A 55,623-nucleotide genomic window follows, 5' to 3' on the forward strand; every position below is an offset into this window, starting at 1 on the left:
GCGTGCTGGTCAGACTGACCCACCCAGGGGCTGGGGGCAGCACTGCAGGCTGCCCCCGGCCCCCACCAGGAAGATCACGATCTACGACTGGAGTATTAGCCGCAGATTCTCCCAGTCGGCCATGTCGTCGATATGCGCCACGATGTACAGCAGCACCACAAACCGGATGACCTTGAACGGCCCGGCCAGAGGCCGGGCACGCCACCACCGCACGACATACCCAAGGGCTAACCCATGGCCGCCGACACGATCTTGTATGCGCGGCGACACCAGCAGCATCTGCGTCAGGAGCGGAGCAGCTCGACGCACCCCCGAGTCGGCACGCCATCGCTCGAAGCGCTCCAAAGACGCCAAGCCCCAACGCTGAACTGGTCCAGGAAAGAGGAACAGCGCCATTCCGACCACGGCCAACCACGGGGTAACCGCGAAGAGGAAACCGATCAACACATGGGCAGTCTCACGCATCCCGCCGACAACGACACTCGAAACCGACGATGGCGCCGGCGCATCGCGGCGGACGTACAACGCGTCGCACCAGTGACGGAAGTGGTGTGGCCTTGTCCGGCACAACGGCCCCTCTCCGGCTCGGCCTGGCCGCCCCGGCCCTCCGCAAGATCACACGGCCTGGATGGGTGCGGCATCCGGACAGTCCAGGCCTCCATCCGGCGGGACTTTTCGGCCTCATACCTTGATGAGACTTGATATCGAAGGACAGCACCGGGGTGTCGGCGACGTCCGCCCTGACGCGCGCCGCCAGCTTGTCGCCGGTGCCCCCAAGGGGCTCGTAGCCTGCGTCATCCGGCGCTGTCCCGAGAATGCAAAAACTGGCAGGCAGGGGCGGGCGATGCGGGAGAACTGACGCTACCGACTGTGGGGGCGCCAGCCGTGCGGGCTGATCGCTTGGGGAGGCGGACTTGGGACAGATCGAGCAGGGACTGGAGCGCGCGTTGCGCACCCGGCCCATTCCCTCAAGCACTGAGGCTCGCCTACGTTTTCTGCTGGCGAGGAACCGGGGTTCCACCCGGAAGGTGGCCACGATGCTGGGGGTGTCGCAGCGCACTGTGCAGCGGTGGGTGACGAAGAAGCCAGGAGCGCGTCGTCCGCCGGGTCCGCTGCAGGTCCGGGCGATCGAGGAAGTGGTTCTGGCTCGGTGGCAGCCCCGGGTACGGGCCCGTCGGCGTGCCCAGGCAGAGGCGGAGGGCTTCGTCTTCCATACCCGTGCGCGATTCGGGTTCGCGGCTCCTGCGGGGTCCTCGGACGACCCGCGGGTGCGGTGGATCACCCAGGACTTGCCGGGAGAGGTAGCCCGGGAGCTGTTCGCCGCCCGGGACGCCGACGGGGGCGAGCAGCAGCAGTTGGTGATCCTCGCCCGTGCTCTGGGGCATGCCTACTTCCGGGACGGTGGCCAGCGCGCCCACGGTCTCGGGATCGCCTTCACCGACGTGGAGTTCGCCGATTTCTCCATCGGCTGACCACACGCCCAACTCACTGTGCGCGCGGCGCCGCCTTCCCCTGCCGGCTTGAGGTGTTGGGGTCCAGGCTCAGGGCGAAGGCGGGGTCTTGTGCCGTGTCAGCATCGTGTCGTAGCGCTGTGCCTCCTCGCGTTCGCGCCAATCCCACTGGATACGGCCGGTGCGCTGGCCAGCGGGCGGTTGCGGCGGGCGAAGCCTCGCTGCTTCGGCCACGCGCAGCAGGTGGGTGCGGTCGTGAGGGCCGGCCAGCAGATGCTGGTCCTGGCCGGGCGCGAGCCGGGCGAAGCACACGGCAGCCTTCAGGAAGACGCGCGCCCACGACGGCACGCCGTAGGTAGCGCAGCCGTCGGTGTAGCGGGTGCGGTCGTGCAGGGCCAGGGTGGCCGCCGCGTCGTCGTAGTCGCCGGGGCGGGCGGTGGCGAGCTGTTGGAAGGAGGCGCCGGTGAAGAGCGCGGCGGCGAGGGCTGCGGCCAAGCGGGGGTGGGCGGTCACGATGGCCAGGCGTCGGACGGCTTCCTGGGCTGTCTGCTGGGTTAGGGGTGCGGGTGGCGGGCGGTGCCGGAAGACGATCGGCGGCGGCGCACACGGACCGGTACAGGGGGCGGGACTGTCGTAGGAGACCAGGCGGTCCAGCGAGGACAGGGTGAGCCACCGGCTGGCCAGCCGGGCGGGCTCGTGAGCAGGCGGGGGTACGGGAGCGGTCGCGCCGTAGTAGTGGCAGCGGGCGGCCTGGAAGTCGGCGGTGACGGCATAGTCGGCCGTCTGCAGCACCTGGTGCAGGGCGGCGGACAGATGAGGGCGGTGGCAGACCAGGGTCAGGTGGATGCCGGTGAGGGCGCGCAACTGCAGGAGGCGCATCGTGCGGCGGGCGGTGAGGCGGTGGGCGCGCAGGACGGTCAGCCGGGTGTCAATCCCCTGGTTTCGTAGAGACCTTTTCTATGGGGCCTGGCACCTCTGTGCCCTCCGGTCGCGTGCTTGGTTGATGATCCGTTCGAACTCTTCCGGCGGCAGGCCGCCGGCCGCGCTGTGTCTTCGACGTGGGTTGTAGAACCCGGTGATCCAGGTAGCGATCTTCAGACGGGCCTCGGTGCGGGTGGCGAATCGGTGCCGGTGAATGTATTCGACCTTGATCAGCGAGTTGAACGACTCCGCGGCGGCGTTGTCCAGCGCCGACCCCACCCGCCCCATGGACTGCACCACACCCAGCCGGTCACACAGGTCGTTGTGCGCCTCCGACGTATATTCGGCGAGTTCAACCGGTCGCTGTGGAAGATCACCCCGTCCACGTCGCCGCCCCGGGCCACGGCTGCCATCTTCAACGACGCGCCGACCAGGGCCGCGTCGTGGTGGGCGCCCATCGCATAGCCCAGACAGCGGCGTGAGAACGCGTCGATGACCGTGGCCAGGTAGATCTTGCCCTCGCCGGTCTCGATCCCGGTCATGTCCCCGTACCAGAGCAGGTCCGGAGCGACCGCGTCGAACCGCCGGTGCACCAGGTCAGGGGCGGCCCGTCGCTTGCCCTGCCGGGTCAGCGACCTGCGCCGGCGCGGGGGCTTGCGACCCTGCAGCCCGAGCCTGGCCATGATCCCGGCGACGGTGTTCACCGAAACCTGCCAGTTTTCCGCCCACAGGTCCTGGGTGATCCTCGGCGATCCGTAGGCCTCGCCGGACTCCCTGAAGAAGTGCACGATCCTGTCCTCCAGTTCCGCGCGTCTGACCTCCCGCTTCGTCGGCTCGTCCGGACGGCGGCGCCATTTGTAGAACCATGCCTCGCTCACCCCGACGACCCGGCAGGCCACCCGGTGCGGGACACCGTGCTCGACCCTCTGGTTACCGATGAAGGCGACCACCGCCTCCGGATCCCTCTCGGTCACTTCACCCAGAGGGCCATGCATCGCTTGAAGACATCACGCTCCATCTCCAGCTCCCGGATGCGCTTGTTCTTCTCGCTCATCTCCCGGCGCAGCCGCTCCAGTTCCTCGCGCTCCGCCTCCCGCACACGCCCGCCCGACGCGGCCTGCGCGGGCCGGTCCGACGACGTCGTCCCGTTACGGCGCCAGCGCGAAACCCAGCTGTGCAGGGTGCCCGCGTTGATGCCGAGCTCCTCGGCGACATCACCGACCGGCTTCCCCGTCTCGATCACGATGCGTACGGCACCCTCACGGAACTCAGCATCGTACGGCGGCTTCTTCTTGGACCCCATGAGCCCCAACTTCCCCTGCAATCACGGGCTCTACGCTACGAGGGGATGGTCAGGTTCCGCAGCGTGTGGAACCGCAAGCGGGGAACGGACAAGTGGTACGTCTACACGTTCATCGCCGACAAGCCGGTCGAGGCGCTGAAACGGAAGATCAAGTCACTGACCCTCAGGTTGTCGCATCTCGATTACAGGGTCGCGCTGATCAGGATCAACCAGATCCAGCGTGGCTGGGCCAACTACTTCAAGCACGCGGTCGCCAAGCACACCCTGTCGCGCCTTGCCACCTTCGTCTGGTGGAGGGTCGTGCACTGGGTGATGCACCGCAACCGCATGACGTGGAAGGCCATCCGGCGATGGCTCCACACTCCGCAAGGATGGGGAGCGATCCGCATGGACGGAATCGAACTGTTCAACCTCGCCACGGTGCCGGTCACCCGCTACCGCTACCGAGGCAACAGTATTGCCACGCCCTGGCCGGAACTCTGACCGAGCCGATCCCAACGGCATGATCTCGTGGAGAGCCCGGTGCGGTGAGAGTCGCACGCCGGGTTCGGCGGGCGGGTCCGGGAAACGGTCCTGGAGCGATCCAGGAACCGCGCCCGGGCCCGACCCGACAACCTCGCCGAGGCCGTCCGCAAAGAAGTCGCCGCGCACAGCACCTGCTGGGCGAAAGCGGGCCCGCCCCCGGCCGAGGGGAGACAGGCCGCCACTACCCGCGAGCGCTGGCAGCAGGTCCACGCCCTGCGCGAGCGCGGAGTCGGACTTCTGGAGTGCGCGCGCCGCCTGAACCTGGCTCTCAACACCGTCAAGCGCTACGACCGCGTCGCCGAGCCCGAGCGCCTCATCCGCGCCCCCAAGTACCGGCCCACCCTCGTGGATCCCTACCGCGATCACCTGCGCCGACGCCGGCTGGAGAACCCGGCCGTCCCCGTCACCCATCTCCTCCAGGGAACTGGGCTACACCGGCAGCTCGAACCTGCTCGTCCGCTACATCAACCAGGGCCGCGTCGAGGCCGACCGTCCCGCACTCTCGCCCCGGCGCCTCGCCCGCTACCTGCTCACCCGCCCCGACCGCCTAAGGGACCACCAGCGGGAACGTGTCGAGGCCGCCCGCACCGCCTGCCACGAGATGACCGCTCTGGCCGACCTCATCCACCACTTCGCCGTGCTGCTGGATCCCGCCGACGGCAATGCCACCCTGCTGAGCACCTGGATCACCTCGGCCCAGGCCGAGAACCTGCCCCACCTGCATGCCTTCACCCGCGGCCTCGAGAAGGACCGCGCCGCAGTCGACGCCGCCCTCACCCTGCCGCACCACAACGGCGGTACCGAAGGCGTCAACAACAAAACCAAGCTGATCAAGCGCCAGATGTACGGCCGCGCGAGCTTCCCTCTCCTCCGTCACCGGATCCTCCTGGGCTGACGACACCCTCCGTCACCACCGACTACGGAACAGACCCGTTCGTTTGACAGACCCTCGAGCAGGGCAAGCTTGAGGGCCACCTCTCGCCTGGGGACATGACGCGCGTTGACCGTGCGGCTTCGTGCTGTCCTCGACCTGTAGGGCCTCGTCGTTGTCTCGGCCCCGCCGGGCTCCGGCCGGGGGCGTCGTCATGTCGGGACTGAGGACGTGTGGGGGCGCTACGACCGGGTCCGCAGGGTGCTGGAACATCTGGCGCGGGCGGCGCACTGGACGGACTGGTGGAAACGGACCGGCCCGCGCTCGGGCAGCGAGCCGAAGCCGGCGCAGCCCCTGCCGCGCTACCGGGCAACCCCACCGAGCGGGACATCCGCCTCCGGTACCTCGTTGCGGCCTGCGTCATTGCGGCGGAGATCGCGCTGCCGCCCGCGCTGCGCATCGAGCGGATGGCGGAGGAGCGGGTACGTCACGCCCGCGACCTGCTCGCCCGAACTGTTGCCGTCATGGCGCCTTCGCCTTAGACTCCGATGTAGTTCGTATACCAACTAATGAGGCGGCGTGGCATGCAGTTCTTTCTTGAGGGCTTTCGTCCTGGCGACCCCGACGTGCGGCCGGAGGCCGCCAGAAAGGCCGAGGCCTCCGGCGTCGTCGACGTACTGGTGATCGGCAACGGGCCCGCCGGCTCCCTGATCGCTGCCCAGCTTGCGGAGTTCCCGCACATCTCGACCCGCTTCATCGAGCGCCGGGAGACCGCGATGATGCAGGGGCAGGCCGACGGTGTCGCCTGCCGGACCGTCGAGATGTTCAACGCCTTCGGCCTGGCCGAGAAGCTGAACCGCGAGGGCTACCGCGTCACCGAGACGGTCTTCTGGGGCCCGGACGAGCAGAACGCCGGCATCGTCCGTACCGGCCGGGTGCTCGACACCGCGGAGGGCATCTCGGAGTTCCCGCACGTCATCGTCAACCAGGCCCGTCTCCAGCATTACCTGGTCGAGAAGATGGGCAACTCGCCGACCCGTCTCCAGCCGGAGTTCGGCATGGACGTGCTGGACGTCACCGTCCCGGACGACCCGTCGGCCCCGGTCGGCGTGACCGTGCGGCAGCTCAACGTCCCGGGGCAGCCCGAGACGGTCATCCAGGCGCGTTACGTGATCGGCTGCGACGGCGCGCGCAGCACGGTCCGGCGCTCGCTCGGTCTGGAGCTCAAGGGCGACCCGCAGCACCACGCCTGGGGAGTGCTGGACGTCCTCTGCGAGACGACCTTCCCCGACATCCGGCGCAAGTCGATCATTGTCGCGCCGACGGGCGGACTGGCCGTGATCCCGCGTGAGGGCGGCTACCTGAACCGCCTCTACGTCGACCTCGGCGAGGTCGAGCCCGGCGACCGGACGCTTCGGGAGCGGGTCACGAAGGAGTCCATCGTCGAGGCGGCCAAGCGGCTCTTCGCGCCGTACTCCTTCGAGCCGAAGGAGATCCCGTGGTGGTCGATGTACGAGGTGGCGCAGCGCCGGACGGACCGCTTCGACGACGTTTCCGACGAGGAGCGCGGCACCCGCTCGCCGCGCGTCTTCATCGCCGGCGACGCGTGCCACACCCACAGCGCCAAGGCCGGCCAGGGCATGAACGTCTCGATGCAGGACACCTTCAACCTCGGCTGGAAGTTGGCCGCGGTGCTCGAGGGGCGCAGCCCGGCGAGCCTTCTGGACACCTACAACGCCGAGCGTCAGCCCGTCGCGCAGGGCCTGATCGACTTCGACAGGGACTGGGCCCGCGTCGTCGACGGCAAGAACCCCGACGCGCCCGAGGGCGAGGGCCTGTCCACCCAGGAGATCCGCTCGCGGTTCCAGGACGTCGGGCGCTTCACCGCGGGTGTCGCCACCTGCTACCCGCCGTCGCTGCTGGTCGGCGAGGACACCCACCAGAAGCTCGCCGTCGGCTACCCCATCGGCATGCGCTTCCACTCCGCGCAGGTGACCCGCCTGGCCGACACCCGCCGCATGCATCTGGGCCATGTCCACCAGGCGGACGGCCGGTGGCGGCTCTACGCCTTCGCGGACGGCGCGCCGATCACCTCGGACTCCTCCCGCCTGCGCGCGCTGTGCGACTTCCTGGCGGAGAGCGAGGAGTCCCCGGTGCGTCGCTTCACGCCGGCCGGCGCCGACATCGACGCGGTCTTCGACGTCCGGGGCGTCCTCCAGCAGAGCCACGGCGAGATCGACCCGGACGATCTTCCGTCGCTTCTCCTCCCGGTCAAGGGCTCGCTCGGGCTCAGGGACTACGAGAAGGCATTCACCCCGGACATCAACGGCGGGCAGGACATCTTCGACCTGCGCGGGATCGACCGTGAGCAGGGCGCCCTGGTCGTCGTCCGGCCGGACCAGTATGTGGCGCATGTCCTGCCGCTCGACGCCTACGGGGAACTCGGGGCGTTCTTCGGGCGCTTCATGAACCTCCTCGGCTGAGCCATGGTCAATAGTTCGTGTGCGGACCAAGATGCTGCGGTACCGTGGGCCACGCCGATGACGGCGCAGCATCTTGGACCGGTTGAGGAGGACTCCGGAGTGTCGCGGTTCTGGACGCTGGGACACCTCCTGCGGCGGTGCCATCAGGCCTACATTGCGATCTGGGGCACCACCTGCGGGCAGGTGCCCACCGCACCGCAGTACGCCGTCCTCTCGGTCGTGGCCGAGACGAACGGCGCCGACATGCAGCTCGTCGGTGCCGTCGCCGGTCTGGAGAAGACCACGTTGACCGGCGTCGCGCGCCGGCTGGAGCGCGACGGCTGGATCCAGCGTCACCAGGATCCCCGGGACCGGCGGCGTCACCTTCTGGCCCTCACCGGCTCGGGCAGGCTCGCCCTCCGGCAGACGGATCCGCTCGCCGCCACGGCGCAGGCCGACTTCCTCGCCCCGGTGCCGGCCCGGGACCACGAGCGGCTGATGCGGCATCTGCGCGAGCTCAGCAGGGTCTCCTCGGCCCCGCCGCTGGGCGCCGAGACCGCGGGGGCCGCGTGGCAGCGGGCCACCACGACCCCCGGCCACCTGATCCGGCGGGCGCAACAGACACACACCGCGCACTGGCTGGGCGAGTTCGGCCAGGAGCTGACGGGCCCTCAGTACGCCGTGCTCCGGATGGTCGGTCTCCAGGGTGAGACCACGCACTCACGGCTCTGGGAGCTGGCAGCGCTCGACAAGGCGACGCTCTCCGTCGTGGTCGACCGGCTCGTGCGGCACGGGCTGCTGGCGGCCCTGCCCGACCCGAGCGACAAGCGGGTCCGCCGGCTCGCCCTCACCGACGCGGGCCGGGATCTGGAGCGGTCGGCACGGCCGCGCGTGCGGCGCGTGCAGAGGCAGACGGCGGAGCCGGTCGCGGAGGGCGACCGGCTCTGGCTCCTGGGCGTGCTGGAGCGACTGGCCTTCAGGTCCGGCGCCCCGGAGATCGACCTCGACGATCTCGCCGTGGACACGCCGGACTTCTAGGCGTCTGTGAGGGACGGCTCAGGCGAGGCCCCACATGGAGGCGTCCGCGCCGCTCCGGGTCGTCTCACGGTGCGCGAGGTGGGCGCGCCGCAGCGCCTCGGCGTCGCGGCCGGTGAGCGCCTGGAGGAGCTCCTCGTGCTCCTCGACCGCGGCGGCTCGCCGGGCGCGGGTGCTGTAGCTCGTGGCAATGTAGGCGGCCGCCAGGCTCCACACCCGTTCGACCTCCGCGACCACGACGTTGAGCGGGGACTGGTTCCACAGGACGCGGTGGAACTCGCGGTTCAGCGGCACGATGTCTATCCAGTTCGGCGCCTCGACCAGGTCGGCCATCCGCTTGTTGAGGTTGCGCATCCGCAGGAGCGTGGCGCGGTTCGGCCAGACGAAGCCGTTCGTCAGGAGCTCCGACTCCAGCAGTCCCAGGATCAGGTGGATCTGGGCGAGTTCGTCCGGGGAACGCTTGGTGACCACGAAACCCTGGTTGGGCTGGTGGACGAGGAGGCCCTCGTTGGCGAGGACCAGGAGGGCCTCGCGGAGCGGGACCCGGCTGATGCCCAGCTCGCCGGCGAGCCGCTCCTGCCGGAGCTGCTCGCCCGGCAGGAGGTCTCCCACGAGGATGCGGCGGCGCAACTCGTCCGCCACGCGCTGGGTGGTGCCGGCCTCCGCCATCTGATCAGGCTCCTTCTTGCTGGTAACGGGCGAACCGTAGGGTATTCGGCCCGGGTGGGGTGTGAACAGGCGGGCGGTGGCCACGGCCCGTGAAGGGAGCCGGGGCCACCACCCGTTGCCGGTGGCTCAGAATGCCTTGGCGGCAGCGGAGTCGACGTTGGGCGCGACGGTCCGCAGGAAGCCGGGGATTTCCGGGTCGACGGCGAGGACGCTCACCGCGGTCGGCGACTTGCGGTCCTCAACCGGGCCGTAGGTGAAGTCCGGCGAGAGGCCCTGGAAGTCGATCGTGAAGTCGCTCGAGTGCGACAGCTCGGTGATATGGGCCGGCGAGAGGTCGCCGTCCTTGACGGCCCGCTCCAGCAGGGCCTCCACGGCGAGGCCGTTGGTGTAGCCGGCGGTCCACAGTGACGGGTCCGGCTTGTCCTGCGGGTCGCCGTACTTCTTGAAGTCGTCGACCATCTGGGCCATGCCCGGGACGCCGGTGTCGCCCCACTGCGCGCCGGCCATCGCGACGAGCCAGTTCTCGGCGAGGTAGTTCTTCGACGGTGAGCCCACCAGGAAGAGAGGGACGCCGGCGACGTTGCTCATCCAGGTGGGAGCGAAGTCGAGCTGGATCGCGGAGGCGATGGTCTTCTGCGCGAATGTGGCCGAGGACGCGTAGAACACGACGTCGCACTTGGCGGCCTTGAGCTGCTGGACCTGGGCGGTGAAGTCGGTCGTCGACGCCGGGAAGACGACGTCCTTGGCTATCTTGATGCCGAGCTTCTCGGCGCCGAACTCGATGCCCTTGCTGTTGGCCTCGCCGGTGGCGTCGTCCTGACGGTAGACGCAGTAGTTCTTGTCCTTGCCGCCCTTGTGGCCAACCAGGTGGGACATGCCGTTGATGAAGGAGACCTCGTAGGTCGGCTGGGTCGGCAGCAGGTTGGGCTGCGGGAGCCAGTCCGAGGCAGCCGAGGCGGGGACGGCGAGGGTCTTGTCCTGGGCCAGCTTGGGCAGCAGGGCCTGGACCACGCCGGTGCCGAGGACCGAGCCGATGAGAGCGACGCGGCCGCTCATCCCTGTGTAGGCCCGCAGTGCGGTCTGCGGGTTGTACTCGGTGTCCTGGATGTCGAGCTTGATCGGGTACTTGCCGGCGATGCCGCCCGCGGCGTTGATGTGCTCGACGCGGAGCTTGAGACCGGCGAGGACGGGCAGTCCGGCGGCGGCGGCGACCATCCCGCTGGTCGGGTTCAGCACTCCCACGCTGATGGTCTTCCCGTCGAAGCCCGGCCCGGCGGTGAGCTCGCCGCTCGACGCCGGGCCGGTCGTGCCGACGGGCGTGCCGCCGCAGGCCGTCAGCGTCAACGCCGCGATGGCGGTGACTGCGGTCAGACTCAATGAGTTACGCATGGTTCTCCTTGTGTGCGGACGCCGGGACGGCCGGGACGGATGGGGAACGGTGGCCGGTGGCGATGCGGGAGCAGACGCCGACGGCCCGGGTGATCAGGGCGTTGATGCCCCGGGGTTCGAAGAGGAGGAAGAGGACGAGCAGCACCGCGTACGTGAAGGAACTCAGCTGCGAGACCGTCATGCCGAAGCCCTTGTCGTTCGGCGCCAGGACGAAGGGTGCGTCGGTCAGGTAGCGGGTCAGCAAGGCCGGGATGAGGGCGACGAAGACACCGCCGATGGCCGGGCCGAAGGCCGTCGCGCTGCCGCCGATCACAAGGATCGCGACGAACTGGATCGACAGGTGGAAGTTGAAGATCTCCGGCTCGACGTAGCTGATCTGCTGGGCGAAGAGAGCGCCCGCGAGCGCGGCCAGAGCGCCGGAGACGGCGAAGGCGCCCGCCTTGCACCGCCACACGCTGACGCCGGCGACCTGGGCGGCCAGCGGGTTGTCGCGGACGGCCCGCGTCTCGCGGCCGCGCCGGGAGGTCGCGATGTTGTGGACCCACCACATCGCGATCGCCACGAAGATCCAGGTGAGCAGGGAGAGTCCCTGCTCCCGGGAGTAGAGGTACCCCCCGAACTGCAGTGCACCGAAGTCCAGGTCTCCGATGCTCATCGGGAGGGCGAAGGCGGTGCCGCCCGGGCCGCCGGTCAGCCCGCGCCAGTTGGAGAACACGTACTGGCCGAGGAAGACCAGGCCCAGCGTGATGATGATGAGGTGGGGCCCGCTGAGCCGCATGGCGAGCGGAGCGACCACCAGGCCGGCGAGCGCTCCGACGACGAGGACGACCGCGACCCACCCGAGGAGCGGGAGCTGGCCCTTCATCCCGGCCGCGACGCCGGCGTAGCAGCCGACCGAGAGGAAGAACGCCTGCCCCAGGGATGCCTCGCCGAGGTAGCCGGCGACGGCGTTCAGGCTGACCGCGCCGAGGGTGTAGACGCCGGCCGTGGTCAGGATCGCGAGCCAGAAGACGTCGTTGATCATGAAGGGCAGGACGAGGGCGACGACGGCGGCGACCGCCGTACCGATACGCGCGGACGGGCCGGTGAAGTACGGCATCCGGGCGGTGAGCGATCCGGTCGTGGACATCAGGCCCTCCTGACGGCGCGGGTCCCGAAGAACCCCTGGGGTCGGACGATGAGCACCAGGACGAGCACGATGTAGGGGAAGACCGTGCTGAAACTGTTGCCGAGGAAGTCGGGGGAATAGCCCGCTGCGTACTGCTGCGCGAGACCGATCCCGAGTCCTCCGACCACGGCGCCGAGCGGTGAGCCCGCGCCGCCGAGGTAGATGGCGGGGAGGGCGGCGAAGGCGGCGATGGAGACGTCCGGGCGGACCCCGCCGCCCACGCTGGTGGTCATCAGCACGCCCGCCAGGGCGCCGAGCGCCCCGGCGAGCCCCCACGAGACTCCCAGCACGGTGCCGGGACGGATGCCCTGGGCGCTCGCGGCCTCGCTGTCGGAGGCGTTGGCGCGCATCGAGAGCCCCAGCCGGGTGCGGCTGAAGAGCAGGTAGACGCCGACCAGCGCCACCCCGGCGAGCAGGATCGCCCACAGGTCCCTCTCGGCGACCTTCAGTCCTGCGACGTCGATCGTGCCGAAGGCCCACGGGTCACCCAGGTCGAGGGGCTGGCTTCCCCAGATCGCCTCCACGACCTCCTCGAAGACGAGCAGCAGTCCGAAGGTGAGGAAGACGGCAGCCAGCTCGGAGGCGTGGCTCGCGCGCCGCAGGACCAGCCGCTCGACACCGGCGTTGAGGCCGGCGCAGATCAACAGGGCGACCAGGACCGCCAGCACGAAGGGCAGGTGCCACTGCTGGTGCGCGGCATAGGTCAGATAGCCGCCCAGCAGCACCATGCCGCCCTGGAAGATGCTGAGGATCCCGCTGGCGCGCAGGATCACGGTGATGCTCAGCGCGACGAGGACGTACTGGAAGCCCAGTGAGAAGCCGGAGAAGGTCAGTTGCCAGAAGTCACTCATCGCTCGCCCCGGCCTCCTTGCGGTCGAGTTCACCCGTGTAGGCGCGCAGCACCTCGGGGTCGGACTGGATCTCGTCCGGTGTGCCGACCGCGACCACGCGTCCGAAGTCCATGACCAGGACGGTGTCGGCCAACGACATCACGAGCGGCAGGTCGTGCTCGATGAGGAGGACGGACGCACCGAGCTCGGTGCGCGCGAGCTGGATCGACCGGGCGATGCGGGCGCTCTCCTCGGGGTTCATGCCGGCCACCGGCTCGTCGAGCAGCAGGATGCTGGGCCTGCTGGCCAGCGCCTTGGCGAGCTCGACACACTTCTTGGTGCCGTACGGCAGGCCGCCGAGCTCGGCGTCCCGGAGATCGGCGAGGCCGAACAGGTCCAGGATCTTCAGGCAGTGCGCGCGTGCGGCGAGCTCCTCCCGGCGGGACGGTCCCCACCACAGGCTGCCGGCCAGGATGCCCCTCCTCAGCTGCGGAGAACGGCCGACCAGGACGTTCTCCAGCACCGACATGGACTCGAAGAGACCGAGGTTCTGGAAGGTCCGCGAGACGCCGAGCGCCGCGACCTTGTGGGGCCGACGCCCGACCAGCTCCGCGCCGTCGACTCGCGCGCTTCCGCAGGACGGGGTGTAGACGCCGGTGAGCACGTTGAGCAGCGAGCTCTTCCCCGCGCCGTTGGGGCCGATGACCGCGAACGTCTCGTCGCGGCGCACCGTGAAGGACACGTCACTCAGGGCGCTCACGCCGCCGAAGCTCAAGTTGATGCCGGAGACGGCCAGCAATTCGTCGCTCATGCGGCGATCTCTCCGATCCCCAGGTAGGCGCGGCGGATCGCGTCGTCCTCGGCGAGTTCCGAGCTCGTGCCGTCGCGGACCACCCGGCCTCGCTCGACGACGTAGGCGCGTGCGGACACGTCGAGGGCCATGGCGACGTTCTGCTCGATCAGCAGGATCGTCGTGCCGCTCGCGTTGAGCTCGAGGACCAGGTCGCGGACCTGCCCCACGACGACCGGCGCGAGGCCGAGCGACGGCTCGTCGAGCAGCAGGAAGCGCGGCGCCTGCATGAGCGCCCGGCCGATGGCCAGCATCTGCTGCTCGCCGCCGGAGAGGTAGCCGGCCGAGGTCTTCTCGCGGCGCTCGAGGGCGGGAAACCGCGCGATCACCTCGCGGTAGCGGCGGGTCAGCTCCTGCCGGGAGGGGCAGGCGTGTCCGCCTGCCAGGAGGTTCTCCCCGACGGTGAGGTCGGCGAAGATCCGGCGGCCCTCCATCACCTGGCTGACGCCGCGGCGCACCATCGTGGCCGTGTCCGGCGCCACGGCCTGTCCGTCGACCCGGATGGTGCCGGAGGTGATCCGCCCGCCGTAGAAGCCGAGGCCGCCGGTGACGGCACGGACGAGGGACGTCTTGCCGGCCCCGTTGGCCCCGAGCAGCGCGACGACCTCGCCCTCTTCGACGTACAGGCTGAGCCCGGTCAGGGCGCGGGTGCCCTGGCCGTAGGCGACGTGCACGGCGTCCACATCGAGGACGGGTGGTGTCGGGGCGGACCGGCTTCCGGCGCTGGTTTGAGCCGTCATGAACACCTTCAAGTGGAGATCGAGCGGAGGCGTAGGACTCCGCTTCGGGGTGAGCGGCACTCAAGCACGTGACAGAACTGAATTCAATAGATGGACCCAAAGTTCGATGAAGGCAATGTTCTCCACGTCAACCCGCATCCGATCTTTTTTTGGGCAGGTATTGCATTCAATCTTGAACTCTATCTAGAGTGGCGGCCCATCACACGACGGCGAGGTCCGGGACGGCCGGACGAACGAAGGAAAGAGGCTGAAATGGTTGATTCTCAGTCAGGGCGCGCGCTGTCCTTCGGGTCCGCCACGCTCCACGAGGCGGGCGGCCGCATCGGCGCCCTCCCCGCCCGTCTGAAGCCCGCCTTCCCCGGTGCCCGGCTCGCCGGACGCGCCCTGCCGGTGCTGGCCCCGGTCGGCGACAACCTGTGGATCCAGCGCGCGATCTACGAAGCCGAGCCGGGTGACGTCCTGGTCGTCGCCACCACCGCCCCGGACGAGTACGGCTACTGGGGCGAGATCCTGAGCGAGGCCGCCCTCGCCCGCAGGCTGGGCGGCCTGGTCATCGACGGCGGAGTCCGCGACACCGCCGAACTGCAGACCGTCGGCTTCCCCGTCTTCTCCGCGACGGTGTGCATCCGCGGCACCCTCAAGGACCCGGCCGGTCCCGGGGCGGTGGGCCGGCCGGTCACCCTCGGCGGCATCACCGTCGCGCCGGGTGATCTCGTCGTCGGCGACGCGGACGGGGTCGTCGTCATCCCCGAGGACCGGGCCGAGGACGTGCTCGCCGCCTCGAAGGCGCGGGTGACCAAGGAGACCGGGATCATCGCGCAGCTCCGCGCAGGCGGGTCGTCGCTGGAGCTCTACGGACTCCAGTAGCCGACCGGCACGCCCACCGCGTCCCTCGACCGATCGAACGAACAGAATGGCAGGCCACCGCCCATGAGCAAGATCATCGCCGTCGCCGGCACCTCCCACAGCCCCGTGCTCGCCATGGAGCCGGAGGTGATGTGGAACCAGCGTGCCGAGGCCGACCGGAACAACCCGGAGCTCTACGACAACGCCGGTGTGATCCGCCCGTACGCCGACCTCGATGAGGAGGCCGCGGGACGCTACGACGCCGAGCTCTCCCTCGACGTCTGGAACGCGAAGTACGCGCAGGCGCAGGCCGCCCTGGAGCGGCTCGGCAAGGATCTCGTCGAGCTGGCGCCGGACCTGCTGATCGTCATAGGCGATGACCAGGACGAGCTCTTCACGCGGCGCAACCAGCCTGCGATCGCCGTCTACTACGGCGAGGAACTGACCACCCACCTGCCCATCGACCACGGCTCCGAGACCTTCGACGAGGTGCAGCGGCGGCTCGGGATGGACGGGGCCGTCTACCCGGCACACGCCGCGGCGGGCCTGCACATCATCAAATCCCTCGTCGCCGAGGAGTTCGATGTCGCCTCCAGCGCCGAGACCGAGACCGAAAGCGGCTTCGGGCACGCCTTCGCCTTCGTCGTGGGCCGACTGCTGGCCGGATATCAGGTGCCGGTCGTCCCTGTGCTGATCAACACCTACTTCCCGCCCAACCAGCCCTCGGCGGCGCGCTGTTACGACCTGGGCACCGCGCTGAAGCGGGCGGTCGGCACACTTCCCGGCGACCTGCGCGTCGCGGTGATCGCCTCGGGCGGCCTGAGCCACTTCGTGGTCGACGAGGAGCTGGACCGCACGGTGCTGGACGCGATGGCGGCCGGCGACGCCGAGACGCTGCGCTCGATCGATCCGGCCCGCCTCAACTCGGGCACATCGGAGAGCCGTAACTGGATCGCCGCCGCAGGCGCGGGCACCCACCTGTCGACACGGTGGGTGGAGTACATCCCCGCCCGGCGCACCGAGGCCGGCACCGGCATCGGTCTTGCGTTCGGACTGTGGTCATGACCGCCGCCGCGATCGCCGGGCGGCTGGCGAAGCTCGACACCTGCGCGGTCTCCGACGCCCTGGAGTCCCTCGGCCTGGACGGCGCCGCCCTCGGGATCCACTCGGTCTCGGTCGCGAAGCCCGTCGCGGGCCGGGTCGTCACCATGGAACTGACCGAGTACGCCGGGATTCCGGCCCCCCGCCACCTGGGAACCGCCGCCATCGACGCGGCCGAGCCCGGCGACGTCATCGTGGTGGCGAACGCCGGCCGCGCCCAGGTCTCGGGCTGGGGCGGCGTCCTCTCCGCGGGCGCGGTCACCAAGGGCGTAGCGGCGGTCGTCACCGACGGAGGCGTGCGCGACGTGGACCAGGCGTCGGGGTACCAACTGCCCGTCTACGCCGCCGGTGTCGTCCCGCAGACCGCCCGCGGCCGGGTCATCGAGCGGACCTGGAACCAGCCCGTCACGGTCGCCGGCGTCGAGGTGGCGCCGGGCGACTACGTGCTGGCGGACGGCAGCGGCGTGGTCTTCGTGCCGGCCGGCCGGGCCGAGGAGGTCCTCGGCGCCGCCGAGCGGATCGCGGCCAAGGAAGAGCTGATGGCCGCCCGCGCGCTCGCGGGGGAACCAATGGTCGAGGTCATGGGACACGACTACGAGTCGATGCTGAACGGAGACACGAAGTGAACGACCGGACCGTGCAGTCGGTGCTGACCGAACTCCGGACCCTGGACACCAGCCACGTCAGCGACGCGCTGGACAAGCTCGGCATCAACGGCCAGTGCGCAGGCCTGCTGCCCCTCAACCGCGACTCACGGCTGGCGGGCCGGGCCTTCACGGTCCGCTACGTGCCGGTCGGCGACGACGGCGGTACCGTCGGCGACTACATCGACGACCTGCCCCCGGGGACCACCGTGGTGCTGGACAACGCCGGCCGTCTCGACACCACCGTGTGGGGAGACCTCCTCACCGCCACGGCCGCCCGGCGCGAGCTGGCCGGAACCGTGATCGACGGCGTGTGCCGCGACAGCGACCGCGCCTACGAGCTGGGCTACCCGGTCTACTCCCGGTCCCGGTGGATGCGCACCGGCAAGGACCGGGTCCGCGTCGACGGCTACGACGTCCCCGTCAACATCGGCGGCGTCCGCGTCGAAGCCGGCGACTTCCTCCTCGGGGACGCCGACGGTGTCGTCGTGCTGCCGACGTCGAGGGCCGCGGAGATCGTCGACGTCGCCCGGACCATCGCCGAGGCGGAGGAACACATCCGCGCTCTGGTCGAGCAGGGCCGGTCCCTTGTCGACGCCCGCCGCGAGTACGGCTACCACAGCCTCCAGACCCGAGGCTGAGCCGCACCCCCGCCCGTGCCGTCCCGAGCCCGTCCCGAGCCCGTCCCCGCCCTGCGCCCGGCTCAGGAGCCGGACTCGTCCTCGACCCGGCCCCGATGTGGGCCCGGATGGCCGCCCCACCTTCCGAAGGAGTGTCATGACACGACGATCCATCAACATCGAAGGCCTGTCCCACGGCGGCCTGCCGATTCCCCAGGCATCCCTCGTCGGCCCCCTCCTGGCCTCGGGCGGGATCAACGGCATGGACCCGGCGACGGGTGACATCCCCGCCGACCTCGAACAGCAGACCGACCTCGTCTTCGCCAACGTCCGGCGGATCGTGGAGGCCGCCGGCGGCAGGGTCGAGGACATCGCACGCTGCGTCTTCTACGTGCGCGACAAGTCCTGCCGCCCGCTCATCGACGCGCAGTGGACACAGATGTTCCCCGACCCACAGAGCCGGCCCGCGCGGCACACCCTCGTCCACGACCTCAACGGCCCGCTCCTCGTCCAGTGCGAGCTGACCGCCTACATCCAGGAGATCGCCTGATGATCATCGACTCGCACGCTCACGTTGTCGCCCCGGACTCCCTCTACGCCCACCGGGCCATGCTGCTGGCCGACGGCGGCTACCACGCCGGCAAGGCCAAGGTCGCGGACGACGACATCGCCCAGTCCGCGGCCGGCAACATCGCCAAGATGGACGCGGTCGGTACCGACCTACAGCTCATCTCGCCGCGGCCGTTCCACCAGGGCCACTCCATGCAGCCGTCGCGGCTGGTCCACCCGTGGATCGCCTCCAACAACGACGTGATCGCACGGACCGTCGACATGCACCCGACCCGCTTCGCCGGTGTCGCAGGCCTCCCCATCACCCCGGGCAACCCGGTCTCCGACGCCTTCCCCGAACTGCGTCGCACCGTCGAGGAACTCGGCTTCGTCGGCGTCCTGGTCAACCCGGATCCCGCGGAGGGCACAGCCAACGGTCCCGGCATGGACAACCGGTACTGGTTCCCGCTCTACGAGAAACTCGTCGAGCTCGACGTGCCCATGCAGATCCACTCGTCCGGCTGCTACTCCGGCCGCGAGACCTACAGCGAGCACTTCATCAGCGAGGAGTCGATCACGATCCTCTCGATGATCCGCGGCGACGTCTTCAAGCACTTCCCGACCCTGCGCGTCATCGTCTCCCACGGCGGCGGCTCGGTGCCCTACCAGCTGGGCCGCTGGCAGGCCGAAGTCCTCCACCCCGCACTGGGCGGCTCGGCGGACGCCACCCCGTTCGAGGAACGGCTCAAGCAGTTCTACTTCGACACCGTCCTGCACTACCCGCTCGCCCTCGAACTGCTCTTCCGGACAGTCGGCGCGGACCGGATCCTCTTCGGCACCGAGCGGCCCGGCAGCGGCTCAACAACCAACCCGGCCACCGGGACACCGTACGACGACCTCAAGCCCGTCATCGAGGGCATCGACTTCCTCACCGCCGAAGACCGCACCGCGGTCTTCGAAGGCAACGCCCGCACGGTCTTCCCCCGACTGAAAATCTGAACAGCCGGGCCGGGTCCCATCCTGCCGGACGTGCACCCCACACTCCGGCAGGATGCAGCCACCCCGCGGGACAGAGCCAGCGACAAGGAACACCCGACACCCCACCCTCCAAGCCCACCAGTACCGGAACCGGCACCCCGACCACACCGCCTCCACGCCAAAAAACCGGACCGGAACGGCACCGAGCCGGACCACGGACACCGACCCGCCGGCAGGCACCCCGGCCTCACGAAACGGTGAGTGGTTCACCAGCCGCACCATTGACCGGTGAGCTCGTGCCGACCGAACCCGTGCCCGGCGGCCAGAACCGCGACTTCGACCCCTTGCGCAATGAGAGCCTCATCGATACAGAGGCAGAATCGCTCACGCTCACCAGGCTCGAAAACGCATTCACCGTGGGCTACGTTCACCACATTCAGGGCCAAGACCCGCCCAACCACGGCGAATACCTGCACATCCTCTCATTCGTCGAGTACGGCCAGCTCGATCCCGAAGGCATCCAGAACGGCATCGGCTACCGACAAAAGCGCATCGCAACACACGTCGACCTGAACCACCCCAGGTTCGGCAGAGATCTCAGATTACGGCTGTGACCCGGGATTTCGTGAGTTCCGTGTAGTAGCTCGCTTCATACTCGACGGGCAGGACATGGCCTACCTCACCGCGGAGTCGCCGGTGGTTGTCTTCGGCGGCATGGTGGTCTTCGCCACCCTCGGGTACGGCACCGAGGACGACAAGGCAGCCGGACGGCCCGCCCGGAGGAGCTGTGTCGGCATGGTGATTCTCTTCACGGCCGTATTCGTTCCGCTGACGGCCAACACCGTTTTCACTCTCCTGGTCGACACCTGGACCAGCCGGGCCAAGTACGCGGCGGAACAGTGGCTCGCCGATGAGCCGGGCGCTTCCGTCACACGTGTCGACGCGGTATCCCGGACGATGCACATCCACGTCCGCACCCCGGACGACATCCCGCCGATCCCGTTGCCGCTGCACCGGCTCGAGGGGCAGACCCCGGACGGGATCCCCGTCGTGGTGGACACATCGCGCGGCCGGCGCATCGACGCCGGAACGGTGGGCGGCTGAGAGTCCCGACTTCGGTGACCAACGGATACCCGTGCAGCCATGCCTCCGTGGCCGGCTGATCCAGCGTCATGATCCCGCCAACACCTCGGACGTCTCATCCGTCAAGGTCTTCCCACTCACCGGCACGGCTGACGGCCGCCACTCCGCCGATCCTGCTGCGATGTTGTCGGTCACGGGCCCACCCTGGCCCACCGCCCTCCCGGTCCGCCATTCCTGTTGCCGGTCCGCCAAAAGGGGCGCCCCACGTGTCCGACGGGCATCTGACAAGCGCCTTCGGCGACGGTTCCTGGTCGAGGCAGTCGCAGGTCATCGCCGTCGACGACGGCTGCCTCGCCGCCGAGCGGGAGGGCGGCGGAGTCGGAGTGGTCGACGGTCTTCACCCTCACGGGTGGTGCCGAACCTGCTCGGGTTCACCTCCGCTGCGCTCGCTGCCCCGCGCTCAGGCACGGCGACGCGGCGGCATGGACCACGTGGCCGCGGCCGGTCACCAAGCGTTGATGACCGGTACATCCGGTTCGTGCCGGCGCCAGTACTCGTTGAGGCGTGAGAGCCGGGCCGTGGCCGCGATGCCGCTCAGGGAGGCGACCTTGCCCTCGTTCACCTCGAACGCCACTACCCCCACGACCCGGTCGTCCACCACGGCCAGGACGGCCGGGGAGCCGTTGATCTGCGCGATGTGCATCGCGACGGAGCCACCTGCCAGCCGCCGCTTCGCGGGCGTGGGCTTGAAGCCGGCCCGCACGAAGGAGGCGACCCGCTCGGCCGTCCGGTACCGCAGGAGCCGCCGGCTCAGTCCCGCACCGTCCGAGACCGCCGTCACGTCGTCGGTGAGCAGTGCCACCAGCCGTTCGGTGCGCCCCGTCGTGGCGGCGGCCAGGAACTCCTCGACAACCCTGCGCGCCGACGCGGGGTCCACCTCGCCGCCTCGGCGGCGCTCGGCCGCGACCCGGACCCGGGCCCGGTGGATGTGCTGCTGGCTGGCGGACTCACTGATGTCGAGGATCCCGGCGATCTCGGCGTGGCTGTACGAGAACGCCTCACGCAGGACGTAGACGGCCCGCTCGACCGGCGAGAGACGCTCCATCAGGGTCAGTACGGCCAGGGACACCGACTCGCGCTGCTCAACGGTGTCCGCGGGGCCGAGCATCGGGTCGCCCTCGAGGAGCGGCTCGGGCAGCCAGGCACCGGCCACGCGCTCGTGACGGGCCTGCGCCGAGCGGAGCCGGTCGAGGCAGAGATGGGTGACGACCTTGGTCAGCCATGCCTCCGGTACCGCGATCCATTCGCGGTCCGCGGCCTGCCAGCGCAGAAACGCGTCCTGCACGGCGTCCTCCGCGTCTGCGGCCGAGCCGAGCAGACGGTACGCCAGGGAGGCCAGCCGGCCCCGGCCGGCCTCGAAGCGATCGATGGCTGCGCCCTCCATGCGCAACACCCTATGCGGCAGCCTTCGCCCCGGCCGGGTCGGGCGCGGCGGCCAGGCGGCGCCTGCGCTTCGGCATACCGAAGGTCGGATGGACGATGCCCCACCCGGCCCCCTTGAGGACGCCCGACTTGAGCCGCGCGGCGGTCCGGCCACCCAGATACCAGGACTTCGACCGGATGCCGCCGTCCACCATCTGGAAGATCGCGTCCCGCCGTCCGAGGCTGATGTGGTTGCCGTGGTACTTCAGCCCGGTGACCGGGACCTCGGTGCCCGTCAGACGCGCGATGATCGCGGCGGTCGCCTGCATGTTGGTGAGGCCGGCCGAGGCGCAGGACATCGGCAACGGCCGGCCGTTGTCGCCGATCGCGTAGGCGCAGTCACCGGCGGCGTAGACGTCCGGGTGCGAGACCGAGCGCATGGTGCGGTCGACGACGATCTGGCCGGTCCCGGCGACCTCCAGGCCGGCGGCGGCCGCGAGGGGGTGCACGGCGAACCCGGCCGACCACACGGTCACGTCGGCCGCGATGGACATGCCGTCGGCGGCGATCGCGCGCGTCGGCTCGACGGCTTCGATGGCGGTGTGCTCGTGAACGGTGATGCCGAGCCGGTCGAAGGCCTGGCGCAGGTGACGGCGGGCCTTCGGGGAGAGCCAGGCTCCCGGCTCACCGCGGGCGGCGAGTGCGACCGAGAGGTCGGGCCGGGACTCGGCGAACTCGGTGGCGGTCTCGATGCCGGTCAGTCCTTCACCGACGACCAGTACGGTGCCGCCCTCGCCCAGACCGGCGAGGCGTTCTCGCAGACGCAGCGCCGAGGACCGGCCGGTCACGTCGAAGGCGTGCTCGGCCACGCCGGGGACGCCGTGGTGGTCGGCGGAGCTGCCGAGTGTGTAGAGGAGAGTGTCGTAGGTGAGTTCGTCGTCCCCCTCCTCGCCGGTGACGGCGACGGTCCTGCGCCCGGGGTCGATGCCGGTGACGCGCGCCAGGCGCAGCCGCACGCCGGTGCCGGCGAACACGTCCGCGAGCCGGCGGAACGCGACGTCCTGGCCGACGGCGAACTGGTGGAGCCGCATCCGCTCGACGAAGTCGGGCACGGCGTTGACGACGGTGATCTCGGTGTCGGCCGGCGAGAGCCGACGGGCCAGGTTCCCGGCGGCGAAGGCCCCGGCGTATCCGGCACCGAGGACGACGATGCGGTGCTTCATGAGGGTGCTCCTGTCTCGTTCGCGTGCCTCTTGAACGAGACCGCCTGCCGATTCCTGACAGGAGCGATATGTGACGCCGGTCACATAATATGGGGTGGGCGGCTGAACCCGCGCCAGGTATCCGGACGGGGCCCGGACCCCGGGAAGACACCACCAGCTAGAAGACCACGATGCCCAGGGGCCGTTCGCCCGCCGGCAGTCGGCGGGTGCGGCCGTCGGTGAGGTCGACGACCGTGATGCCGTTCCAGTAGCCGTCGCGGGCGAAGCCGCCGGTGACGTAGGCGGTGCGCTCGTCCGCGGAGACGGCGACGTCCTCGTGCGGGCCCTCCAGCGGGATCACCTTCTCCCGTCGTCCTCCGTCCGGACGGTCAGCGACGGTCCCTCGTCCTCGGAGGGGTCGATCGGGCCCGTGCCGACGGCCAGGAGGGTGCCGCCGGGTGCGAGGGTGACACCGTGCTGGTGGGGGTTGGCCGTCATCCGCTCGATGGCCGAGCGGCCGGTGGCCGGGTCGAGTACGACGAGCCTCTCGCCCTCGAAGGGCAGCAGCAGCTTCCCGTCGGACCGGCGCACGGCCGCGTGGTGCGGCTTGAGCCAGGAGCCGAGTCCGCCCTCGGTGCCGTACGGGGCGACCCCGATGCGGCGGGTGTCGCCCGAGCGCACATCGAGGTCCGTGACGTCGAAGGAGTCGTGGTTGGTTGCGTAGACCTCGCGGCCGCCCCCCGAGACGTCGACGTCGAACGGGCGCCGGCCCACCTCGGTGGTGCCGGTGACCTCACGCGTCGTGGTGTCGATGGTCTCCAGGGCGCCGTTGCCTGAGGGCACATTGACGCCGACGTAGGCGTGCTCGCCGTCGGGTGCGAGGGCGATGCCCATGCCGCCGCCGCGGTATTCGCCGTGGGTGACCGGGCCGAGGTTCGCCGTCTCGTACGGGATCAGGCCCAGACGCTCGCGCCGGTGGGTGTCGACGACGGCGACGCCCTCGGCGGTGGCGACCCAGGCGCGGCCGTCCTCGCCGACGACCACTCCGTAGGGTGCCTCACCGACCTTCACCGAGTCGAACGGGCCCTTGTCCGGGGCGACGAACGTGACGGTGTCGGCCCCGAAGTCCGCGACCAGCAGGGTGCCTTCGAGGGTCGTGCCGGCCCGCTCCGCGCCGGGAGTCGCGGGCGCCGAGGCGGACCGGGAGCTCCCCTCCGCGGCCGGCCCGTCCGAGGTTCCGGCGGACGTGCAGCCGACGAGCAGAGCCGCGGCGGAGAGCGTCAGGACGATTCCGCGGACGGCCCGCCCCCTCCCGGCGCGGCGCGGCGTCGTGGGGCGGTGCGGCCGTTGCCGGTCGGCCGGGTCCGGGCCGGTTTCCGTCGTGCTGAGCAGTTCCACGGCCTTCCGGTGGGCGGGGCTCCGTCACCCTTCATGGCGACGCCGCCGGTGACGCCGGTGGCCGGCCATGGGATGTCGTCGCGCTCGTCCCGGGCATCCGGGTCTGCGCCCGTGGTGGCGACGTGATCGTCGAGCGCGGTGAGCGGCAGCGGTGCGTGCCGGTACGGGTCCCGGGCCTCGGTCCGGGACCCGTACCGAGGGCGGAACGCACCGCGTCGCAGTCGCCGAGGGCGGCGGCTCCAGCAGCGCACGGTGGTGCGGGTTCATGGCGGCTCTCCTGGTGGCGGCAGACGGCCCCGTCAAGGGCGGTCCGGCCGAGGCGGTCGGTGCGGTACGTCCCGGGCATCCCGGCTCCGGCACCCATTCTGGCCCCGGGGCCGGCCCCAGGCCGTCGACGGACCGGCTGGACACGATGGGCCGGCCGGTCACCGTCCGGGTCGTCCGACCGGGGGACCTGGTGTCAGGGCCTGTTCGGTGAGCCCCACACATATGCGTGCACGGCTGCCATGGGAGGGGGTCTGTGTGGTCGGCGAGGTCACCACCTACAGGCGTGGCCGCCACGTACGGAAGCGGTCCGCGGAACCGGTGGACGAGGCTGTGTCCGGGCCGGACACCCGCGTCAGCGGTCAGGCCGAGGTGACGGCGGCACGTGCGAGGGCAGCGGTGTCCTGCGGCTTGCCGTCGACCGGGATGGCCGCGCCCGCTTCGTCGCCCAGTGGCTCCAGGTCGGCGAATTGCGTATGCAGCAGCTCGGGCGGCATGAAGTGGCCCTGTCGTGCGGTGATCCGTGCGGCAATCAGCTCGGGCGAGCCATCCGGATGGAGAAAGAAGACGTTCGGCGCGGCGATGGTCAGCCGGTCACGCTAGCGGCGCTTGAGCGCCGAGCATGTCACCACTCCTCCGCTGTCGGCGTGACCGGCCAGCCACCGTGCGATCTCGTCCAGCCAGAGACGGCGGTCCTCGTCGTCGAGCGGGTCGCCCGCTCGCATTTTCGCCACATTGGCCGCGGGGTGGAGGTCGTCCCCTTCGGTGTATGGGACATCGAGGTCCCGTGCGAGCAGCTTGCCCACTGTGGTCTTTCCCGAGCCCGACACCCCCATGACGACGACCAAGGGAGCGGTGTGGTGAGACATCCAGGGCCTTTCTTCGGAGTGAGTGCCGCCCAAGAGTGCGGCATAAGAGTGCGGCCCAGAGTTCGATGAGCACCTTGACGTCGTCGGGTTGAGGTGTGAACGCCTCCGTCGCGCGCTCCAGCGGCACCCGCCGGGTGATCATCCGTTCAAGCCATGGCAGGTCGGCCTCGGCCAGGGCGTCGGCGGCCTGGTGGTAGTGACGCAGGTTGGCGTTGACCGAGCCCACCACGGCGTCGTTCTGTAGCACGATCTGCCGGTTGACGGCGCCGGCGTCCACGGTCGTCCCGCGGCCGGCGGATGACACACCGGTCAGGCACACCACCCCGTAGGGCGCGGTGCCCGTGAGCAAGGCGAGGACGGGCCCGTTCGCGCCCGTGGCCTCGATGACGACGTCCGGGCACACGGCGGAGACGACCCGCTCGGCGTCCTCCTTGTGGTAGACGGCCCCCAACTCCCGGACCAGAGCGGGCTTGAGTCCGTCGGTCACCCGGTCGAGGACATGCACCTCCAGCCCACGCTGTACGCCCAGGAGGGCGGCCAGCAGACCGATGGGTCCCGCCCCCATCACCAGTGCGCGACGCGGCTCGAACCACGAACGGCCACCGACGCGCTCGACCTGCTCCCACGCCCTCGCCACCACGGTGGCCGGTTCCATGAGTACACCGACGCGCCGCAGATGCGGCGCCAGCTTCACCGCGTAGTCGGCTTCCACACACCACACCTGTGCGCCATAACCGTCGATGTCCTTGATGCCGCGTTCGGTGTATCGGCCGTTGCGGCACATGTCGAACTCCCCGCGCGCGCAGGCCCCGCACGGCTCGGGGTCCGGCCGGCGCACCACCCCGGCGACAAGGTCACCGGCCGAGAACCCGCTGCCCGGAGGTGCCTGCCGCACCCGCCCGAGGGACTCGTGGCCCAGCACCAGCCGGTCGCGGTCCGGTGGAGCCCAGCCGTACTCGCCCCGCACGATCTCCCTGTCCGTTCCGCACACCCCCACTGCCAGGCCCTGCACCAGCAGGTCGCCGACACCCGGGGTGGGGTCGGGCACGTCCCGTACCTCCAGGGAGTCCTTGCGGTCGGGCCGCACGGTCACCGCACGCATCGCCCACCTCGTTCCTTCCAGCACGCGGGCGTCATGCCGTGCGCGCCGTTGCCCGTAGCTGTCCCGCCTTACGTGTTTCCCGCTCCGGCCTTTCAGCACCGGCCAGGTGGGACGGAGGGCGGAGCGTGGTTCGGGACAGCTCCGCCGTGCCCCATGACCTGCATGAAGACGGCGGAGACGGGGCAAACGATTGGCTTGCGACTGGGTGCCATGACAATGACGGATCGGTCGGCCGGGTCGACGGAGGAGGATGTCGCGTGCTGCGCGCATCACGGCGGCCAGGGCTCCGGCGCCGATGCGCCGGAGTCTCCGCGTGAACGGGTCAACCGCCGCTGGAACGAGGTCCTGCAGGAGACGCGGGTGACCCAGACCGGCGTGCAGATCCTCTTCGAGTTCCTGCTGGGCGTGGCTTTCGCTCCGCTGTTCCGGGAACTTGGGACGGTGGACCGCGTCATCCACGTCATCACCGTGGTCCTCGGCGCGTCGGCCACGGGATCGCTGGTAGCACCCGTCTCCATCCACCGCTTCCTGTCCGGCCAGCGCAAGAAGGACGAAGTGGTGGAGGCCGCCTGTCGCCTGATGATGTGCGGCATGGTCCTGCTCGCGCTGACCATCGGCTGCACGCTGCTGCTGATCCTGCGTTTCGTGGTTCCTGGCGTCCTCGCCGAAGCACTCGTCGCCGGGGTCATGCTGTGGTTCAGCCTCTGCTGGTACGTGCTGCCCTTCCGCCTCCGACGGCGTGTCGCTCGCCGTTCCGGAACCGACGCCGCATAGCGGACCCGGACGGGGGCGCGGGCGGGCAAGGTGACGTGGCCGCAGGCCGGAGCCACAAGCAGCGCGGTCGCGCGTCGGCCCGCAAGGATGCCGCTCCGGGCGCCTGAGCGGCTGAGCGGCTGAGCGGCTGAGCGGCTGAGCGGCTGATCATCCCCTCGTCAGGGCCGCGGGCCGTCGTCGGGCTCGCGAGACGTGGGGAGGTGAGCCGGCCCGGGCCTTGGCGGGTCGTCCCGTACGCCTTCCGCCGTCCGGCAGCAGCTTCCCTGCCGCTCCGAGCGCCTTGGCTTTCAGTGACCCGGTGACGGTCTTCTTCTCGCCCTTCACGATCGCCATGAACGCCTGCTCGGCGACCTGCGGGGGATCGTCCTTCCTCGAGGTCCCCATCCTGGTGTCCTCCGCCATCCCCGCCCTCCGGAAGAGGTCCGTCTCCGTCGCACCCGGCATGAACGACGTGATCGTCACCCCGGTGTCCGCGACCTCTTCCTGCAACGCCTCGGCGAAGGACTGCACGAACGACTTCGAGGCGTTGCAGACGGGCTGGAAGGGACCGGGCATCGTCGCGGCGACGGACGAGGTGAAGGCGATCCGGCCCTCGCCGCGCGCCACCATGGCGCGCAGCAACGGTTTGGCCAGCCGGACGGTTGCGGTGATGTTCAGGTCGATGACGGCCTGGTCGTCGGCGGGGTCGGTGTCGACGAAGGCACCGCCCCGGCCGACTCCCGCGTTGAGAGCGGCGACGTCGACCGAGAGCCCGTCGACCACTGTGAGCAGGGTTTCCGGACCCTCGAGGGTCCGGAGATCGGCGCGTACGGAGCGTACCCGCGCACCCGTCTCCCGCAAGCGGAGGGCGGCGGAAGCCAGCCGTTCGTCCTTGGCGTTGATCACGAGGTCGTAGCCGTGCCCGGCGAACTGCCGGGCCAGTTCGTATCCGATCCCGGCGGAGGCACCGGTGATCAGGGCAAGAGGCCGTGTGTCAGTCATGCCGGCCGGGGTAACCGACCTGCCTGTCGCCAAGCCCGGTCGACAGGAGAAGGCTCCCGGCACCCAGCGGTGGTCGCTGCCTCCGCTGCCCGAAGTGGGCAGAGGAGGGGTCCGCTCCCCATCACCGGCAAGGACGGACCCGTCCGAGGTGTCCCCGCCGGGGGCGACGCCGTCACGGCGCCCGCCCTGGAGAAAACTCCTGTGCGTCGCCTCGTACACCTCTGCGATCATCCCCGAATGGCGCACAGTCTCGAGTCGCTGGTCATCCGGCACACCCACCGCATCTCCGCTCCCCGGGGCTCCGCGGGCGAAGGGGCCACCGTCGCCCGGCAGTTCGACGCTGCGTTGGCCACCGTGGGCTTCAAGCTCTCGGCGTCGCTGCTGGAGCGGCTGTCCGGGCTGTCCGAGACCGCGGTCGTGCACACGGCCCGGCGCACGCTGCGCACCGTGAGAGAGATGGTGGGCGACCACGTGCGGCACAACGCGTACTTCATCGACTTTCCGGCGAACGTGCCGGACACCGAGGAGTTCTGGACGCGGTGTGTGACGCAGGCGCTCGCCGACGACGCATCGCGGGAGCACGTGCTGACACAGCTGGCGCACGGAGTGCTGGACCTGCTCAGCCTCCCCGCGTACGGCCGCTACCAGCACAGCCACGAGGAGATGCTCGCGGCGCACGACGAGCTGATCGCCTCGGCGGGCGACCGGGTGACCGTCCTGCACCTCGGGCGGGACCTGGACGACGAACTCACAGACCTGTACCTGGCGTTGGCGGGCAGCACGACGCCACTGGGCGAGGACCACCTGGGCGACCTCAGGACTCTCGCCGAACGGTGCGCGCTCGGCCCCCAGCCGGAGTCGATCCCGGTCCGGGAGAACCGGGCGGTCGTCAACGAGGCCCGTCTCGCTGTCGGCGCCGACCTCCTGCTGGACACCGTCACCGATGTGCTGCGGCTCGCCTGCGCACTGTCGGGCGGCGACGTGACGCTGCAGGAGCCGACCCGGTTCCGGAGTCTCCCGCGACCGGTCCGTCGTGCGCTGCTCGCGGGCCTCGACACCGTGGTCGCGGCGAACCCCGCCAAACTGACCGATGTGCACGCGCACCGCGAGCCCTTCAAGCGGCTCGGCGAGCGGCTCCACCCGCACGAGTACCCGCGCTGGCCGCACGCCGCCGATGTGTTCGCCGTGGCGCGGGGCGAGAAGGAGGCACGGTCCTTCGACAGCCGCGTCGAGAAGTTGCTCGACGCGTTCGACGTCCTCGGTGCGGTACGAGTGCTGAAGTCCGCTCCCGGCAAGCTGTTCCGCGCACTGGACCTCCTGCTGCGGATCGCCGCCGACCAGGATCAGCGGGACGAGGTAGTGGCCGCGGCGGTACAGGTCGCCCCCGAGGTCTCCGGCCGGGTCGTGCTGTCGGTCCGTGAGCACTTCCGTAACCGGGAACGGGAGACCGGCGAACCCCGGATCTTCATCAACGGCCGGGGCCGCGGCTGGGTCGCCACCGACGTCCGGCCGCCGGTCCCCGCCGCCGACCGCGATCGCCTGATCGGCGCCCTCGACGCCGAGATGCGCCGCAGGCTCCCGGCACCGGCCCGGCTGCTGCTCGACCCCGACATCCTCGACGTGGCGCTCCCCCTCAGCGGCAGGGCGACCGCGGCCGGGCTCGGTGTACTGCCGCGAGGTTCACTCTCGAAGGTCGACGGCGAGCAGCTGCGTTTCTTCGTGTACTGGAAGGAGACCGGGCACCGCACCGACTACGACCTCTCGGCGCTGCTTCTCCACGCCGACTACCGTACCGATGCCTGGCTCTCCTACACCTCGCTCACCGCAGTCGGCGGGGAGCACTCGGGCGATGTCACGGAAGCGCCCGACGGGGCCTCGGAATTCATCAACCTGTCCCTGGACCGGGTACGCAGCGCATTCATCGTGCCGCAGGTCAATGTTTTCGACGGCGAGGGTTTCGAGGAGGTCGAGGAGTCGTTCTTCGGTTTCATGCTGCGTGACGGTGAGCAGAAGGGCCGGCCGTTCGAGCCGCGCACGGTGCGTATGAAGTCGGAGCTTCGCGGGAGGGGCCGAGTGGCGCTGCCCCTGGTGTTCCGGCGCGAGGACGACGGCCGGTGGCGCGCCAAGTGGCTGCACCTGTATCTGAAGGGCATCTCATCGGCCAACCGGGTCGAGGAGAACCAGGTGTCGGTGTCCAAGGTGGTACGCGCCATCGTGGAACGCGAGTATCTGACGGTGCGGTACCTGACCGGCCTGATGTCCGACCACACCACGGCCCCGGAACTGTGGAGCGGCGGGTCCGTCCCGGACGTACCCGTGCTGTACATCGGCCTCGAACGTCCCGAGGGTCTGCACCCTGACTCGCGAGTCATCACCCTGGAGAATCTGCGCGACTTGATCCCGAGCTGACTGCTAGGGTCACCTGTGGCGAGGCCATGAAAGGGCTTCCTTCTCAACTTTCCTGAAACAAGTTCTTTCGCTTTCCTCGCCCTCGACGTTCACTTCGGGCGGTGCTCCGGCGCCGCCCGAAGCGTTTTTCACAACCCGTCGGTGTAGAGGCCCGAGCCCGTGCCGGAAGTCCTCGTGACCGCGGGGGTCGCAGTGCGCAGGACTGCCCGGCCCACAGCTGTTCGTCGAGTTCGTCCAGCTCCGCGCGCCGCGCGGTGATCCGTTCCAGCAGCTCGGGATCCAGCATGCACCGGATCCTGGAAGGCCACCCGCCGCCGGGACTCCACGAGCCCGGCCTCGCGCAGCTCTCCGGACAGCCGTCTGATCACCACGGGGCTGGTGTGCGCGCTGGTCGCGATCTGCTCGGAGGTGGCGACCTCAGCAGCGAAGGACGGCCCTGCGGTCACTACGGAGGAAGGGCGCATTTCCTGGCATTGGCGCGACGCGGTATGTGTGTCAGGGGTTGCACCTTCCGTAGCGGCATGTGGTCCGGTGGACTTTCGCGATGCCTTCAGGAAAGGTCCCTGCTCATGTGTTCGTCTTTCGTGCCCCCCGTCAGGTCAGGATCGGTGACGCGGCGGCCTTCGTCGGCAGCACGCCACGGGCGATTCGCCATTACCACGAGATCGGGCTGCTCCCCGAGCCCGAGCGGGGCGGCGATGACCGCCGCCGCTACGGGTACGAGAACATGATCCGCTTGCTGTGGATCCGCAGGATGGCCGACGCCGGGATCGCCCTGGACGACATCCGTGATGCCCTCACCACCGGCACGGCTTCCGTCGGCGCGGACGGTGGAGCAGATATCGCGGGCATCCTGGAGCGGTGGGAGGAAACCCTCGCCGAGCAGGAGGCGGAACTGTGGCGGCAACGGACCGCCGTGCGGCGGAGGCGCACCGAAGGCAGCCGGATGGGCCCGCTCTCCGACTTCGTCACCGAACGCCTCAAAAGCCTGCCCGAGGGCTCCCTGCGTCAGGCGGACCTGGACAGTCTGCTGGTCACTGAGCGGATCTTCGGCCCGCTCGGCGCGGCCGTCCAGGCCACCCGCTTCGTGCCTCCACGGTGTAGCTCACGTGGAACAGGCGGCCGATCAGAGTCTCACCCGCGCCAGCGTCCACCGCTGGTCGGCCCAGCCGTGAACGAGCAGGCCACGCTCCAGCTCCCGTTCCAGCCTAGCGATCTGGGCCGGACCGAGCCTGGACCGTCCCGGAGATCCCTTCGACAGGATCCCGACCTCGCCCCGTTCACGCCAGGCTCGGCGCCACCGCTCCACCGACCGCTCGGTCACCCGCAGAGCAGCAGCGATCTCCCGGTTCCTCTCCCCGCCCTCGAAGCGTTCCACGGCCTGCAGCCGGATCCGCTCCCTCGCGGCCCTCGCGGCGTCGGTCAGCCGGCCGCCCTGCGCGTACCTCACAACACCACGGCTGCCGAAGCCGACCGACCCGTGTCAGGCGAGCAACGCCGACATCACTCATTCAAGTTCAGCAGCCGGCGGACCGGTCGTGGGTGGAGAGCTTCGGCGGCCACGCGGCAGCCGAAGGGATACGCTCATGCAGTCGCTCCTGCCGTCTGCGGCGTGGTCAGGAACGCGGCCAGCTGGTCCAGGACGCCGGGCAGCATCCAGTAGTACACCCACGTTCCGCGGCGTTCGCAGTCGACGAGGCCGGCCTGGCGCAGCAGCTTGAGGTGGTGGGAGATCGTCGGCTGGGACAGATCGAAGGCGGGTGTCATTTCGCACACGCAGACCTCACCGCCGTCCCGCGAGGCGATCATCGACAGCAGCCGCAGCCGGACCGGGTCCCCGAGGGCCTTGAACACCTTCGCCAGCTGAGCCGCGTGCTCATCGTCCAGCGGCGCGGACGCCAGACCATTGCAGCAGCCGTCGGTTCCCTGGCCGATCACCTCAAGCTCTTGTTTCGACATTGCTCTATGTTGACGTTTTTCGATTCAAGGCGCAAGGTTGTATCAAAGAACGTCAATACAAGCCGTTCCGGGGCCGTCATGCCCCGTCACCCAGGAGTGAGCCATGGCCGAGCATTCCACCGACCTGCGTGAAACCGTCCGGGAACGCTACGCCGCGGCGGCCGTGAAGGTCACCGAGGGCAACGCCGCCTGTTGCGGGCCGCAGCCCGTCGAGGTCGACGAGAACTTCGGCTCCACTCTCTACGCCGCCGACGAACGCGACATCCTGCCCGCGGAGGCCGTCGCCGCCTCCCTCGGCTGCGGCAACCCCACCGCCGTCGCCGGCCTCCGCGAAGGCGAGCGCGTCTTGGACCTCGGCTCCGGCGGCGGCATCGACGTCCTGCTCTCCGCCCGCCGCGTCGGCCCGACGGGGAAGGCGTACGGACTGGACATGACCGACGAGATGCTCGCCCTGGCCCTCGCCAACGCCGGCAAGGCAGGCGCGACGAACGTGGAGTTCCTCAAGGGCACCATCGAAGCAATCCCGCTGCCCGCGAACACCATCGACGTCGTGATCTCCAACTGCGTCATCAACCTGTCCGTCGACAAGCCCGCTGTCTTCGCCGAAACCTTTCGCGTCCTCAAGCCCGGCGGCCGTATCGGCATCTCCGACGTCGTCGCCGACGACACCCTCACATCTGACCAGCGAGCCGAACGCGGCGACTACGTCGGCTGCATCGCCGGCGCCCTGTCCTTCGCCGAATACCGCCAGGGCCTTGAAGCCGCCGGCTTCACGGGCATCGAGATCACCCCCACCCACCAGGTCGCCGACGGCATGCACTCCGCCATCGTCCGTGCCACCAAGCCGACGGCCACTGACACGCCCACCGAGACCACCAAGTCGGCCGACGCGTGCTGCGGCGTCAACGCCTGCTGCACCTCCGGCGAGACCTCCGCCGACCCCGCCCTGACCGTCACCGAGGCCAAGACGGCATCCGGCTGCGGCTGCCAGAACTGACGCCGCCACCTCGCCCTGATCGCGTACCCGCCGTTTACTGGCACGCTCTCGACAGAGCAAGGCCCGGGCCGGGCGTCCGGGCCTTCGCCGTGCCGCGTTGACCACTGGAGCCAAGAACGGTGGTCGGGTGGAAGGCATTACCGCATGACCTGGTCCCTGCCCGAGCCGATGCTCACCGTGGCCGTGGAAAGCCCTGACATGCCCGCTGGGTGGGCTGCGGAGCCGAAATGGGATGGACCGTGCCCACCTCGCCGTGTACGCAGGCGGGCGGGTGCTGCTGCGCTCACGGCGCGGCACGGACATGACAATCTCCCGAGATCCGATCGGCGGCCCTGGCGCAGCTGTCGGCGGATACCGGGATTGATGGGGTTATGTGACCTGTACAGGTGTCTCAGACCCAGGGTGTCTCAGGCGGCGCACCTCCGTAGAGGAGACGCGTTCGCCGCCGATAGTTCGGGGAGCCGAGGCAGGAGATAGGGTCGTGCGGCCGTTGTCTGGTCCCAGCGATGTGTAGGCGGTCCCCGCTCTTCTGTAGGCGAGTGCGCCCGCGTCCCAGTTTTCTGTAGGCAGGTTCCGAGTCCGTCGGCCTGTGTCGGTGGCTGGGCGCTCCTACGGTCGTGCCGTCAGTCGGCGGCATTCCGGAGGCCCGGAGTCCTGCCCCCAGCTATGTGTAGGGAGTCCCACGCTTTTGTGGGTGAGTGGCCCGCGTTCCGGTGAGGTGTAGGCGGGATCTGCATCTGATGGCACGAATTATGCTGAGGCCCCACCTCATCAGCTCAGGGAGCTTCGTGCCGCCGTCCTTCGCTCATCAGATAACCAAGTACAACCCCGCCGACCGTGACGAGCGCGGGCACCACACGGGTGCTGAGGACACGGTGAGCGACCACGGACCGGTCGAGGTGGCCTACTTGGAAGCGATCACCGCCTTCGCACGGGAAGCGGGCATCGACACACTGGAGATCCGTGAACCCGAGGTCACCGGCTTCGTCAACTTCGGCCTGGAAGAACCGCTTGCCGGCCATGGCCTCGCCGGCCTGTTCCCGCCGGACTCAAGGCAGCCCCATTTTCCCTGATCAAGGGCATAGAAGCCCTCGCAGGAAGTAGAGGCGCGGCAGTCGGGACTGCGAAACGTTCGGTGTCACTCCTGGTCAAGGAAGACGCACCGATGACCAGCGAAAACGTAACCGAGCCCGGGACCACCGAGGCGGCCGCGCTGCAGCCGTCGAAGTCCGTGGACGACCAACTGATCGACGAGCTGGTGGGCCGCGCCCAGGCCGAGGGCCTGCAGCCGACCGGCGAGGGCGGGCTGTTGCAGCAACTCACGAAGCGACTGCCGGAGTCCGCCCTGAAGGGCGAGATCACCGACCACCTCAGCTATGACAAGCACGACCTGGCCGACAAGAACGGTGGCAACTCCCGCAACAGCACCCGCGGCAAGACCGTGCTCACCGAGGTCGGACCGGTCAAGACATCGGTGCCCCGCGACCGGGACGGCGCCCTCGAGCCGAAGATCGCGCGCAAGCGGCAGATGCGCCTGTCCGGCGTCGACGAAATGGTGATCCCGCTGTCCGCGAAGGGTCTGACGACCGGCGAGGTCCAGACCCACCCGGCCGAGGTCTACGGAGCCGACATCTCCCGCCGGACCATCTCCACGATCACCGACAGTCATGGACGGCATGGCCAAGTGGCAGAACCGGCCCCTCGACCCCATCTACCCGGTGATCTTCATCGACGCCATCCACGTGAAGATCCGGGCTCTGTCAATGATCTTGTGAACTGGACGGTCGAGACTCACTGTGTGAGCAGGACGCGTTTGCGAAGGAGATCGAGGCTGGCCCCGCCGAGCATCCGGCGTTTCAGCATCTTCAGTCGGTTGATGTTGCCCTCGACGGCGCCGGAACCGTGCGGCAGAGACAGCCCGTTGCGGACCGCGTCGAAGTCGCGGCGAAGGTCGCGGGCGAAGCCCGCAAGCGGAGACGTCTCCACCGGGCAGGACGGAGGCGAACCGGTGAGGTCTCACCGGTCTCGGGCGAGGGCGGCGTTTGTCCGCGCGCCCTGACGGACCCGCCACACGCACGGCCTATCCCCCTCACCCAGGGAAAGGCACCCCAATGGCCCCATTGCCGTCCTTCTGCTGAGCACGACGCCACGGCCGCCATTAGCGTTTCCACCAGACGGAGGGCCCGTCATGAATGAACTCGGACGAGTGCGTCACCACCAGGGTGAGCGTGCCGGGGATTCCCGGGGATACCGCGGGGCTTCTCGTACGTTCTCGCCCACGGCCCGGGGAACCGCCCGGGTGTCCCTTCCCCCGTCAACCGACCGGACACGCCACCGTCCTGCTGCGTCGACTTCGGACGAAGCCTGGCGACACTGGCCCTGTTCATTCCCACAAACACGGAGGCGACCATGGGCTTCGCCGGCCGACCCTTCATATTCTTCGCCGTTGCGGTTCTCTGCTGTTCTGCCGGGCTCACCCTCATCGGGCCCGCGTCGGCCGAGGTTGTCCCCTCGCGGACAACTCCCGCTGCGGCGCACCGCCCTGACGACGGCTCCTCGGCGAAGAGCCGCGCCATCCACGTAGAAGCTCGGCTGCACGTCGGCGAAGAGCTCGATCTGGGGGCGGCGGGCCGCAGTGTCGGCGACCAGTTCGTCTTCAGCGGAAACCTGACGTCGACCGAGGGACGCGAGGAGCGCGTCGTCGGGCGCATCGGTGGGTTCTGTGTCATCACCGACCTCGAACGCAACGCGGGACAGTGCGCGTCGACCGCGGTGCTGCCGGAAGGTCAAATCACCGTTCAGGGCGAGCAAGCCGGAATTCCCGTACCGGTTCCGATCGTCAACGCGATCACCGGAGGCACCGGGGAGTTCCGTAGGGCTCATGGTCAGGTGAGGCAGCGGGTGTTGACGCCGGCGACCTGGCAACTCACGTTCGAGCTCTCCGACGTGCGGCCTCACCGGACCGAGGACGGTCGCGGTCCGGCCGAGGCGCCGACGCCCGTGCGTCTGTCCTTCCCCGGCAAGTAGCCGCGCCGAGTGGCCCCGCCGCCGCCCGCGACGCGGTGACGGGAACAACCGCTGCAACCTGCACCAGGCATCGGAGAGTTTCGTCACAGGCCCTTTCTGGTCGTCTTTTTCTGCGCGACCAGACGGAGGGGGGTCATTCGGACCGGTGCCGGCGCAGCCCCGGTCGACCGTGAGGCGCGCCGGTCCGAAGACGGTGCGCAGCGTCTCGGGAACACGCACCCATCACCACATGTGGAGACGTCGTGATCAAAAACTTCCGTAGGCTCACAGGCTGGGGTGTCGCCATGGCATCCGTGGCGGCCACTGCCACGGCCGTCACGGCCACGATCGGCGCAACCGCCGGTGGCCCTCCGAACCCGTCCCCGACCACCCCGCAGGCCCGCCCGACTGCCGGTCAGGGGAAGGAAACGCAGACCGAGCCCCAGCCGGCGGAGCGCCGGCGGATCGCCTCATCGGTCCTGGACGAGGACTTCAAGTTCACACTCACCGCTCTGAGGTCGCGGACCGACCCGCTCGCCGCATCCGTGCGCCTGCAGGTCTTCACCTTCGACAATGGCGCGTGGAGGGAATCGGACCGTGCTCTGGTCGGCAAGGCGGATTCCTGGTTCTGGTTCCCGCTGACCGGCCGCCACGCGGTGTGTGAGTTCTCCACCTCCGGTGCAGACCCCGCACCAGTTGCCGTCAGCGTGCTGATCACGCCATCGATCGGCTGCTCACCGACCGACAACTTCCGCATCGACAACGGCCAGATCGTCCCTGCCTGACAACGGCCTCGGCAGACGACTACTCGCCCGTGCGAAGACGGGACTGCAGAACGACGATCTACAGTCCCTCCTGCGGCTGGCGTCGCGCAGAGCACGGGACCGGAGGATCCCACGGCTCGAGGAGCACTGCGGGCGGCCGGGCAGGAGACCACCCCGATCCGTAACTGTCCGGACCGGACGCTGCCAATGCCTCCGCATCACCTGCTGGGACTCCGTTAGGGTCTGTCTCGATCTCGAAGTCGTGGGTGGCTGCTGGGGGGCAGGGGCTGTTGGCAGGTGGTGCATGCCAGTTTGGCTCCCGGCTCACGGCAGATTCCCTGCTCGTCACTCAGCCCTATGATCAACTCCGTTCTTTTCATTGACATTTCACTCAGAAGACGTACCTTTGGGAGCGCTCCCATAACAGTCCTGCAACTGGAAGGAGTTCCCCCCACATGCGCAACCAGAGTCCGTTAACCGGTCGTTCGCGGTCGTCCCTCCGCCGGCCTCTCCAGGCGCTCGTCATGGTGTTCGCCGTGGTTGTCGGCGCACTGGCCTGGTCGGCTCCCGCCCAGGCTCACGGCACCATCGTCAACCCCGCCTCCCGCGCGTACCAGTGCTGGAAGACGTGGGGCAGCAACCACACGAGCCCGGCCATGCAGACCCAGGACCCCATGTGTTATCAGGCCTTCCAGGCCAACCCCGACACCATGTGGAACTGGATGAGCGCGCTCCGCGACGGCCTCGGTGGCCAGTTCCAGGCGCGCACCCCCGACGGGACGCTCTGCAGCAACAACCTCTCGAGGAACGCAAGCCTGGACAAACCCGGGCAGTGGAAGACGACCAACATCAGCAACAACTTCACGGTCCAGCTGCACGACCAGGCGTCCCACGGTGCCGACTACTTCAAGGTCTACGTGAGCAAGCAGGGCTTCAACCCCACGACCCAGACCCTGGGCTGGGGCAACCTCGACTTCATCACGCAGACCGGCCGCTTCGCCCCGGCACAGGACATCAGCTTCAACGTCAACACCTCCGGCTACACCGGACACCACATCCTGTTCGTGATCTGGCAGGCCTCGCACCTCGACCAGGCCTACATGTGGTGCAGCGACGTGAACTTCGGCTGAGCCGGAGAGCGCCGCACACGGCACCGGTCCGTGCCGGGCGCCGATAACCCGCCGTCCGGCCGACCGAGCCCCGTCGGGGCAGGGGACCCATTTGGTCACCCTGCCCCGACGGGGCTCCCTGCGCCCCCGAGGTGAACACACCCGATCGCACGGCAGTCGGCTCCCACCGTCTCGTCGTACGGCTCCGGCACTCAACAGCCATGGGGGAATCCTCGGCACCGTCAGCCCACCGGGGCGTATCGCGCCGCCCGGCGTAACCGCGCCGCCCTGGCTTCCCCGGCCGCCGGCGACTTCCGGAGCTCTCATGTCCTGCCGAAGCTCCCTCCGGGAGCACGCCTCACTCACAACACGGGGAACGAGTGCCGGTAAGGGGACTGCCGGTCGCTCAGGGCTGCACCGCACCGAGCGGCGAAAGACGATGAGGGTCTGCCGCACGAGCACATCGTCGCCGGTCTCGCCGCAGCCTCGCGCGCCGGGACGATGACCGCCGACGCCGTCGCCCTGGAGACCCGCAAGGCAGCCCAGACCGGGACCGGGCCCGACCTGGCAGGCCGGCCGCTGCCTGCAACGCCGGCGAACGTGACGTTTCTCTGCACGAGTGGAAGCTGTCCCATCTCCCGCCAGACACCGGGCCACTACCGTCGGTGAACCCCTATGACCAGTTGCTCCGACGTCGTCGCGCCAGCGGCATCGACCACCGACAAGGAGAAACACAGTGACTCTGCCCCGCCAGCGAGGCCTGACCGAGCAGGCCGCCGACGCCGCCATCGACACTGCTTGCCGCATGCGCTCGGCGTGGCAGCCGGGATGGTGGGAACCCGTACACCACTTTCCAGGACGCAACCAAGAGTCTCGCTGGTCATCACCCGCTTGTAGTGCCGCCGGCTGGCGCTGCAGGGACCACCTGCGGGCCTTCGGCGGCCGGGAAGGGTCTGGTCAGATGGCCTGTTGCACCTTCCACATCAGGTCGTCGAACTCCGTGGCGAGCGAGGTGCCCGGACGTCCGGCGTTGCAGACGGCGCTCCAAGCGCGGCCGTCGGACGGCCGGACCAGGATCGCCTGCGTGCCGGGCAGGGTGCCGTCGTGCCAGATGGTTCCTACGTTGTTGACCGCCCACCCCCGGGCGTAGCCCGTCGTGGTGGGGGTGACCGGGCGGACCGCGGACGCGGTGGTCATCGCTGTTCGTGTCGCGGGCTGCAGCAGGTCGGGGGGCGTCGGCAGGCCGTCGACGGAGAAGACGAAGCGGAGGACTTCGGCCGGCGTCATGGCCCAGCCGCCGTGGGCATCCATTCGGTCGACCCGGATCTCGTAGGGTGCGTCGCGGTTGAGGCCGAAGTACATCACCTCCTGACCGTGCCGGTTCGTCGCGGTCGCGTCGGCCAGGACGGCCTGGCCGGCGCTGCTCGGTTCCGAATGGGCGTCGAACTGGCGTTGATATTCGTCGTGTGAAAGGCCGTGGGTTGCGTTCCCGGGATGGCCGGGGGAACTCTCCCAGATGCCCGCATACCGGATCTGACCGCCGGTCGGGTAACCGACCACTCGTACCAGGCGGAAGCCGCGCTGTTGCTGCGCGTTGAACTCGCTCTGGTATTCCTGCGCCGTCAGACCGTGTCGGGCCGTCCACGCGGGGCCGGCGTAGCGGTCCCAGATGCAGGCGAAGCGTGCGCCGTTGTGGTCCTCATAAGGGGACACACAGCGCAGACGGAAGCCCTCGTTGGACAGATCTGTGAACAGGGCCTGGTACTCGTCTCCGGTCAGCCCGTGGCGAGCGACCCACTCCAGGCCCTGCTCCTGTTCCCAGATCGCGTTGAACAGGACGGTGTTTCCCGAGCGGAAGACCGACAGGTCGACAGGCCGGAAGCCGTCGCGGCTCAGCGCGGTCACCGCTGTCTGGTAGTCGTTGGCCGAGATACCGTGGCGGGCCTGCCAGGCGCTCCCCCTCCTGGACCGCCCGGATACTGGCGAAGCGCGGGGTGCCTCCCCCGTTCATAGCCTGCGATCTTGAGAAGTCGGTACCCTCTCCCGGTGAACCGATCGAACTCGGCTTGGTGCTCCGCCGCAGTGAGGCCGTGACGGGCTTGCCAGTCGGTGATGATCACAATCAGCTCCCGTGCTCAGATCACTCGTCCGGGTGTGAGGCTGGGGTCAGCGAGGTGGATCTTCGACCTCACACCACTGTGCGCGGCAGTTCCCGCCGGTGTTCGGCCTGGCAAAGCGCCGGTAGACCGGGGGCCAGGCCCACGTGCGGCCCGAGGTGACAACGAAGATGATCGCGGCCGTGCCTCACGATCACCCGCCCGCCGCCGGCCCCTGCCGTGCGGACGCTTGGCCTCCGTGGGCGGCACCACCCGCCGGGACAGCACCCACAACTCGTCCGGCACCAAACGCTCAACCAGATCCGCCATGTACGGTTCAACGAACGATCAAGCCATGAGAAGTGACGTCCTACCCGCGGTATGCAAGGGTCGTCATCATTCCGGACTCCGAGTGGTAGATGTTGTGGCAGTGCAGCATCCACAGTCCGGGGTTGTCCGCGTCGAAGTCCGCCACCAGCTTGTTGTGCGGCAGCACGATCGACGTGTCCTTGCGGGCACCGTTCGAGTCCACGCCGGCCAGAGAGAACGTGTGGCCGTGCAGATGCACGGGGTGCCACATGTGGGTGGCGTTGATGATCACCAGCCGTACCCGCTCGCCCCGTTCGACCTTGTGGAGCGTATCCGGGTTGTAGGGCTCGTGGTCGATGCCCCAGTCGTACTCCTTCATGCCACCGGTCAGTTTGACGCGGAGCAGCCGGTCGCATCTGCGGTGGGGCATCGCCACCGACTCATCCGGCTCGAGCCGGCGGGCGGACACCAGCACCTCACGGTCCAGCTCCGCAGGGTGCGCGGACGGCTTGGGGACCGCTCCGGCGCCCGTACGCAGGACGGCCATGGCCCGGCCCCCCTTCCCCTCGGCGAGCGCGACAAGCGGGAAGACTCCCGACTGCGCGGTGATCAGCACGTCGTACCGCTCGGCCATACCGATGACCAGCGCGTCCGTCTTGTACGGCTGCACGGGAAAGCCGTCGCTGTGGGTGATGGTCATCCGGTGTCCGCCGAGCGCCACCCGGAAGGCCGACTCCCCGCCGGCGTTGATGATGCGCAGCCTGATCCGGTCGCCGGGCTTGGCCGTGAACTGCGTGGGGTCGTCCGCTGTGCGCCCGTTGATCAGGTAGTAGGGATAGGCGATGTGTCCCGCGTGACCGCCGAGCAGCTTGCTGGTGACCCCCGCCCTCAGTCGCTTCGGCCCTTTCCGCCGGTCCGGTGACGGCGAGGGTGCCCGTCCGGAGCCCTTCCCGTCGTCCGCTCCCCCGGACGCGGCGTCCGCCAGCGCCCCGCCACCGGCCCCGACGGGTCCCTCCGGTCTGTTGCCGTGCCCCACCGGGGGCTTGCCCTTGCGGAGCTGGTAGAGAACGTCGTCGGGGGTGGAGCCGTCCACTCCGTCGATCCAGTCGTCCAGCACGACGATCCACTCGTGGTCGTACCCGAGTGGCTCCTTCGGGTCGTCGACGATGAGTGGCGCGTACAGGCCACGGTCGCTCTGCACCCCCATGTGAGGATGGAACCAGTAGGTGCCGGGATGCGGCGCGGTGAAGCGGTAGTCGAACGTCTCACCCGGTTCGACCGGCCGCTGCGTCACACCGGGCACGCCGTCCATGTCGTTGGGCAGCGCAATACCGTGCCAGTGCACGGTCGTCGCCTCCGGCAGGTGGTTGGCCAGCGTCAAGGCCACAGTGTCACCTGCGGTGACCCGCACCTCCCGGCCAGGCAGCAACCCCTCATAGGTCCACGACCTGAAGGTACGTCCGGCGCCCAACTCCACCGGCGACGGCGTGGCCCTCAATGTGTGCTTACGGAGCGGTTCGACGGGGGTCGGATGTGCCCCGCCGGCCTCTCTGCCGTTCGGAGCGGATCCGGCCGGCGCGGGCGCGCCCGGGCGGCCGCCGTCGCCCGAGCCGGCATGAGAGCAGGCGGCGAGCAGCCCGGAACCCGCGGCCGCGATACCGGCGCCGAGTACGGCGCGACGTGTGGGGGAAGTCTGACTGGTGCGGTCCGTGCCCATGACGGTGTACCTCGCTGGTCGGGAGAAGGCAGGCGAAAGCGCGGTCTGCCACCACTGCCCGGACAGGACCGGACGGCCGGAGGCGCCCTTCCTCACGAGGCACCGGCGGGGCCGTGAGCACATCCGGTGGGCGGCGGAACCGACTGTTGCGGAGATCGGCGAGCGTCCCTCGCCGGTGTCCGGAACGCAGCTCAGTGCGGCCGTGCGGATATCCCGAGCGGCAGGGCACCGGACCGCGTCTGCCGTTCACGCAGTCCGCGCCCGTATCCGGCCCTCCGATCAGTCACCATATGAGCACCTTACCCCCGTTGGTTATATATTCAGAACATATGCGAAGTATCGACGCGGTCAAGCGTGCAGCCCACCCCAGGATGTGCCGGGTTGCCCGCACAGCTTTTTGACCCACCGTCCGGGTCCGCCTCCGTCGTTTCAGGTGGAACAGGCACTACTTCGAGAGCGGCGCCTCGGTGCGCAATCCCGCAAAGAACCCGGCCAGTCGATCGGTCGCCACCAGGGGCATGACCTGCGCGACGTACTGGTCCGGTCGCACGACGACGATGACACCGGCGCGATCCACGGCGCGCGACTCGAAGATGTCGTCCTCAGGAATCGCGGCGTAGACGTGCTCGCGGTCGACCAGGCCGAAAGGACCGGTCCTCGGCTTGAAGACCTCGGGCACGCGGGAGAACTCGATCGCGTGGTGATGCTGCTGGTAGACGACCTTGAGGTCGAACCAGTCGTCGGGCTGGACGCCGTCCGGCAGCCCGGCGAACGGCGAGTCGGCGGACGAGGTGAGCCACTCTGCGAGGTTCGCGACCATGGAGTCGTCGCCGGGAGCCGCCTCGTCCGCGAACACGTAGATCCTCCAACGCCCGTCGGCCGTCGCGTGATGACCCAGATGCACCGGATTGGTGTCGGCCACCCGCCTCACTTTCGCGGACGCGAAGCGTTGCCCGATCGGGAAACCCTTGGCGAGTTCCTGGTACGTGGGCCGACCGACGATCATCGAAGGGGTGTATTCCGTCCGGAATCCGGTGCGGAACTCCTCCGTGGCCTTGAAGTACTCCGGCAGCTCCGCGGCGTCGGCGAATTCGTCGGCCTTCCTGGCCATCATCGACGACCACGCCTTGTCGAAGTCGATCAGGTTCTTCGCGATGGCCTTGCGCTCCGCCCCGTACGTGGCAAGCAGTGACTCCGGCGCCCGCCCGTCCAGGACGTGCCCCAGCTTCCAGCCGAGGTTGAATCCGTCCTGCAGGGAGACGTTCATTCCCTGACCGCCCTTGGCACTGTGCGTGTGGCAGGCGTCCCCCAGGATGAATACGTGAGGCAGGCGGAGGCCGGTCTCCCCGGCCGGCACGTCGTCGAATCGGTCGGCCAGTCGGTGGCCGACTTCATAGACGCTGAACCAGGTCACCTTCTTCACGTCCAGCGAGTACGGATGCAGGATCTCGTTGGCTTTCGCTATGGCGACGTCCGCCGGCGTACCGCGCACCTTCCTCGCGTCATCGACGGGGACCTCGCCCAGGTCGACGTACAGGCGGAACAGGAATCCGCCTTCACGGGGGATGACCATCATGTTGCCGCCGCTGTTCGACTGGATGGTCGACAGCAGGCGGATGTCGGGAAAGTCGGTGTCCGCGAGGATGTCGAGGACCCCCCACGCGTGGTTGGCGCTGTGACCCTCGAACCGGCAGCCGATCGACTGGCGCACCTTGCTGTGGGCCCCGTCGGCCCCTACGAGGAATTTCGCGCGAACCTGGAACTCCTCGCCGGCGGACTCGCCCTCGGAACGCGCCAGTCTGACGAGCACGGGGTGGTCGGACCCTGGGACCACCTCGTGGCTCACGTACTCCACGCCGAAGTCCGGTCGCATCCGGCTCGGTGAGTTCGCCATGAACTCGGCGAAGTAGTCGAGTACGCGCGCCTGGTTGACCAGAATGTGCGGGAACTCGCTCAGTCCCCTGGGGTCGTCGGGCGACCGGCCGGCCCGGGCGATGCGTGTGGGATCGTCCGGGTCGGGCTGCCAGAAGGCGAACTCGGTGACGTGATGCGCCTCGGCCGCCAACCGCTCGGCGAAACCGAACGCCTGGAACGTCTCGACGCTCCGTGCCTGGAGGCCGTCGGCATGGCCGATCTCCAGGCGTCCGGCGCGGCGCTCGATGATGCGCGTGGTGATACCGGGGAACCGGGAAAGCTGAGCCGCGGTGATCATCCCGGCGGGTCCGGTGCCCACGACGAGAACGTCGACCTCGTCGGGGACGGTGTCCGGGCGGTTCAGCCCGACACCGGAGGCGGGCTGGACACGTGGATCCTGTGAGACGTATCCGAAGTGGTGGAACTGCATGCCGCTCTCACTCCTCTCCCGGGCCGGTGACCGGGTCCCCGGCCGTGATGCCCGGACGTACCTGCTCGCGCCAGACGTCCCATGCCCGGACGGCCTGACCGCCGATGGTCGCGCTCGCCGTCGCCGCCTCCCCGGCCGACAGGTACCGCGGCTGTCCGAGAGCGAGCGCCGCAGCCTGGGCGTGCGCGTTGACCTCGGTGTAGACCGCCCGGTAGACGGCCTCCTGCAGTGAACTGCCGACGGCCACCGCCCCGTGACCGCGCATCAGCGCGACAGACGCGTCACCGAGCGTCTTCGCGAGCGCCGCTCCCAGCGACGAGGACGTGATGAGCAGGTCGCTCGCGTCTCCGGCGACGTCACTGATCTCGAACACCGGCGTCGCCCGCTCCCCGAGGAACCCGGCCATATGGAGAACCGGCCGCATCGCCGCGGCGACGACGCTGAACGGCACCACCGAGGGCGAGTGGCTGTGCACGACCGCCATGACGTCCGGCCGCCGACGGTAGATCTCGGCGTGGATGAAGCGTTCGAGGTAGGGGCGGCGCGGGTCGTCGGTGCGCCCGTCCAGGTCGTGCTCGAGCAGGTCGGCCCCGGTCACCGAACCCGGTGCCAGGTTCCGCGACAGCCAGAACGTGTCGGCGCCCGGGGCGGTCCGCACACTCACGTGTCCGAAGGCGTCGAGGACACCCTGGCGGACGAGGATGTGGTTCGCGACAACCAGGTCCGCTGTCTGCGCCGCTGCGTGCGTGGTCATGGGGTCGGTCCTCCGTGGGGTCGCTGTTGCGTGGTCATGAGCTGAGGAACACCACGCCGGCGCGCTCCGCCATGATGGGCTGGATGAGCTCGCGCACCACCTGCTGGTGGGCGGGGTGGTCACGGAACTCGAGGTAGCCGGCCTCGTCGTCGAACTCGATCAGCGAGGAGAAATCGAAGTTGTCCGGGCGGATCCGCAGGTCGCTGCCCATGCGCATCGACCGGATGGTGCCGATCCGGCTTCGCAGCCCCAGCAGACCGTCGGCCATTCGCTGGATCTGCTCGTCGGTGGTCCCCTCGTGGAAACGCAGGGCGATCACGTGGTGGAGCATCAGCGCCGCCTGCGGGGGATGCTGACCGTCTTGGACTGCGTGAAGCTGAGGATCTCCTCGAGGCTCTCCTCCTTGCCGAGGCCCGATGCCTTGACGCCCCCGAACGGCAGTCCGGGGAAGTGGCGCGAGGAGTCGTTGATCCACACGTATCCGGCCTGCAGGTCCTCGACGAACCGGTGCGCACGGTCGACGTCCTGGGTCCACACGCTGGCGGTCAGGCCGTAGCGGACGCCGTTCGCGATCCGGACGGCCTCGTCGTCGGTGTCGAAGGTGAGCACCGAGAGGACCGGTCCGAAGATCTCCTCCTGGGCGATCCGCATGTCGGGCGTGACGCCGGAGAACACGGTGGGCGCGATGAACAGGCCCTCGGGCAGGTGGGTGGGCCGGCCACCGCCGGTGGCCACGACGGCACCTTCTTCACGGCCGATGTCGATGTAGCCGCTGACCCGCTCGAAGTGCTCGCGGGAGACGAGCGCGCCCATGTCGGTGGACTCGGAGACCGGCACGCCGACCTTGATCTGCTCGACGAGCTCGACCACGCGGGCCAGCACCTGCTCGGCGATCGACCGGTGCACCAGGAGCCGCGAGTTCGATCCGCAGGACTCGCCCTGTGTGGCGGTGAAGTTCATACCGAACACGGCGCCGCGGGCCGCCGCCTCGATGTCCGCGTCGGCCAGCACCACCATGGCGTTCTTGCCGCCCAGCTCAAGGCTCACATGCTTGACCCCGGCCCCGGCGGCGGTTCGCTGGATGTCGCGTCCGGTCCGCTCACTGCCGATGAACGCGATCCGCTCGATCTCCGGGTGGGCGGCGATCGCCACGCCCGGGGCCGGACCGGCGCCGTTGACGATGTTGACCACGCCCGGAGGCAGGACCTCCGCGATCAGCTCACCGAGCCGGATCGCCGACAGCGGCGCCTGCGGCGGCGGTTTGAGTACGACGGCGTTGCCCGCCATCAGCGGCGCCCCCAGCTTTCCCGCCCCGAAGAAGACCGGGTGGTTGAACGGGATGATCCGGCCGACGACCCCGTAGGGCTCGGGCCGCGAGTAGTGCAGGCCGGTCCCGGCGCCCGGGTAGGTCTCGCCCTTGATCATCAGCGCCCAGTCGGCGAACATCTCGAGATGGTCGGCCGCCCACAGGGCGTCCTTGCGCATCGCGGTGACCGGGCTGCCCCCGTCGAGGGCGTCGAGGAGACCGAGCTCGTCTGCGTTGGCCCTGATGTGCCCGGCGAGCTCTCGCAGCGCCGAGGCCCGTCCCTGGGGCGAGTAACGGCGCCAGATCTCGAAGCCGCGCCGGCCCGACCGGACGGCCGCCTCGATGTCGGCCTCGCCGCCGTCGGCCACCTCCGCCAGGGGGAGCTCGGTGGCCGGGTCGAAGGTGGTGAACGTCGCTCCGCTCGCGGCCGGACGCAGCTCGTTGTCGATGAGCAGGCCCCAGTCGCGGGCGCGCATCGCGTCGAGCATCGCCCGGTGGGGCGCGTAGTCGTCCCCGTAGGGCGTCGTGTCAGTGGATGCCATGGACTTCCTCGTCACTTCTGATCGTCCGTCCCGGCGGCGAGCCGCGCGCACAGCTCACGCCAGCGTTCTCCGCACGCGGCGGAGGCGGCGGCGTACTCCTTCGGCAGGTGGTGGTACGGCGACCGGGCCGGACCCGGTCGGCAGTAGCCGGCGGCGGCGATCCGGGCCTTCTCGATCTGGGTGTTGTAGGAGGCGAAGACCTCCTGGTCGGCGAAGAGATGGGCCAGCGGCTCGTTGGCCCACGCGATGCCGGCCGCCGCCTGCTCGGCGGCCTGCGCGTCGCCGCGCGTCAGAGCGTCCATCAGGGCGATCGAGGGCTCCGGTCCCATTGCCGCGGCGGTGGCCCAGCAGGCGGTGGTGGTCTTCGGTGCGCGTGCGGCGAAGTCGTGCACGACCATGTCGCTCGGGATGAAGTTCACCCGCTCACCGGTGACCTCGAGCATGCGCTCCAGGTGGGGAGCCCGGGACACCTTCGCGGAGGTGACGGTGGGGGCCTCGGCGGACACGCCCTGCCAGAACTCGACGGGGAAGGTGTAGCGGAAGGCGCGGGCGTTGGCGTAGACCATGAGCGCGAGGTCCGGGAACGCCTCGCTCGCCTGGGCGAAGTAGTCCACCGCCATGTCGGTGGTCAGTGGCTGCCACATCGGCAGGCCGAGCAGGGCGCCCGTGGCTCCGGAGGCGGCGACCTTCCGCAGCCGGCGGGCCGTGCCATGGCCGCCCGCACCGGTCGCGCCCACGAACGTGGGCACTCGGCCGGCGACCGCCTCGACCACCGTATCGACGACTACGTCGAAGTCGTCCTCGTTCAGGGCCGGGCACTCGCCCGTCGTGCCGAGGGCGATGATGCCGGAGGCTCCGTCGCGTACGAGCCGGTCGACGACCCGCGCCGTCTCTTCGACGTCGACGGTGTTCAGGGCGTCGAGCCGCTCGGCTCCCGGCAGCGCCGGGGTCGGGATGATGCCGTACATGCCGTTGATCTCTGCCGCGGTGATCATGCTCGGGCCCCCTGCCCGGCGGCCGTGCGGGCCGTCTGCTGTTTCGTCAACTTCGACACTCCTTCTCACGCGCCCGGAGGCGCGCGCTTCGCACTGTTCCTCGGTTCGCTCCGATGGCGATCAGGTCACTTCGTGAAGTCCGGTGGAGGCGGGCCGGCGTATCCCCAGGTGTCGCCCTTCCATTCCTCGCCCCAGAACTTCGCCTCCAGCGGGCCGTCGATCTCCTCCTCGACCTGTTCGAGCTCGGCGTAGTACTCGACGAACACGCCCGCCGGGTCGGAGTAGTAGGTGAAGATGTTGCGCCCGGGCCCATGCCGCCCGGGGCCCCACACGCAGGCCGTCCCCTCGCGGGTGAGCCTGCCGAGGGCCGTCATGACGCTGTCCATCCCGACCACGTCGAACGCGACGTGCTGCACGCCGGTGCGCTCGGAGTCGACGACGGCGAGGCTGTGGTGGTCGCGGTTGCAGCGCATGAACGACATGCCTCGCGCGGTCCGGTCGCTCACGATCAGCCCGAGCTCCGCGTAGAAGCGTTCCAGGGCCGCTCGCTGCGGTGTGTTGAGGACGACGTGCCCGAGCTTGCGGGGTGCGACGATCCTCGCCCGGTGGATCTCCTCGGTGACCGTCGCGCCGTACAGCAACTGCACCACGTTGCCGTCGGGGTCGCGGACGGCCGCGCTCGCCTCGTGGCCCGGACCGACGGCGTCCCCGGGCTCACGCTCGACCCGGCCGCCCGCGGCGACCACTGCCGCGACGGCGGCGTCGAGGTCGGCACGGGTCGCGACGTCGAAGGAGATGTGCACGAGCTCACCGCGTTCGGCCCCGGCCGGCGCCTGTTCGAGGGAGAGACCGTGGTGCGCCGACGTCAGTGTGCGGAAGTAACGGCGCCGCGCGTCGCCGTCACCGCCCACGGGGGCCAGGCCCCAGCGGTCGACGTAGAAGTCCTGCGTCCGGTCGAGATCGGGCACCGCCAGGGCGATGTTGCTGAGGGATTGCACACGGACCATGGGAGACCTCCGGTTTCGGCTGTGCGGGAAGGCACCACGGCGCGGGGCCGGTAACCCTCGCCGAGGCGCGGCCCCGGTCTCCCGGGGCCGCCTGGGACCAGCTCAGTGGTGGCGGACGAAGTCGGCCACGAGCCGGTTGAACTCGTCGGCGTGTTCGAGCTGGGCCCAGTGACCGCAGCGGTTGATGAGGTGGGCTCGCGAGTCGGGGATGTGGGCCGCCAGGTAGAGCGCGGTCTCGAAGGAGACGACCCGGTCGTCGCGGCCGTGGATCAGCAGCGACGGCACCGAGATCTCCGGGATCCGGTCGAGGTCGGCCCAGATCGTGATCGGCGCGTGGGGAGCGTGCTCGGCGACGTTGGCCAGGTGCTCGGGGCGCTCGGCCACGGCGGCCGAGCGCTGGGCGGACAGCTCGGGGGTGGCGAACCGCTCCTTGTCGTAGACCATGATCTCGACGAGCCGGTTCATCTGCGCGGGGCTGGGGTCCGCGTAGGCCCGGGCCAGGATCTTGAGACCCTCGGTCGGGCCGCCGCCGGCTCCGAAGAGGATGGGCTTCATCTGGATCGGGGCACCCATGGTGATCAGGTGGGAGACCCGCTCGGGCCGCTCGATCGCCATCCGCAGCGAGGCGTGACCGCCCATCGAGTTGCCGACGAGGGCGGCCTTCTCGATGCCCAGCGCGTCAAGGAACTCGCAGATCACCTCGACGTGGTCGTAGGTCGCGAAGTCGGCCTCGTCGGACTGGCCCCAGCCGGGGAGGTCGGGAGCGATCACCCGGAAGCCCGCCGCGGCGATGGGCTCGATGTTCGGGTTGTAGTTGCTCCAGCCGGTCGCGCCGGGGCCGCCGCCGTGGAGCAGGACGACGGGGTGGCCGTCAGCGGGCCCCGCCTCGTTGTAGTGGATCTTCCAGGTCCTGGTCCGGACGTCCTTGGCGACGTCTGCCTCGGTGAGAGCCATCAGTGGTCGCCTTCCGGGGGCATGTTGGTGAACGGGGCCCGGCCGAGCAGATCGTGGACCAGCTCCGGGGGGCGGTGGCCCCAGCTGCTCAGCTTGCCGAGGGTCTCCACCTCCCACGTCTCGTCGTCGATGAGCAGCCCTCCCCAGCCGTACTCGACCGAGAAGCCCGACGGCGTACGGACGTAGAAGCTGAACATGTGGTCGTTGGGGTGCATGCCGAGCGTCATCTCGAAGGGCTGCCCGGCGTCCATGCAGCGGTCGTAGGCCATGCCCACGTCGCGGATGTCGCTGACCTCGACCATGAAATGGTGAGTCCTCTTCGGGTGCGGCATGTTGCCGAAGGCCACGGTGTGGTGGCGCGGGTTGCAGTGCAGGAAGACGACGTCGGCCACGATCCCGGGAGCGAGCTCCTCGACGATGAAGTCGCTGATCCTGAAGCCGAGGACGTCCATGTAGAAGGCGAGGTACTCCTCGCGGCTGACGCCCCGGGAGACCAGCACCTCGTGACCCGCGCCGCCGGCGCCGGTGACGAACTTGCCGAGCAGCATGTCCGAGTGGAACGGGGTCTGTGCGTCGGCGAAGCCGGTGACCAGCTCCAGCCGGTTGCCCATGGGGTCGGCGGTGACCACGATCCGGTCGACCTGGCGGACCGCGGCGAGGGCGGAGTCGCCCTCGGCGACCTCGACGCCGGCACCGCGCAGCTTCTCGACGATCCTGTCGAGCGAGCTGTTGCTCTCCACCGCGTAGCCGGTGGCGGCCAGGTCGTCGGCCGGACCCTGGGTGCAGAACCAGCGGTACGCCTTCTCGTCGGTGCGGAAGCTGACCGAGCCGGCGTCCTTGTGGCCGACCTGCATCCCCAGCAGCCCCGTGGCGAAGTGCTCCCAGTCGGCGAGATCACTGACCTCGTACACGACGTAGGCGAGCTCCTTGACTCCAGACATCTTTTTCCTTCTCTCGGATGGTGGGATTCAGAGCGCCGGAACGGCGAGCCCGGCCTTGTCGGCCGCCGCGACGAACCTGTCCGGCCGCAGGGCGACGGCCTGGACGCCGTAGCGGGCGAACCAGCCCAGCAGCACTCCCTCGAGGTCGATCAGCTCGTCGGGGCCCTGGGTGTAGACGGTCTTCGGCCGGACGGCGAGGTAGCGGGCGCCCAGCGCGTCCCACTGCGTCTTCTCCTCGGCGCTGAGCAGGCTCCGCGGGTCGACGTCGGCGCCCAGGAGCACGAATCCGTCGCCGAGGAGGTCGTCGAGCCGGGCCATCACGCCCACCGTGTCGCCGACGACCGGCTGCGGGATCATCCGTCCGACGATGGAAGCGTCCTCGACCTCTCCCCGCAGCCACCCGGCCTCGAGGACCGGCGGCGCCATCATCGGTTCCTCGTAGGGCGTCACGGTGTTCTCCGGCACCGCGTTCATCGCCTCGAGCTCCTCGGGCGTGACCTGCTGCTTGATCACGCGACCGAACTGGACGGCGATCTGTGTGAACATGTCGACGTTGGGTCGCCGCTCCGCCTCGTAGGTGTCGAGCATCGCCCCGTCCATCTCGCCCCGCAGGACCCGGGAGAGCTTCCAGGCGAGGTTGTGGGCGTCACGCATGCCGGACTGCATGCCCGCGCCGGCCCACGGCGGCATCAGATGGGCGGCGTCGCCGGCCAGGAAGACCCGGCCCCGACGCCAGCTCTCGGCCGAGCGGACGTGGTGGCGGTAGAACGCGTACTGGTGGATCTCCACGTCGTCGGGCGTCACCCCCATCGCGTCGAGCAGCGGCCAGACCTGCTCGTTGGTCCGGAAGTCCGTCTCGGACTCGCCCGGCTTGAGCGGGATCTCCCAGCGGTGGTTGCCCGCCGAGAGCGCGATGTCGACGACCGGCCGCTCCTTGTCGCTCCAGAAGGTGAGCAGGTCCCGGTCCGGCCACCAGCGCTTCACCCTGCAGTCGATGACGATCCACAGCGTCGGGTCGGTGTCGCCCAGCATCGGGATCCCCAGCATTTTCCGGGTCGGGCTGGAGCCGCCGTCCGCGGCGACGGCGTAGCGGGCCCGGGTGGTGGTCTCCTCGCCGGTCGCGCGGTCACGCGAGGTGATCGTGACGCCGGTGTCGTCCTGCTCGACCCCGATCACCTCGGCGCCGTAGCGGACCTCGATGCCGTCGGTCTCCTCCGCGCAGCGGCGCAGCTCGGCCTCCATCTTCGGCTGGTAGATGCTGAAGAAGCGTGGCTTGGTGTTCCGCGTCCCGAGCCCCGAGGGCTCCTGCTTGACCCGCAGGATCTCCTGGCCGTCATAGGCCTTCCAGCGCAGCTGGTGCTGCGGCTCGATGACCTTCTCGATCCGCTCGTCGATGCCGAGGTCCTGGAAGATCCGCATCGTCCAGTCGTTGATGGTGACCGCCCGGGCACGGGCGTAGATGTCGTGGTCGCGCTCGAACGCGACCACGGACGAGCCTTTGGTCGCGAGCGAGAGTGCGCCGACCAGGCCGGTCGGGCCGTAGCCGATGATCGCGACGTCGGTGTCGAAATGTTCAGGCATCCGATGCTCCCCAGAATTCGACCGCTCGGTCGATATGTTGGTGAGGAGCGTCTCTTCGCCGAAGGACCCGGTCAATCCCCGCACTCGGTGATTCTGGTCTGCGGAATAGGCTTGACAGTCACACCCGGATGCGTATCCACCGCCCTGATGACCCGCTCCCCTGAGGGGCAGCCCTTCGCCCTATGCTTCGTGCGTGGACAGGAACCGAGTCAGCAACCGGCGAGGGCGACGCTCACGTGAGGAGATCCTGGAGGCGGCCTCGCGCATCATGGGCAAGCGCGGCTACGCGGCCACGCCGCTCTCCGTCGTCGGCAACGAGATCGGCCTGGCCAAGAGCGTGATCTTCCACCACTTCCGCACCAAGAGCGGACTGCTCGCGGCGGTGATGGAGCGCGGCCTGAACGACTTCTTCAGAGCGATGAGCGCCGCACACGCCGACCCGCCCGCCGACGGCACGCCCCAGGAGCGGCTGAGCTGGTTCCTCGGCCGGGCGGCCGCCGTGCTCACCGAGCGGGAGGAGTTCCTGCGCCTGCATATGTTCCTGATCCTCAGCGAGGACGGGGACGAGGCCGAGCCCGACGTGAAAGCGACGATCGAGAAGGTCCGCCGCGAGGGCAGGCGCCACGTGAATCGCATGATCCGGGAATCGTTCCGGGACGAGGGTCCCGAGATCGCTCAGGCGGTCGCCGACAAGCTCGAGTACATCGGCATGGCCGGGATCGACGGCGTATTCCTCGCGGGGCAGGCCGAGGAGAGCCGCTCCATAGCCGAGGACATGGAGCTCCTGGCCGAGACGATCGCACTCATGGGAGAACGGCTTGCGGCGAGGATGAGGTCCACGGGCTGACTCCCGCACCGACCCTCGGCGCAGCTTGAGGATCCGCAGCCGCCGCAACGGACAATGATCAGCTCGTGAACGGGACATCGGCCGGAGGATCAGAAGTGCCGTTGCCGAGCCAGAGGCACGGGGAGTCTGCCCGCGGTGCAGTCGCCGCTGCTCGATGCCGCGGGGCAGTCACAGCTGCGTCATCGCCCCGCCCGGCCAGGAGCACAAGGTCTTTTGTATGGTCGTGAGATGCGCACTCATCCGGTGAGGGCTCGTTCAGGAGCAGCGTGGTGAATCAACGGACCAAGCTGGCACTCGTACTGGCCCTGGGAGGGTTGCTGGGCGCCTGCGGCACGGCTCCGGCGGAGACGCACCGCCCGGCACCGGTCGGGGAGGAGCCCTTCTGGCAGGCCGAGTTCGACGGAGCGCCGGGAACTCGCCCGTCGGAGAGATTCTGGAACACCGAGACGGGGAACCGGGAGGCCGAGGGGTGGGGCAACGACGAGTTGCAGTACTACACGGACGACGCGGCCAACTCCGCCCTCGACGGCGAGGGTCACCTCGAGATCTCGGCGCGTCCGGTCCCGCCCGGGGTGGAACTCCCGTGCTTCACCGAGGAGTCCTGTCCCTGGACGTCGGCCCGCCTGACAACGGAGGGAAAGGTCGCACTGACCCGTGGACGGGCGGAGATCCGCGCGAAGCTGCCCACGGGCACAGGACTGCTGCCCGCGGTCTGGATGCTGGGCGACAACGGAGTCGAATGGCCAGGACAGGGTGAGATCGACATCTGCGAGGTGGTCGGCGGAGAACCGCGGACGGTGTACGGCACCGCCCATGGACCGACCTACTACAACGAGGACGGGATCGGGGAGGCCGCCACCCTGCCCACCGACGCCTCGGCGGCCTTCCACACCTACGCGGTCGACAAGCAGCCCCACCGCATCACCTGGTCCGTCGACGGAAAGCCGTACTTCACCCTGCCTCCGTCGAAGCTTCCCTCACCGGACGACTGGGTCTTCGAACAGGACATGCACCTGCTGCTCAACGTCGCCGTCGGAGGCGACTGGCCGGGCCCGCCCGACGCCTCGACACCGTCCCCCTCGACGATGACGATCGACTACGTCCGCTTCTACGGCGACGGCCACACCTGAGAACCCGAAGCAACACCAGTGCCGTGCGTGCAGCAGCTCCCGTTTGAGGCGAACGTTTCGGCGAGGGCACTGTCACAGCTGGACCCGACGCGTCCCGTACTGCGACGGATGCCAGGAGGCATCGGGGCCGAGCGCTGTGTGGGGACGTCGTCAGGGGGCGTACGACAGGCCGTGTCCGGAGCGGAAGAGGACCTTGGCCGGGTCGTCGGCCCGCTGGATGGGCACGGGCAGCTTGCCGCGCGGCTCGACCCGGCCGGCGATCACCCGGGCGGCGGCACGCAGTTCGACCTCGGTCCAGCAGTAGGAGACGAGTGAGGCGGGGACGTTGCCGAGGTGGGCGATGTCGTAGGGGTTGCGCACCGCGAGGTGGACGACGGGGATGCCCGTCGCGAGCAGCCGGGAGACCAGGGTGCGCTGGGCGCTGGTGGCGTCGACGTTGTCGGTGGTGACCACCACCGCGTCCCGGCCCCGTGCGGCGGCCACGGCTTCGTCGATCTTCGACCCGTCGGGTGCCCGGCCGGTGGCGAGGTGGGTCGTGCGGTAGCCCAGTTCGTCGAACGCCCTGGCCAGTTCGGGCACGGTGGTGCGGGTGTCGTCGGTCGGGAAGGCCGGGCCGGCGCCGACCACGAGCAGCTTCTTCTGTCCGCGGCGCAGCGGGAGTGCCTCGTCCTGGTTGACCAGCAGGGTCGTGGTGCGCTCGGCGATCCGGGCGGCGGCAAGCCGGTGTGTGCGGGCGCCGACGACCCGGTCGACCTCCTTCGGCGAGATGTAAGGGCTGCCGCTGAGCAGGCCGACCTTGTCCTTGACCC

52 protein-coding genes and 8 pseudogenes (1 of these 60 only partly in view) are annotated in these 55,623 nt (G+C 69.5%); 25 read left to right on the plus strand and 35 right to left on the minus strand.

The genetic code is table 11. From position 1 onward, the window contains the following. Positions 1-81 precede the first annotated feature (81 nt). The gene (locus ACIF9R_RS20555; protein ID WP_399981920.1) at positions 82-465 is read right to left on the minus strand and encodes a hypothetical protein; all 384 of its coding nucleotides are present in this window, start codon (positions 463-465) and stop codon (positions 82-84) included. Positions 466-914: 449 nt separating this feature from the next. On the opposite strand from ACIF9R_RS20555, the gene tpg reads away from it, so the two are divergent. Next, positions 915-1,472 carry a telomere-protecting terminal protein Tpg gene (gene tpg / locus ACIF9R_RS20560; protein ID WP_399981922.1) on the plus strand — a complete coding sequence of 186 codons (558 nt, stop codon included), beginning with the start codon at positions 915-917 and terminating at the stop codon, positions 1,470-1,472. Positions 1,473-1,541: 69 nt separating this feature from the next. Here tpg and ACIF9R_RS20565 read toward each other — a convergent pair whose 3' ends face one another. The 4 genes from ACIF9R_RS20565 to ACIF9R_RS20580 all read right to left on the minus strand — a co-directional run bounded on the left by ACIF9R_RS20565 (position 1,542) and on the right by ACIF9R_RS20580 (position 3,675). Then, complete coding sequence (locus ACIF9R_RS20565) at positions 1,542-2,330, minus strand: hypothetical protein (RefSeq protein WP_399981924.1); 789 nt, start codon at positions 2,328-2,330, stop codon at positions 1,542-1,544. A 78-nt stretch (positions 2,331-2,408) separates the two neighbouring features. Beyond that, positions 2,409-2,660, minus strand: a complete 252-nt coding sequence (locus tag ACIF9R_RS20570) for an integrase core domain-containing protein (protein ID WP_399981927.1) — start codon at positions 2,658-2,660, stop codon at positions 2,409-2,411. Beyond that, positions 2,603-3,346 carry an IS3 family transposase gene (locus ACIF9R_RS20575; protein WP_399981929.1) on the minus strand — a complete coding sequence of 248 codons (744 nt, stop codon included), beginning with the start codon at positions 3,344-3,346 and terminating at the stop codon, positions 2,603-2,605. Before ACIF9R_RS20575 ends, ACIF9R_RS20570 begins: the two co-directional genes overlap by 58 nt. Next, complete coding sequence (locus tag ACIF9R_RS20580; protein ID WP_399981931.1) at positions 3,343-3,675, minus strand: transposase; 333 nt, start codon at positions 3,673-3,675, stop codon at positions 3,343-3,345. The genes ACIF9R_RS20575 and ACIF9R_RS20580 overlap by 4 nt, the downstream gene beginning before the upstream one ends. A 45-nt stretch (positions 3,676-3,720) precedes the next feature. On the opposite strand from ACIF9R_RS20580, the gene ACIF9R_RS20585 reads away from it, so the two are divergent. The 5 genes and pseudogenes from ACIF9R_RS20585 to ACIF9R_RS20605 all read left to right on the plus strand — a co-directional run bounded on the left by ACIF9R_RS20585 (position 3,721) and on the right by ACIF9R_RS20605 (position 8,571). Beyond that, a complete protein-coding gene (locus ACIF9R_RS20585; protein ID WP_399981933.1) occupies positions 3,721-4,158 on the plus strand; it encodes a group II intron maturase-specific domain-containing protein in 438 nt (145 codons plus the stop codon). 129 nt (positions 4,159-4,287) lie between these two features. Further along, positions 4,288-5,095 (plus strand): annotated as a pseudogene (locus ACIF9R_RS20590) (transposase); the annotation flags it as partial. Positions 5,096-5,304: 209 nt separating this feature from the next. Next, the gene (locus tag ACIF9R_RS20595; protein ID WP_399981936.1) at positions 5,305-5,613 is read left to right on the plus strand and encodes a hypothetical protein; all 309 of its coding nucleotides are present in this window, start codon (positions 5,305-5,307) and stop codon (positions 5,611-5,613) included. A gap of 42 nt (positions 5,614-5,655) precedes the next feature. Next, positions 5,656-7,554, plus strand: a complete 1,899-nt coding sequence (locus ACIF9R_RS20600; RefSeq protein WP_399981939.1) for an FAD-dependent monooxygenase — start codon at positions 5,656-5,658, stop codon at positions 7,552-7,554. Between the two features lie 99 nt (positions 7,555-7,653). Further along, positions 7,654-8,571 (plus strand): MarR family winged helix-turn-helix transcriptional regulator, encoded by a 918-nt coding sequence (locus ACIF9R_RS20605; protein WP_399981941.1) that lies wholly within the window; start codon positions 7,654-7,656, stop codon positions 8,569-8,571. 18 nt (positions 8,572-8,589) lie between these two features. Here ACIF9R_RS20605 and ACIF9R_RS20610 read toward each other — a convergent pair whose 3' ends face one another. From ACIF9R_RS20610 to ACIF9R_RS20635, 6 genes are all read right to left on the minus strand, one after another. Next, positions 8,590-9,237: a GntR family transcriptional regulator gene (locus ACIF9R_RS20610; protein ID WP_399981943.1), complete on the minus strand. Its 648-nt coding sequence runs from the start codon at positions 9,235-9,237 to the stop codon at positions 8,590-8,592. 126 nt (positions 9,238-9,363) lie between these two features. Beyond that, on the minus strand, positions 9,364-10,626 hold the full coding sequence (locus ACIF9R_RS20615) for an ABC transporter substrate-binding protein (RefSeq protein WP_399981946.1): 1,263 nt from the start codon (positions 10,624-10,626) through the stop codon (positions 9,364-9,366). Continuing rightward, the gene (locus tag ACIF9R_RS20620; protein WP_399981948.1) at positions 10,619-11,755 is read right to left on the minus strand and encodes a branched-chain amino acid ABC transporter permease; all 1,137 of its coding nucleotides are present in this window, start codon (positions 11,753-11,755) and stop codon (positions 10,619-10,621) included. The genes ACIF9R_RS20615 and ACIF9R_RS20620 overlap by 8 nt, the downstream gene beginning before the upstream one ends. After that, positions 11,755-12,645, minus strand: a complete 891-nt coding sequence (locus tag ACIF9R_RS20625; protein ID WP_399981951.1) for a branched-chain amino acid ABC transporter permease — start codon at positions 12,643-12,645, stop codon at positions 11,755-11,757. The genes ACIF9R_RS20620 and ACIF9R_RS20625 overlap by 1 nt, the downstream gene beginning before the upstream one ends. Beyond that, positions 12,638-13,435, minus strand: a complete 798-nt coding sequence (locus tag ACIF9R_RS20630; RefSeq protein ID WP_399981954.1) for an ABC transporter ATP-binding protein — start codon at positions 13,433-13,435, stop codon at positions 12,638-12,640. Before ACIF9R_RS20630 ends, ACIF9R_RS20625 begins: the two co-directional genes overlap by 8 nt. Further along, entirely contained in the window at positions 13,432-14,214 is a 783-nt protein-coding gene (locus tag ACIF9R_RS20635; protein WP_399981956.1) for an ABC transporter ATP-binding protein, read from the minus strand. The genes ACIF9R_RS20630 and ACIF9R_RS20635 overlap by 4 nt, the downstream gene beginning before the upstream one ends. Positions 14,215-14,466: 252 nt before the next feature. Here ACIF9R_RS20635 and ACIF9R_RS20640 point away from each other — a divergent pair, with 252 nt between their 5' ends. From ACIF9R_RS20640 to ACIF9R_RS20675, 8 genes are all read left to right on the plus strand, one after another. Then, positions 14,467-15,081: a 4-carboxy-4-hydroxy-2-oxoadipate aldolase/oxaloacetate decarboxylase gene (locus tag ACIF9R_RS20640; protein ID WP_399981959.1), complete on the plus strand. Its 615-nt coding sequence runs from the start codon at positions 14,467-14,469 to the stop codon at positions 15,079-15,081. Positions 15,082-15,144: 63 nt separating this feature from the next. Further along, positions 15,145-16,125 (plus strand): hypothetical protein, encoded by a 981-nt coding sequence (locus ACIF9R_RS20645; RefSeq protein ID WP_399981962.1) that lies wholly within the window; start codon positions 15,145-15,147, stop codon positions 16,123-16,125. Further along, positions 16,122-16,787, plus strand: coding sequence for an RraA family protein (locus ACIF9R_RS20650; RefSeq protein ID WP_399981965.1), 666 nt, complete (start codon positions 16,122-16,124; stop codon positions 16,785-16,787). Before ACIF9R_RS20645 ends, ACIF9R_RS20650 begins: the two co-directional genes overlap by 4 nt. Then, positions 16,784-17,446 (plus strand): RraA family protein, encoded by a 663-nt coding sequence (locus tag ACIF9R_RS20655; RefSeq protein WP_399981968.1) that lies wholly within the window; start codon positions 16,784-16,786, stop codon positions 17,444-17,446. The genes ACIF9R_RS20650 and ACIF9R_RS20655 overlap by 4 nt, the downstream gene beginning before the upstream one ends. Before the next feature lie 136 nt (positions 17,447-17,582). Next, the gene (locus tag ACIF9R_RS20660) at positions 17,583-17,975 is read left to right on the plus strand and encodes a RidA family protein (protein WP_399981971.1); all 393 of its coding nucleotides are present in this window, start codon (positions 17,583-17,585) and stop codon (positions 17,973-17,975) included. Further along, positions 17,975-18,973 carry an amidohydrolase family protein gene (locus tag ACIF9R_RS20665; RefSeq protein ID WP_399981973.1) on the plus strand — a complete coding sequence of 333 codons (999 nt, stop codon included), beginning with the start codon at positions 17,975-17,977 and terminating at the stop codon, positions 18,971-18,973. The genes ACIF9R_RS20660 and ACIF9R_RS20665 overlap by 1 nt, the downstream gene beginning before the upstream one ends. Positions 18,974-19,248: 275 nt before the next feature. Continuing rightward, positions 19,249-19,566 (plus strand): hypothetical protein, encoded by a 318-nt coding sequence (locus ACIF9R_RS20670; protein WP_399981976.1) that lies wholly within the window; start codon positions 19,249-19,251, stop codon positions 19,564-19,566. A gap of 55 nt (positions 19,567-19,621) precedes the next feature. Further along, a complete protein-coding gene (locus tag ACIF9R_RS20675) occupies positions 19,622-20,056 on the plus strand; it encodes a hypothetical protein (RefSeq protein WP_399981979.1) in 435 nt (144 codons plus the stop codon). Positions 20,057-20,540: 484 nt separating this feature from the next. Here ACIF9R_RS20675 and ACIF9R_RS20680 read toward each other — a convergent pair whose 3' ends face one another. The 5 genes and pseudogenes from ACIF9R_RS20680 to ACIF9R_RS20700 all read right to left on the minus strand — a co-directional run. Then, positions 20,541-21,479: a sigma-70 family RNA polymerase sigma factor gene (locus tag ACIF9R_RS20680; RefSeq protein ID WP_399981982.1), complete on the minus strand. Its 939-nt coding sequence runs from the start codon at positions 21,477-21,479 to the stop codon at positions 20,541-20,543. A 10-nt stretch (positions 21,480-21,489) separates the two neighbouring features. Further along, positions 21,490-22,680, minus strand: coding sequence for an NAD(P)/FAD-dependent oxidoreductase (locus ACIF9R_RS20685; RefSeq protein WP_399981984.1), 1,191 nt, complete (start codon positions 22,678-22,680; stop codon positions 21,490-21,492). 157 nt (positions 22,681-22,837) lie between these two features. Next, positions 22,838-23,949: pseudogene (locus tag ACIF9R_RS20690) on the minus strand (YncE family protein). A gap of 734 nt (positions 23,950-24,683) precedes the next feature. After that, positions 24,684-25,190, minus strand: a pseudogene (locus ACIF9R_RS20695) (gluconokinase). Positions 25,191-25,260: 70 nt separating this feature from the next. After that, positions 25,261-26,562, minus strand: a pseudogene (locus tag ACIF9R_RS20700) (glucose 1-dehydrogenase); the annotation flags it as partial. Between ACIF9R_RS20700 and ACIF9R_RS20705 the strand changes: the two are divergent. Continuing rightward, positions 26,503-27,066 carry a DUF6328 family protein gene (locus ACIF9R_RS20705; RefSeq protein WP_399981987.1) on the plus strand — a complete coding sequence of 188 codons (564 nt, stop codon included), beginning with the start codon at positions 26,503-26,505 and terminating at the stop codon, positions 27,064-27,066. The pseudogene ACIF9R_RS20700 and the gene ACIF9R_RS20705 sit on opposite strands and share 60 nt — an antisense overlap. Positions 27,067-27,213: 147 nt before the next feature. On the opposite strand, the gene ACIF9R_RS20710 is transcribed toward ACIF9R_RS20705, so the two are convergent. Next, positions 27,214-28,047: an SDR family NAD(P)-dependent oxidoreductase gene (locus ACIF9R_RS20710; protein ID WP_399981989.1), complete on the minus strand. Its 834-nt coding sequence runs from the start codon at positions 28,045-28,047 to the stop codon at positions 27,214-27,216. A 237-nt stretch (positions 28,048-28,284) separates the two neighbouring features. On the opposite strand from ACIF9R_RS20710, the gene ACIF9R_RS20715 reads away from it, so the two are divergent. After that, positions 28,285-30,456: a TerD family protein gene (locus ACIF9R_RS20715; protein ID WP_399981991.1), complete on the plus strand. Its 2,172-nt coding sequence runs from the start codon at positions 28,285-28,287 to the stop codon at positions 30,454-30,456. Between the two features lie 305 nt (positions 30,457-30,761). Here the strand turns inward: ACIF9R_RS20715 and ACIF9R_RS20720 are convergent. Next, a pseudogene (locus tag ACIF9R_RS20720) lies at positions 30,762-30,875 on the minus strand (Rrf2 family transcriptional regulator); the annotation flags it as partial. A 125-nt stretch (positions 30,876-31,000) separates the two neighbouring features. On the opposite strand from ACIF9R_RS20720, the pseudogene ACIF9R_RS20725 reads away from it, so the two are divergent. Further along, positions 31,001-31,546: pseudogene (locus tag ACIF9R_RS20725) on the plus strand (MerR family transcriptional regulator); the annotation flags it as partial. Positions 31,547-31,582: 36 nt separating this feature from the next. Here the strand turns inward: ACIF9R_RS20725 and ACIF9R_RS20730 are convergent. Both ACIF9R_RS20730 and ACIF9R_RS20735 read right to left on the minus strand, forming a co-directional pair. After that, complete coding sequence (locus ACIF9R_RS20730; protein WP_399981993.1) at positions 31,583-31,906, minus strand: helix-turn-helix domain-containing protein; 324 nt, start codon at positions 31,904-31,906, stop codon at positions 31,583-31,585. 134 nt (positions 31,907-32,040) lie between these two features. Beyond that, positions 32,041-32,415, minus strand: coding sequence for an ArsR/SmtB family transcription factor (locus ACIF9R_RS20735; protein WP_399981995.1), 375 nt, complete (start codon positions 32,413-32,415; stop codon positions 32,041-32,043). Positions 32,416-32,518: 103 nt separating this feature from the next. Between ACIF9R_RS20735 and arsM the strand changes: the two genes are divergently transcribed. The 3 genes and pseudogenes from arsM to ACIF9R_RS20750 form a co-directional block, all read left to right on the plus strand. Further along, positions 32,519-33,412, plus strand: coding sequence for an arsenite methyltransferase (gene arsM, locus ACIF9R_RS20740; RefSeq protein WP_399981998.1), 894 nt, complete (start codon positions 32,519-32,521; stop codon positions 33,410-33,412). Between the two features lie 788 nt (positions 33,413-34,200). Continuing rightward, positions 34,201-34,485 (plus strand): hypothetical protein, encoded by a 285-nt coding sequence (locus ACIF9R_RS20745; protein WP_399982000.1) that lies wholly within the window; start codon positions 34,201-34,203, stop codon positions 34,483-34,485. 92 nt (positions 34,486-34,577) lie between these two features. Further along, a pseudogene (locus ACIF9R_RS20750) lies at positions 34,578-35,166 on the plus strand (transposase); the annotation flags it as partial. A 37-nt stretch (positions 35,167-35,203) separates the two neighbouring features. On the opposite strand, the gene ACIF9R_RS20755 reads toward ACIF9R_RS20750, so the two are convergent. After that, positions 35,204-35,398, minus strand: coding sequence for a hypothetical protein (locus ACIF9R_RS20755; RefSeq protein ID WP_399982002.1), 195 nt, complete (start codon positions 35,396-35,398; stop codon positions 35,204-35,206). A gap of 423 nt (positions 35,399-35,821) precedes the next feature. On the opposite strand from ACIF9R_RS20755, the gene ACIF9R_RS20760 reads away from it, so the two are divergent. The 3 genes from ACIF9R_RS20760 (at position 35,822) to ACIF9R_RS20770 (ending at position 38,312) form a co-directional block, all read left to right on the plus strand. Next, a complete protein-coding gene (locus tag ACIF9R_RS20760) occupies positions 35,822-36,439 on the plus strand; it encodes a dirigent protein (protein ID WP_399982005.1) in 618 nt (205 codons plus the stop codon). Between the two features lie 284 nt (positions 36,440-36,723). Further along, a complete protein-coding gene (locus tag ACIF9R_RS20765; protein ID WP_399982007.1) occupies positions 36,724-37,203 on the plus strand; it encodes a hypothetical protein in 480 nt (159 codons plus the stop codon). Between the two features lie 503 nt (positions 37,204-37,706). Further along, a complete protein-coding gene (locus ACIF9R_RS20770; protein WP_399982300.1) occupies positions 37,707-38,312 on the plus strand; it encodes a lytic polysaccharide monooxygenase in 606 nt (201 codons plus the stop codon). Between the two features lie 936 nt (positions 38,313-39,248). On the opposite strand, the gene ACIF9R_RS20775 is transcribed toward ACIF9R_RS20770, so the two are convergent. The 13 genes and pseudogenes from ACIF9R_RS20775 to ACIF9R_RS20835 form a co-directional block, all read right to left on the minus strand. Next, a complete protein-coding gene (locus ACIF9R_RS20775; RefSeq protein WP_399982302.1) occupies positions 39,249-40,127 on the minus strand; it encodes a serine hydrolase in 879 nt (292 codons plus the stop codon). Beyond that, a pseudogene (locus ACIF9R_RS20780) lies at positions 40,116-40,238 on the minus strand (hypothetical protein); the annotation flags it as partial. The gene ACIF9R_RS20775 and the pseudogene ACIF9R_RS20780, both read right to left, overlap by 12 nt. Continuing rightward, a complete protein-coding gene (locus ACIF9R_RS20785) occupies positions 40,193-40,411 on the minus strand; it encodes a hypothetical protein (protein WP_399982010.1) in 219 nt (72 codons plus the stop codon). The pseudogene ACIF9R_RS20780 and the gene ACIF9R_RS20785, both read right to left, overlap by 46 nt. 346 nt (positions 40,412-40,757) lie before the next feature. Beyond that, a complete protein-coding gene (locus ACIF9R_RS20790) occupies positions 40,758-42,413 on the minus strand; it encodes a multicopper oxidase family protein (RefSeq protein ID WP_399982013.1) in 1,656 nt (551 codons plus the stop codon). Between the two features lie 445 nt (positions 42,414-42,858). Next, positions 42,859-44,757 (minus strand): FAD-dependent monooxygenase, encoded by a 1,899-nt coding sequence (locus tag ACIF9R_RS20795; protein ID WP_399982015.1) that lies wholly within the window; start codon positions 44,755-44,757, stop codon positions 42,859-42,861. 7 nt (positions 44,758-44,764) lie between these two features. Next, positions 44,765-45,511 (minus strand): class II aldolase/adducin family protein, encoded by a 747-nt coding sequence (locus tag ACIF9R_RS20800; RefSeq protein WP_399982018.1) that lies wholly within the window; start codon positions 45,509-45,511, stop codon positions 44,765-44,767. A gap of 34 nt (positions 45,512-45,545) precedes the next feature. Beyond that, a complete protein-coding gene (locus ACIF9R_RS20805; protein WP_399982020.1) occupies positions 45,546-45,842 on the minus strand; it encodes a Dabb family protein in 297 nt (98 codons plus the stop codon). Further along, positions 45,842-47,359, minus strand: a complete 1,518-nt coding sequence (locus ACIF9R_RS20810; protein WP_399982023.1) for an aldehyde dehydrogenase family protein — start codon at positions 47,357-47,359, stop codon at positions 45,842-45,844. The genes ACIF9R_RS20805 and ACIF9R_RS20810 overlap by 1 nt, the downstream gene beginning before the upstream one ends. 11 nt (positions 47,360-47,370) lie before the next feature. Further along, positions 47,371-48,354: a dihydrodipicolinate synthase family protein gene (locus tag ACIF9R_RS20815; protein ID WP_399982026.1), complete on the minus strand. Its 984-nt coding sequence runs from the start codon at positions 48,352-48,354 to the stop codon at positions 47,371-47,373. Positions 48,355-48,479: 125 nt separating this feature from the next. Continuing rightward, positions 48,480-49,361, minus strand: a complete 882-nt coding sequence (locus ACIF9R_RS20820; RefSeq protein ID WP_399982029.1) for a VOC family protein — start codon at positions 49,359-49,361, stop codon at positions 48,480-48,482. Positions 49,362-49,463: 102 nt separating this feature from the next. Then, positions 49,464-50,315: an alpha/beta fold hydrolase gene (locus ACIF9R_RS20825; protein ID WP_399982032.1), complete on the minus strand. Its 852-nt coding sequence runs from the start codon at positions 50,313-50,315 to the stop codon at positions 49,464-49,466. Further along, entirely contained in the window at positions 50,315-51,256 is a 942-nt protein-coding gene (locus tag ACIF9R_RS20830; RefSeq protein WP_399982034.1) for a VOC family protein, read from the minus strand. Before ACIF9R_RS20830 ends, ACIF9R_RS20825 begins: the two co-directional genes overlap by 1 nt. 27 nt (positions 51,257-51,283) lie before the next feature. Then, on the minus strand, positions 51,284-52,837 hold the full coding sequence (locus tag ACIF9R_RS20835; RefSeq protein ID WP_399982036.1) for a bifunctional 3-(3-hydroxy-phenyl)propionate/3-hydroxycinnamic acid hydroxylase: 1,554 nt from the start codon (positions 52,835-52,837) through the stop codon (positions 51,284-51,286). Between the two features lie 193 nt (positions 52,838-53,030). Between ACIF9R_RS20835 and ACIF9R_RS20840 the strand changes: the two genes are divergently transcribed. Together ACIF9R_RS20840 and ACIF9R_RS20845 are read left to right on the plus strand one after the other, a co-directional pair. Further along, on the plus strand, positions 53,031-53,684 hold the full coding sequence (locus tag ACIF9R_RS20840; RefSeq protein WP_399982038.1) for a TetR/AcrR family transcriptional regulator: 654 nt from the start codon (positions 53,031-53,033) through the stop codon (positions 53,682-53,684). Positions 53,685-53,953: 269 nt separating this feature from the next. Continuing rightward, complete coding sequence (locus ACIF9R_RS20845) at positions 53,954-54,814, plus strand: family 16 glycosylhydrolase (RefSeq protein ID WP_399982040.1); 861 nt, start codon at positions 53,954-53,956, stop codon at positions 54,812-54,814. 150 nt (positions 54,815-54,964) lie between these two features. Here ACIF9R_RS20845 and ACIF9R_RS20850 read toward each other — a convergent pair whose 3' ends face one another. After that, positions 54,965-55,623, minus strand: the end of a protein-coding gene (locus ACIF9R_RS20850) for a glycoside hydrolase family 3 protein (RefSeq protein WP_399982043.1). It continues 1,171 nt past the right edge of the window; only the last 659 of its 1,830 coding nucleotides appear in the window; its start codon lies off the right edge, out of view — the gene reads right to left on this strand; it ends in the stop codon at positions 54,965-54,967.

Source organism: Streptomyces sp. NPDC086080 (genome assembly GCF_044540255.1).
In the GTDB taxonomy this organism is placed as follows: domain Bacteria; phylum Actinomycetota; class Actinomycetes; order Streptomycetales; family Streptomycetaceae; genus Streptomyces.

Excerpts from the sequence above, each read along its gene's own strand:
- ACIF9R_RS20555 (WP_399981920.1), bottom strand. The coding sequence starts at position 465 with ATGCGTGAGACTGCCCATGTGTTGATCGGTTTCCTCTTCGCGGTTACC.
- ACIF9R_RS20565 (WP_399981924.1), bottom strand. The coding sequence starts at position 2,330 with ATGCGCCTCCTGCAGTTGCGCGCCCTCACCGGCATCCACCTGACCCTG.
- ACIF9R_RS20570 (WP_399981927.1), bottom strand. The coding sequence starts at position 2,660 with ATGGGGCGGGTGGGGTCGGCGCTGGACAACGCCGCCGCGGAGTCGTTC.
- ACIF9R_RS20580 (WP_399981931.1), bottom strand. The coding sequence starts at position 3,675 with ATGGGGTCCAAGAAGAAGCCGCCGTACGATGCTGAGTTCCGTGAGGGT.
- ACIF9R_RS20585 (WP_399981933.1), top strand. The coding sequence starts at position 3,721 with ATGGTCAGGTTCCGCAGCGTGTGGAACCGCAAGCGGGGAACGGACAAG.
- ACIF9R_RS20600 (WP_399981939.1), top strand. The coding sequence starts at position 5,656 with ATGCAGTTCTTTCTTGAGGGCTTTCGTCCTGGCGACCCCGACGTGCGG.
- ACIF9R_RS20610 (WP_399981943.1), bottom strand. The coding sequence starts at position 9,237 with ATGGCGGAGGCCGGCACCACCCAGCGCGTGGCGGACGAGTTGCGCCGC.
- ACIF9R_RS20615 (WP_399981946.1), bottom strand. The coding sequence starts at position 10,626 with ATGCGTAACTCATTGAGTCTGACCGCAGTCACCGCCATCGCGGCGTTG.
- ACIF9R_RS20620 (WP_399981948.1), bottom strand. The coding sequence starts at position 11,755 with ATGTCCACGACCGGATCGCTCACCGCCCGGATGCCGTACTTCACCGGC.
- ACIF9R_RS20625 (WP_399981951.1), bottom strand. The coding sequence starts at position 12,645 with ATGAGTGACTTCTGGCAACTGACCTTCTCCGGCTTCTCACTGGGCTTC.
- ACIF9R_RS20630 (WP_399981954.1), bottom strand. The coding sequence starts at position 13,435 with ATGAGCGACGAATTGCTGGCCGTCTCCGGCATCAACTTGAGCTTCGGC.
- ACIF9R_RS20635 (WP_399981956.1), bottom strand. The coding sequence starts at position 14,214 with ATGACGGCTCAAACCAGCGCCGGAAGCCGGTCCGCCCCGACACCACCC.
- ACIF9R_RS20640 (WP_399981959.1), top strand. The coding sequence starts at position 14,467 with ATGGTTGATTCTCAGTCAGGGCGCGCGCTGTCCTTCGGGTCCGCCACG.
- ACIF9R_RS20645 (WP_399981962.1), top strand. The coding sequence starts at position 15,145 with ATGAGCAAGATCATCGCCGTCGCCGGCACCTCCCACAGCCCCGTGCTC.
- ACIF9R_RS20650 (WP_399981965.1), top strand. The coding sequence starts at position 16,122 with ATGACCGCCGCCGCGATCGCCGGGCGGCTGGCGAAGCTCGACACCTGC.
- ACIF9R_RS20660 (WP_399981971.1), top strand. The coding sequence starts at position 17,583 with ATGACACGACGATCCATCAACATCGAAGGCCTGTCCCACGGCGGCCTG.
- ACIF9R_RS20665 (WP_399981973.1), top strand. The coding sequence starts at position 17,975 with ATGATCATCGACTCGCACGCTCACGTTGTCGCCCCGGACTCCCTCTAC.
- ACIF9R_RS20675 (WP_399981979.1), top strand. The coding sequence starts at position 19,622 with ATGGCCTACCTCACCGCGGAGTCGCCGGTGGTTGTCTTCGGCGGCATG.
- ACIF9R_RS20680 (WP_399981982.1), bottom strand. The coding sequence starts at position 21,479 with ATGGAGGGCGCAGCCATCGATCGCTTCGAGGCCGGCCGGGGCCGGCTG.
- ACIF9R_RS20685 (WP_399981984.1), bottom strand. The coding sequence starts at position 22,680 with ATGAAGCACCGCATCGTCGTCCTCGGTGCCGGATACGCCGGGGCCTTC.
- ACIF9R_RS20705 (WP_399981987.1), top strand. The coding sequence starts at position 26,503 with ATGACAATGACGGATCGGTCGGCCGGGTCGACGGAGGAGGATGTCGCG.
- ACIF9R_RS20710 (WP_399981989.1), bottom strand. The coding sequence starts at position 28,047 with ATGACTGACACACGGCCTCTTGCCCTGATCACCGGTGCCTCCGCCGGG.
- ACIF9R_RS20715 (WP_399981991.1), top strand. The coding sequence starts at position 28,285 with ATGGCGCACAGTCTCGAGTCGCTGGTCATCCGGCACACCCACCGCATC.
- ACIF9R_RS20735 (WP_399981995.1), bottom strand. The coding sequence starts at position 32,415 with ATGTCGAAACAAGAGCTTGAGGTGATCGGCCAGGGAACCGACGGCTGC.
- arsM (WP_399981998.1), top strand. The coding sequence starts at position 32,519 with ATGGCCGAGCATTCCACCGACCTGCGTGAAACCGTCCGGGAACGCTAC.
- ACIF9R_RS20760 (WP_399982005.1), top strand. The coding sequence starts at position 35,822 with ATGGGCTTCGCCGGCCGACCCTTCATATTCTTCGCCGTTGCGGTTCTC.
- ACIF9R_RS20765 (WP_399982007.1), top strand. The coding sequence starts at position 36,724 with ATGGCATCCGTGGCGGCCACTGCCACGGCCGTCACGGCCACGATCGGC.
- ACIF9R_RS20770 (WP_399982300.1), top strand. The coding sequence starts at position 37,707 with ATGGTGTTCGCCGTGGTTGTCGGCGCACTGGCCTGGTCGGCTCCCGCC.
- ACIF9R_RS20790 (WP_399982013.1), bottom strand. The coding sequence starts at position 42,413 with ATGGGCACGGACCGCACCAGTCAGACTTCCCCCACACGTCGCGCCGTA.
- ACIF9R_RS20795 (WP_399982015.1), bottom strand. The coding sequence starts at position 44,757 with ATGCAGTTCCACCACTTCGGATACGTCTCACAGGATCCACGTGTCCAG.
- ACIF9R_RS20800 (WP_399982018.1), bottom strand. The coding sequence starts at position 45,511 with ATGACCACGCACGCAGCGGCGCAGACAGCGGACCTGGTTGTCGCGAAC.
- ACIF9R_RS20805 (WP_399982020.1), bottom strand. The coding sequence starts at position 45,842 with ATGCTCCACCACGTGATCGCCCTGCGTTTCCACGAGGGGACCACCGAC.
- ACIF9R_RS20810 (WP_399982023.1), bottom strand. The coding sequence starts at position 47,359 with ATGGCATCCACTGACACGACGCCCTACGGGGACGACTACGCGCCCCAC.
- ACIF9R_RS20815 (WP_399982026.1), bottom strand. The coding sequence starts at position 48,354 with ATGATCACCGCGGCAGAGATCAACGGCATGTACGGCATCATCCCGACC.
- ACIF9R_RS20820 (WP_399982029.1), bottom strand. The coding sequence starts at position 49,361 with ATGGTCCGTGTGCAATCCCTCAGCAACATCGCCCTGGCGGTGCCCGAT.
- ACIF9R_RS20825 (WP_399982032.1), bottom strand. The coding sequence starts at position 50,315 with ATGGCTCTCACCGAGGCAGACGTCGCCAAGGACGTCCGGACCAGGACC.
- ACIF9R_RS20830 (WP_399982034.1), bottom strand. The coding sequence starts at position 51,256 with ATGTCTGGAGTCAAGGAGCTCGCCTACGTCGTGTACGAGGTCAGTGAT.
- ACIF9R_RS20835 (WP_399982036.1), bottom strand. The coding sequence starts at position 52,837 with ATGCCTGAACATTTCGACACCGACGTCGCGATCATCGGCTACGGCCCG.